General features: G+C 40.2%; 63 protein-coding genes (1 of these 63 running past the window's edge). 15 read left to right on the top strand and 48 right to left on the bottom strand.

The features are described 5' to 3' along the window. Positions 1 to 300, bottom strand: partial view of a DUF3352 domain-containing protein gene (locus tag DXA54_RS19415; protein ID WP_120080439.1) — the 5' end (the start) only. 1,740 nt of this gene lie to the left of the window's left edge; only the first 300 of its 2,040 coding nucleotides appear in the window; it begins with the start codon at positions 298 to 300; its stop codon lies beyond the left edge, outside the window. 104 nt (positions 301 to 404) lie between these two features. On the opposite strand from DXA54_RS19415, the gene DXA54_RS19410 reads away from it, so the two are divergent. The 7 genes from DXA54_RS19410 (at position 405) to xpt (ending at position 7,633) form a co-directional block, all read left to right on the top strand. Continuing rightward, positions 405 to 986, top strand: a complete 582-nt coding sequence (locus DXA54_RS19410; RefSeq protein WP_004307237.1) for an epoxyqueuosine reductase QueH — start codon at positions 405 to 407, stop codon at positions 984 to 986. Positions 987 to 1,013: 27 nt separating this feature from the next. Then, a complete protein-coding gene (locus DXA54_RS19405) occupies positions 1,014 to 1,892 on the top strand; it encodes a DNA/RNA non-specific endonuclease (RefSeq protein WP_118418589.1) in 879 nt (292 codons plus the stop codon). Between the two features lie 458 nt (positions 1,893 to 2,350). Continuing rightward, positions 2,351 to 3,388 (top strand): endolytic transglycosylase MltG, encoded by a 1,038-nt coding sequence (gene mltG, locus DXA54_RS19400; protein ID WP_004307239.1) that lies wholly within the window; start codon positions 2,351 to 2,353, stop codon positions 3,386 to 3,388. Positions 3,389 to 3,471: 83 nt separating this feature from the next. Next, positions 3,472 to 5,064: a thiamine pyrophosphate-dependent enzyme gene (locus DXA54_RS19395; RefSeq protein WP_115484855.1), complete on the top strand. Its 1,593-nt coding sequence runs from the start codon at positions 3,472 to 3,474 to the stop codon at positions 5,062 to 5,064. 3 nt (positions 5,065 to 5,067) lie between these two features. Beyond that, positions 5,068 to 5,649, top strand: a complete 582-nt coding sequence (locus DXA54_RS19390) for an indolepyruvate oxidoreductase subunit beta (RefSeq protein ID WP_004297544.1) — start codon at positions 5,068 to 5,070, stop codon at positions 5,647 to 5,649. Between the two features lie 14 nt (positions 5,650 to 5,663). Beyond that, positions 5,664 to 6,971: a phenylacetate--CoA ligase gene (locus tag DXA54_RS19385; protein WP_004297543.1), complete on the top strand. Its 1,308-nt coding sequence runs from the start codon at positions 5,664 to 5,666 to the stop codon at positions 6,969 to 6,971. A gap of 89 nt (positions 6,972 to 7,060) precedes the next feature. Beyond that, the gene (gene xpt / locus DXA54_RS19380; RefSeq protein ID WP_008999223.1) at positions 7,061 to 7,633 is read left to right on the top strand and encodes a xanthine phosphoribosyltransferase; all 573 of its coding nucleotides are present in this window, start codon (positions 7,061 to 7,063) and stop codon (positions 7,631 to 7,633) included. Here the strand turns inward: xpt and DXA54_RS19375 are convergent. The 18 genes from DXA54_RS19375 to DXA54_RS19290 all read right to left on the bottom strand — a co-directional run bounded on the left by DXA54_RS19375 (position 7,620) and on the right by DXA54_RS19290 (position 26,040). After that, entirely contained in the window at positions 7,620 to 8,396 is a 777-nt protein-coding gene (locus DXA54_RS19375) for an EFR1 family ferrodoxin (protein ID WP_120080449.1), read from the bottom strand. The two genes, xpt and DXA54_RS19375, sit on opposite strands and share 14 nt — an antisense overlap. 359 nt (positions 8,397 to 8,755) lie before the next feature. Further along, positions 8,756 to 9,106: a 50S ribosomal protein L20 gene (gene rplT / locus DXA54_RS19370; protein WP_004297540.1), complete on the bottom strand. Its 351-nt coding sequence runs from the start codon at positions 9,104 to 9,106 to the stop codon at positions 8,756 to 8,758. 98 nt (positions 9,107 to 9,204) lie between these two features. Further along, positions 9,205 to 9,402: a 50S ribosomal protein L35 gene (rpmI, locus tag DXA54_RS19365; RefSeq protein WP_004326827.1), complete on the bottom strand. Its 198-nt coding sequence runs from the start codon at positions 9,400 to 9,402 to the stop codon at positions 9,205 to 9,207. Positions 9,403 to 9,471: 69 nt separating this feature from the next. Then, positions 9,472 to 10,083 (bottom strand): translation initiation factor IF-3, encoded by a 612-nt coding sequence (gene infC / locus DXA54_RS19360; RefSeq protein WP_004307244.1) that lies wholly within the window; start codon positions 10,081 to 10,083, stop codon positions 9,472 to 9,474. A gap of 72 nt (positions 10,084 to 10,155) precedes the next feature. Then, positions 10,156 to 12,096 carry a threonine--tRNA ligase gene (gene thrS / locus DXA54_RS19355; RefSeq protein WP_120080437.1) on the bottom strand — a complete coding sequence of 647 codons (1,941 nt, stop codon included), beginning with the start codon at positions 12,094 to 12,096 and terminating at the stop codon, positions 10,156 to 10,158. 82 nt (positions 12,097 to 12,178) lie between these two features. Further along, complete coding sequence (locus tag DXA54_RS19350; RefSeq protein ID WP_120080435.1) at positions 12,179 to 14,206, bottom strand: tetratricopeptide repeat protein; 2,028 nt, start codon at positions 14,204 to 14,206, stop codon at positions 12,179 to 12,181. Between the two features lie 76 nt (positions 14,207 to 14,282). Next, entirely contained in the window at positions 14,283 to 14,837 is a 555-nt protein-coding gene (gene def, locus DXA54_RS19345; protein ID WP_004313245.1) for a peptide deformylase, read from the bottom strand. A gap of 45 nt (positions 14,838 to 14,882) precedes the next feature. Beyond that, complete coding sequence (gene ruvX, locus DXA54_RS19340) at positions 14,883 to 15,299, bottom strand: Holliday junction resolvase RuvX (protein ID WP_004307247.1); 417 nt, start codon at positions 15,297 to 15,299, stop codon at positions 14,883 to 14,885. Positions 15,300 to 15,374: 75 nt separating this feature from the next. After that, positions 15,375 to 16,514 (bottom strand): OmpA family protein, encoded by a 1,140-nt coding sequence (locus DXA54_RS19335; protein WP_008644083.1) that lies wholly within the window; start codon positions 16,512 to 16,514, stop codon positions 15,375 to 15,377. Between the two features lie 317 nt (positions 16,515 to 16,831). Then, complete coding sequence (locus DXA54_RS19330) at positions 16,832 to 17,800, bottom strand: PCMD domain-containing protein (protein ID WP_004307249.1); 969 nt, start codon at positions 17,798 to 17,800, stop codon at positions 16,832 to 16,834. Positions 17,801 to 17,825: 25 nt separating this feature from the next. Then, a complete protein-coding gene (locus tag DXA54_RS19325; protein WP_120080433.1) occupies positions 17,826 to 18,932 on the bottom strand; it encodes a sulfotransferase family protein in 1,107 nt (368 codons plus the stop codon). Positions 18,933 to 19,014: 82 nt separating this feature from the next. Beyond that, positions 19,015 to 20,475 carry a sulfate adenylyltransferase subunit CysN gene (cysN, locus tag DXA54_RS19320; RefSeq protein WP_004307251.1) on the bottom strand — a complete coding sequence of 487 codons (1,461 nt, stop codon included), beginning with the start codon at positions 20,473 to 20,475 and terminating at the stop codon, positions 19,015 to 19,017. Positions 20,476 to 20,487: 12 nt separating this feature from the next. Next, a complete protein-coding gene (cysD, locus tag DXA54_RS19315) occupies positions 20,488 to 21,396 on the bottom strand; it encodes a sulfate adenylyltransferase subunit CysD (protein ID WP_004297523.1) in 909 nt (302 codons plus the stop codon). Positions 21,397 to 21,403: 7 nt separating this feature from the next. Further along, positions 21,404 to 22,012, bottom strand: a complete 609-nt coding sequence (gene cysC / locus DXA54_RS19310; protein ID WP_004297522.1) for an adenylyl-sulfate kinase — start codon at positions 22,010 to 22,012, stop codon at positions 21,404 to 21,406. A 12-nt stretch (positions 22,013 to 22,024) separates the two neighbouring features. Then, entirely contained in the window at positions 22,025 to 23,578 is a 1,554-nt protein-coding gene (locus DXA54_RS19305) for an SLC13 family permease (RefSeq protein ID WP_009039350.1), read from the bottom strand. Positions 23,579 to 23,589: 11 nt separating this feature from the next. Further along, positions 23,590 to 24,414, bottom strand: coding sequence for a 3'(2'),5'-bisphosphate nucleotidase CysQ (gene cysQ / locus DXA54_RS19300; RefSeq protein WP_008644080.1), 825 nt, complete (start codon positions 24,412 to 24,414; stop codon positions 23,590 to 23,592). A 251-nt stretch (positions 24,415 to 24,665) separates the two neighbouring features. Then, a complete protein-coding gene (locus DXA54_RS19295) occupies positions 24,666 to 25,160 on the bottom strand; it encodes an SPOR domain-containing protein (protein WP_004311445.1) in 495 nt (164 codons plus the stop codon). A gap of 115 nt (positions 25,161 to 25,275) precedes the next feature. Continuing rightward, positions 25,276 to 26,040: an SDR family oxidoreductase gene (locus DXA54_RS19290; RefSeq protein ID WP_120080431.1), complete on the bottom strand. Its 765-nt coding sequence runs from the start codon at positions 26,038 to 26,040 to the stop codon at positions 25,276 to 25,278. Positions 26,041 to 26,240: 200 nt separating this feature from the next. Here DXA54_RS19290 and DXA54_RS19285 point away from each other — a divergent pair, with 200 nt between their 5' ends. The 3 genes from DXA54_RS19285 to DXA54_RS19275 are packed head-to-tail and all read left to right on the top strand — an operon-like array spanning position 26,241 to position 27,106. After that, positions 26,241 to 26,450, top strand: a complete 210-nt coding sequence (locus DXA54_RS19285) for a YtxH domain-containing protein (protein WP_004297513.1) — start codon at positions 26,241 to 26,243, stop codon at positions 26,448 to 26,450. A 32-nt stretch (positions 26,451 to 26,482) separates the two neighbouring features. After that, positions 26,483 to 26,845 carry a phage holin family protein gene (locus tag DXA54_RS19280; RefSeq protein WP_004297511.1) on the top strand — a complete coding sequence of 121 codons (363 nt, stop codon included), beginning with the start codon at positions 26,483 to 26,485 and terminating at the stop codon, positions 26,843 to 26,845. Between the two features lie 3 nt (positions 26,846 to 26,848). Next, complete coding sequence (locus DXA54_RS19275; RefSeq protein WP_004297510.1) at positions 26,849 to 27,106, top strand: hypothetical protein; 258 nt, start codon at positions 26,849 to 26,851, stop codon at positions 27,104 to 27,106. Positions 27,107 to 27,113: 7 nt separating this feature from the next. Here the strand turns inward: DXA54_RS19275 and DXA54_RS19270 are convergent, their stop codons facing one another. The 26 genes from DXA54_RS19270 to DXA54_RS28245 form a co-directional block, all read right to left on the bottom strand. After that, complete coding sequence (locus tag DXA54_RS19270) at positions 27,114 to 27,506, bottom strand: DUF86 domain-containing protein (RefSeq protein ID WP_008644079.1); 393 nt, start codon at positions 27,504 to 27,506, stop codon at positions 27,114 to 27,116. Beyond that, positions 27,499 to 27,792, bottom strand: coding sequence for a nucleotidyltransferase family protein (locus DXA54_RS19265; RefSeq protein WP_004311443.1), 294 nt, complete (start codon positions 27,790 to 27,792; stop codon positions 27,499 to 27,501). The genes DXA54_RS19270 and DXA54_RS19265 overlap by 8 nt, the downstream gene beginning before the upstream one ends. A 405-nt stretch (positions 27,793 to 28,197) precedes the next feature. Further along, positions 28,198 to 28,953, bottom strand: coding sequence for a glycosyltransferase family 2 protein (locus DXA54_RS19260; protein WP_008651635.1), 756 nt, complete (start codon positions 28,951 to 28,953; stop codon positions 28,198 to 28,200). A gap of 30 nt (positions 28,954 to 28,983) precedes the next feature. Continuing rightward, positions 28,984 to 29,409, bottom strand: coding sequence for a glycosyltransferase (locus DXA54_RS19255; protein ID WP_229096967.1), 426 nt, complete (start codon positions 29,407 to 29,409; stop codon positions 28,984 to 28,986). A 41-nt stretch (positions 29,410 to 29,450) separates the two neighbouring features. Then, complete coding sequence (locus DXA54_RS19250) at positions 29,451 to 29,930, bottom strand: hypothetical protein (protein ID WP_004313228.1); 480 nt, start codon at positions 29,928 to 29,930, stop codon at positions 29,451 to 29,453. Positions 29,931 to 29,938: 8 nt separating this feature from the next. Then, complete coding sequence (locus DXA54_RS19245) at positions 29,939 to 30,508, bottom strand: DapH/DapD/GlmU-related protein (protein ID WP_230297196.1); 570 nt, start codon at positions 30,506 to 30,508, stop codon at positions 29,939 to 29,941. Beyond that, on the bottom strand, positions 30,501 to 31,616 hold the full coding sequence (locus tag DXA54_RS19240; protein ID WP_074708516.1) for a glycosyltransferase family 4 protein: 1,116 nt from the start codon (positions 31,614 to 31,616) through the stop codon (positions 30,501 to 30,503). The genes DXA54_RS19245 and DXA54_RS19240 overlap by 8 nt, the downstream gene beginning before the upstream one ends. Positions 31,617 to 31,641: 25 nt before the next feature. Next, on the bottom strand, positions 31,642 to 32,229 hold the full coding sequence (locus tag DXA54_RS19235; RefSeq protein WP_120080447.1) for a putative colanic acid biosynthesis acetyltransferase: 588 nt from the start codon (positions 32,227 to 32,229) through the stop codon (positions 31,642 to 31,644). Between the two features lie 11 nt (positions 32,230 to 32,240). Next, on the bottom strand, positions 32,241 to 33,335 hold the full coding sequence (locus tag DXA54_RS19230; protein WP_074708514.1) for a glycosyltransferase: 1,095 nt from the start codon (positions 33,333 to 33,335) through the stop codon (positions 32,241 to 32,243). Positions 33,336 to 33,345: 10 nt separating this feature from the next. Next, positions 33,346 to 34,404 carry a glycosyltransferase family 4 protein gene (locus DXA54_RS19225; RefSeq protein WP_120080429.1) on the bottom strand — a complete coding sequence of 353 codons (1,059 nt, stop codon included), beginning with the start codon at positions 34,402 to 34,404 and terminating at the stop codon, positions 33,346 to 33,348. Between the two features lie 171 nt (positions 34,405 to 34,575). Next, on the bottom strand, positions 34,576 to 35,769 hold the full coding sequence (locus DXA54_RS19220; RefSeq protein ID WP_074708511.1) for an O-antigen ligase family protein: 1,194 nt from the start codon (positions 35,767 to 35,769) through the stop codon (positions 34,576 to 34,578). Positions 35,770 to 35,827: 58 nt separating this feature from the next. Beyond that, a complete protein-coding gene (locus DXA54_RS19215) occupies positions 35,828 to 36,832 on the bottom strand; it encodes a galactofuranosyltransferase (protein WP_074708508.1) in 1,005 nt (334 codons plus the stop codon). 1 nt (position 36,833) lies between these two features. Beyond that, on the bottom strand, positions 36,834 to 37,964 hold the full coding sequence (gene glf / locus DXA54_RS19210; protein WP_120080427.1) for a UDP-galactopyranose mutase: 1,131 nt from the start codon (positions 37,962 to 37,964) through the stop codon (positions 36,834 to 36,836). Beyond that, a complete protein-coding gene (locus tag DXA54_RS19205; RefSeq protein WP_120080425.1) occupies positions 37,961 to 38,749 on the bottom strand; it encodes a 4Fe-4S cluster-binding domain-containing protein in 789 nt (262 codons plus the stop codon). The genes glf and DXA54_RS19205 overlap by 4 nt, the downstream gene beginning before the upstream one ends. Continuing rightward, positions 38,739 to 40,706 (bottom strand): pyruvate formate lyase family protein, encoded by a 1,968-nt coding sequence (locus tag DXA54_RS19200; RefSeq protein ID WP_120080423.1) that lies wholly within the window; start codon positions 40,704 to 40,706, stop codon positions 38,739 to 38,741. Before DXA54_RS19200 ends, DXA54_RS19205 begins: the two co-directional genes overlap by 11 nt. Continuing rightward, positions 40,703 to 41,740, bottom strand: coding sequence for a hypothetical protein (locus tag DXA54_RS19195; protein ID WP_120080421.1), 1,038 nt, complete (start codon positions 41,738 to 41,740; stop codon positions 40,703 to 40,705). The genes DXA54_RS19200 and DXA54_RS19195 overlap by 4 nt, the downstream gene beginning before the upstream one ends. Before the next feature lies 1 nt (position 41,741). Next, positions 41,742 to 42,710, bottom strand: a complete 969-nt coding sequence (locus DXA54_RS19190) for a glycosyltransferase family 2 protein (protein ID WP_120080419.1) — start codon at positions 42,708 to 42,710, stop codon at positions 41,742 to 41,744. A gap of 6 nt (positions 42,711 to 42,716) precedes the next feature. Beyond that, the gene (locus tag DXA54_RS19185; RefSeq protein ID WP_233476925.1) at positions 42,717 to 43,154 is read right to left on the bottom strand and encodes a hypothetical protein; all 438 of its coding nucleotides are present in this window, start codon (positions 43,152 to 43,154) and stop codon (positions 42,717 to 42,719) included. Between the two features lie 82 nt (positions 43,155 to 43,236). Next, the gene (locus DXA54_RS19180; RefSeq protein ID WP_229096975.1) at positions 43,237 to 43,626 is read right to left on the bottom strand and encodes an acyltransferase family protein; all 390 of its coding nucleotides are present in this window, start codon (positions 43,624 to 43,626) and stop codon (positions 43,237 to 43,239) included. Between the two features lie 77 nt (positions 43,627 to 43,703). After that, positions 43,704 to 44,513 carry a glycosyltransferase family 32 protein gene (locus DXA54_RS19175; RefSeq protein ID WP_032849305.1) on the bottom strand — a complete coding sequence of 270 codons (810 nt, stop codon included), beginning with the start codon at positions 44,511 to 44,513 and terminating at the stop codon, positions 43,704 to 43,706. A gap of 62 nt (positions 44,514 to 44,575) precedes the next feature. Next, the gene (locus tag DXA54_RS19170) at positions 44,576 to 46,111 is read right to left on the bottom strand and encodes an MATE family efflux transporter (protein ID WP_120080415.1); all 1,536 of its coding nucleotides are present in this window, start codon (positions 46,109 to 46,111) and stop codon (positions 44,576 to 44,578) included. Then, the gene (locus DXA54_RS19165; protein ID WP_229096971.1) at positions 46,111 to 47,028 is read right to left on the bottom strand and encodes a polysaccharide pyruvyl transferase family protein; all 918 of its coding nucleotides are present in this window, start codon (positions 47,026 to 47,028) and stop codon (positions 46,111 to 46,113) included. Before DXA54_RS19165 ends, DXA54_RS19170 begins: the two co-directional genes overlap by 1 nt. Before the next feature lie 39 nt (positions 47,029 to 47,067). Further along, positions 47,068 to 49,515 carry a GumC family protein gene (locus DXA54_RS19160; RefSeq protein WP_117515091.1) on the bottom strand — a complete coding sequence of 816 codons (2,448 nt, stop codon included), beginning with the start codon at positions 49,513 to 49,515 and terminating at the stop codon, positions 47,068 to 47,070. Positions 49,516 to 49,521: 6 nt separating this feature from the next. After that, positions 49,522 to 50,337 carry a polysaccharide biosynthesis/export family protein gene (locus DXA54_RS19155; protein ID WP_120080413.1) on the bottom strand — a complete coding sequence of 272 codons (816 nt, stop codon included), beginning with the start codon at positions 50,335 to 50,337 and terminating at the stop codon, positions 49,522 to 49,524. Between the two features lie 58 nt (positions 50,338 to 50,395). Beyond that, complete coding sequence (locus DXA54_RS19150) at positions 50,396 to 51,802, bottom strand: undecaprenyl-phosphate glucose phosphotransferase (protein WP_004307284.1); 1,407 nt, start codon at positions 51,800 to 51,802, stop codon at positions 50,396 to 50,398. A gap of 147 nt (positions 51,803 to 51,949) precedes the next feature. After that, complete coding sequence (locus tag DXA54_RS28245) at positions 51,950 to 52,096, bottom strand: hypothetical protein (RefSeq protein ID WP_165863272.1); 147 nt, start codon at positions 52,094 to 52,096, stop codon at positions 51,950 to 51,952. Positions 52,097 to 52,249: 153 nt separating this feature from the next. Between DXA54_RS28245 and DXA54_RS19145 the strand changes: the two genes are divergently transcribed. Continuing rightward, positions 52,250 to 52,879 carry a BT4734/BF3469 family protein gene (locus tag DXA54_RS19145; protein ID WP_120080411.1) on the top strand — a complete coding sequence of 210 codons (630 nt, stop codon included), beginning with the start codon at positions 52,250 to 52,252 and terminating at the stop codon, positions 52,877 to 52,879. Between the two features lie 29 nt (positions 52,880 to 52,908). Beyond that, positions 52,909 to 54,741 (top strand): DUF3987 domain-containing protein, encoded by a 1,833-nt coding sequence (locus tag DXA54_RS19140; RefSeq protein ID WP_120080409.1) that lies wholly within the window; start codon positions 52,909 to 52,911, stop codon positions 54,739 to 54,741. Positions 54,742 to 54,874: 133 nt separating this feature from the next. On the opposite strand, the gene DXA54_RS19135 is transcribed toward DXA54_RS19140, so the two are convergent. Continuing rightward, positions 54,875 to 55,093: a DUF4248 domain-containing protein gene (locus tag DXA54_RS19135; RefSeq protein WP_004297475.1), complete on the bottom strand. Its 219-nt coding sequence runs from the start codon at positions 55,091 to 55,093 to the stop codon at positions 54,875 to 54,877. A gap of 220 nt (positions 55,094 to 55,313) precedes the next feature. Here DXA54_RS19135 and DXA54_RS19130 point away from each other — a divergent pair, with 220 nt between their 5' ends. The 3 genes from DXA54_RS19130 to DXA54_RS19125 are packed head-to-tail and all read left to right on the top strand — an operon-like array spanning position 55,314 to position 56,380. Beyond that, positions 55,314 to 55,802: a DNA-binding protein gene (locus tag DXA54_RS19130; protein WP_004307288.1), complete on the top strand. Its 489-nt coding sequence runs from the start codon at positions 55,314 to 55,316 to the stop codon at positions 55,800 to 55,802. 40 nt (positions 55,803 to 55,842) lie between these two features. Continuing rightward, positions 55,843 to 55,950 carry a smalltalk protein gene (locus DXA54_RS28240; protein WP_004297473.1) on the top strand — a complete coding sequence of 36 codons (108 nt, stop codon included), beginning with the start codon at positions 55,843 to 55,845 and terminating at the stop codon, positions 55,948 to 55,950. Between the two features lie 4 nt (positions 55,951 to 55,954). Continuing rightward, positions 55,955 to 56,380: an N-acetylmuramoyl-L-alanine amidase gene (locus tag DXA54_RS19125; RefSeq protein WP_004307289.1), complete on the top strand. Its 426-nt coding sequence runs from the start codon at positions 55,955 to 55,957 to the stop codon at positions 56,378 to 56,380. Here the strand turns inward: DXA54_RS19125 and DXA54_RS19120 are convergent. Together DXA54_RS19120 and DXA54_RS19115 are read right to left on the bottom strand one after the other, a co-directional pair. Continuing rightward, positions 56,373 to 57,122 carry a polysaccharide biosynthesis/export family protein gene (locus tag DXA54_RS19120; RefSeq protein ID WP_004307290.1) on the bottom strand — a complete coding sequence of 250 codons (750 nt, stop codon included), beginning with the start codon at positions 57,120 to 57,122 and terminating at the stop codon, positions 56,373 to 56,375. The two genes, DXA54_RS19125 and DXA54_RS19120, sit on opposite strands and share 8 nt — an antisense overlap. A gap of 27 nt (positions 57,123 to 57,149) precedes the next feature. Next, on the bottom strand, positions 57,150 to 57,671 hold a 522-nt coding region (locus DXA54_RS19115; RefSeq protein WP_120080407.1), incomplete at its 5' end, for a UpxY family transcription antiterminator.

Genomic DNA, 57,671 nt, shown 5'->3' with positions numbered 1-57,671 from the left:
CGTTACTTCCTCGAAAGATTTCGCTTTCTTCAGACATTGCCATGTTTCACTTCCACTAAACTTTTCCCAATCTTCAATCGGGGCCGATGATTGAATGATAAACGCAGCATCTTCGGGAACCAGATAGATTTGCTGAATATTACGATCAGGTGAAACAAATAAATAAACTACGGAATATACAACATATACCGCCAAAGCTAATGCAGCCACAACTAAAGTTCTCTTTACAATTTTCGAGGTACTCTTTTTCTTCTCCGGGCCTGCATATTGCTCTTCCTGCCCGCAATTTAATTCATTCATTATTGATCTGTTATAAACTTGAGTGGACAAAGATACTAAAAAAACTATTCTGAATAAAACATAAACCATTGACTCGTATCGTAAATATGTACTAACTTTACAGCATGAAAAAGAAATTCCAACTCGAAGTTCCGGGAGGAGCCGATAAAGTCTTACTTCATACCTGTTGTGCTCCTTGTTCATCAGCCATTATTGAATGTATGATGCAACATCACATCACCCCTGTTATCTATTATTGCAATCCTAATATCTATCCGCTGGAAGAGTATATGATAAGAAAAGACGAATGTACACGCTATGCCCAATCATTGGGATTGGAGATAATAGATGCTGATTACGATCATGAAAACTGGCGATGCCATATAGCAGGAATGGAGCAGGAACCCGAAAGAGGAGGACGCTGCCTACGTTGCTTTAAACTACGCTTATTGGAGACCGCCCGTTATGCACATGAACATGGCCTTTCCATAATAACCACAACGCTTGCTTCCAGTCGTTGGAAAAGTCTGGAGCAGATTAATGAAGCCGGACAATATGCCACCGCTTCATACCCAGATGTCACATACTGGGAACAGAATTGGCGGAAAGGCGGACTTAGCGAACGGCGCATCGCCATCATTAAAGAGTATAACTTCTACAACCAACAATATTGCGGTTGTGAATTCAGCATGAGAAAAGAAGAATAAAACAAACCCGCCATTACTAGCTAACCAATGAATCGAAGTAAAAAAGGTAAAAACAGAAAGCTATTCAAAAAGAAATCACATTCCAATAACAGATTAGGATGTATCATCGCCATCATTGTGCTCATTCCTATTCTTTTTGGCGTCTATTTATATTGCCAACAGATTAATACCCAGAATAATAATGAACCGCAAACCGATGTCTCCCTTCAAATTCCACTTGGCAAAGATCTGGAGACACCTGTATCACTAGTTCCCCGGCAAGAACAAATCATCCGCCATAGCGGATATACGGTATCATATAACAAAGATTTAAAAATTCCCAACTGGGTTTCTTACGAATTAACCAGGGAAGAAACCAAAGGAAAAGAAAAAAGAGGTAATCGCTTTATTGCCGATCCACTAGTGACAGGTCCGATTGCCACAAATGCCGACTATACCCGTTCAGGATACGACAAAGGACACATGGCTCCCGCAGCAGATATGAAATGGAGTCCTGAAGCCATGAAAGAATCATTTTATTTCAGCAATATGTGTCCGCAACATCCACAACTAAACAGAAGAGGATGGAAAAACCTGGAAGAAAAGATCCGGGATTGGGCTATAGCAGACAGCGCCATCATTATTATATGTGGCCCTATTATTGAAAAACATCCCAAAACAATCGGAAAGAATAAAGTTGTAGTACCTCAAAAGTTTTTTAAAGTAGTCCTTTCTCCTTTTGTCAAGCCGATGCGAGCTATCGGTTTCTTATTCAATAATGAGCAAGCAGTAGAACCTCTATCATCCTATACGGTAACAATAGATAGCATCGAGAGCCTGACTAACATGGATTTCTTCGCACCTCTGCCTGATGAGATAGAAAACAAAATAGAAGCAGATATTAATTACTCCCTGTGGCCTAATTAAGTAGCAAAACTCGTTTCTCTGAAATGAATTCATTTCCCTGTGCCAATGGCATTCTAGTTACAAACAGACTTGCACTTCAATAAAAGGGAGTTGTTGTATTACTCTCAAGGTTTCACATTGTAACGTCAAGAGATTGTCTTATTCCCACATATTGTGGGAAAGTATTCTCTTATTTTATGAGAAAACATTCCCATATATTGCGAGAAAATAGTCCCACAATATATTGGAATAATGGAACTACGCTGGAAACAAAAAGATAATTACAATGAATGCCAAGCAGCACAATAAGCAACTGAACAAATCAAGCAAGGCAAACGCAACGTGAAAGAATGGATTCATTACCGCATCGAAAGAAAACATACTTTTGATATAGTCTTCTTATGATTCATCCTAAAAAGAGAACACTCCTATCCAAATTCTTTTTATCTTTGACGAACTTTTTAAATACACCTCAAAAGATGAAGAAAAAAAAGAGAAATATTCTACTATCAATTCTAATCGGAGCATTCCTCCTTTGTACAGTTGCCGGAGGCACCTTTTATTATTATCTGTTTGCCCCCCAATTTCACCCATCTAAAACCGTATATATTTATGTAGACCGGGATGATACTGCCGATTCTATCTACCATAAAATAAAAGAATTCGGGCATGTCAATAAGTTCACCGGATTCCAGTGGATGGCAAAATACAAGGATTTCAATCAGAATATCCATACCGGTCGTTATGCCATTCGCCCCAATGACAACGTCTATCATGTATATAGCCGTTTTTCCAGAGGTTATCAGGAACCTATGAACCTTACTATCGGAAGCGTCCGGACATTAGACCGATTGGCGCGAAGCATCGGCAAGCAACTCATGATAGACTCTGCCGAAATTGCGAGCCAACTGTTCGACTCTACTTTCCAAGCGCAAATGGGATATACCAACATAACACTCCCCAGCCTTTTCATACCGGAAACCTATCAGGTATATTGGGACATGAGCGTAGACGAATTCTTCAAACGAATGAAGGACGAGCACAAACGCTTCTGGAATAAAGATCGCTTGGCACAAGCTACCGCCATCGGCATGACACCGGAAGAAGTCAGCACACTTGCTTCCATCGTTGAAGAAGAAACCAACAACAACGAAGAAAAGCCAATAGTAGCCGGATTGTATATCAACCGGTTACATCAAGATATGCCCTTACAAGCAGATCCCACCATCAAATTTGCCCTGCAGGATTTTGGTCTGCGCCGAATTACTAACGAGCATTTAAAAGTCAATTCTCCCTACAATACCTATATAAATACCGGATTACCTCCGGGGCCCATCCGTATTCCCTCTAAAAAGGGAATAGATAGCGTACTAAACTATACCAAACATAACTATATCTACATGTGTGCCAAAGAAGATTTTTCCGGTACTCACAACTTTGCCTCCAATTACGCCGACCACATGGCAAATGCAAGAAAATACTGGAAAGCCCTGAATGAAAGAAAGATTTTCAAGTAAATTTGTGATAAAACGAACGGAAAAGCCTATCTTTGCCCGATAGATTAACAAACTGTGATCAACACTAAATAAAAGAAATAGATATGAGCAAGCAACTCTTACTTGGCGATGAAGCCATTGCACAAGCTGCACTGGATGCCGGACTTTCAGGCGTTTATGCCTACCCGGGTACTCCTTCAACTGAAATTACGGAATATATTCAAATGGCCCCTATAACGACCGAACAGAATATACACAACCGTTGGTGTGCCAATGAAAAAACAGCGATGGAAGCTGCGTTGGGTATGTCTTTCGTAGGTAAACGGGCATTAGTTTGTATGAAGCACGTAGGTATGAATGTAGCTGCCGACTGTTTCGTCAACTCTGCCATCACAGGCGTGAAAGGCGGATTGATTGTGATAGCTGCAGACGATCCCAGTATGCACTCCTCGCAGAACGAACAGGACAGCCGTTTCTACGGAGATTTCTCACTGATACCGATGTACGAACCAAGCAATCAGCAGGAAGCGTATGATATGGTATACAGTGGCTTCGAATTCTCTGAAAAGCTAGGCGAACCGATCTTGATGCGTATGGTAACCCGCCTGGCACACTCCCGTTCAGGAGTAGAACGCAAAGAGCAAAAGCCGCAGAACAGCATCTCTTTCAGCGAAGATCCGCGTCAGTTCATCTTGTTGCCGGGAAATGCCCGCAAACGCTACAAAGTATTGCTTGCCCGCCAAGACGAATTTATCAAAGCTTCAGAAGAATCACCTTATAATAAATACACAGACGGTCCTAACAAAAAGTTAGGAATTATCGCTTGTGGCATCGGCTACAACTATCTGATGGAAAACTATCCTGAAGGTTGCGAATATCCGGTACTTAAAATCGGCCAGTATCCATTGCCTAAAAAGCAATTACATCAATTGATTGAATCCTGTGACGAAATCCTCGTTCTGGAAGACGGACAACCATTTGTAGAAAAACAATTGAAAGGTTATCTGGGCATCGGCGTTAAAGTAAAAGGACGCTTGGACGGTACCCTGTCACAGGATGGAGAACTAAATCCTGACTCTGTAGCCCGCGCCGTAGGTAAAGAAAATAAATCAGAATTCGGTATTCCTTCTGTCGTAGAAATGCGCCCGCCCGCACTTTGCGAAGGTTGCGGACACCGCGATATGTATATCACATTGACCGAAGTTCTGAAAGAAGAATACCCATCTCATAAAGTATTCAGCGACATCGGCTGTTACACGCTAGGCGCGAATGCTCCTTTCAATGCAATCAACTCATGCGTAGACATGGGCGCCTCCATCACGATGGCGAAAGGTGCGGCTGACGGAGGTCTTTTCCCGGCTGTAGCTGTAATCGGAGACTCCACATTCACCCATTCCGGAATGACCGGCCTATTAGATTGTGTGAACGAGAATGCCAGTATAACCATCGTCATCTCCGACAATGAAACTACCGCCATGACAGGTGGACAGGACTCTGCCGGAACCGGACGCATCGAAGCGATCTGTGCAGGTATCGGAGTAGATCCGGCTCATATCCGCGTCGTTACTCCGTTGAAGAAAAACTATGAGGAGATGAAGCAAATCATTCGCGAAGAGATCGAATATCGTGGTGTATCTGTCATTATTCCACGCAGAGAGTGTATCCAGACATTAGCACGCAAAAAAAGAAGTAAGTAAGCCATGAAGAAAGACATTATATTATCAGGAGTCGGTGGACAGGGAATTCTGTCTATTGCTACAGTGATCGGCAAAGCTGCCTTGAAAGAAGGATTATATATGAAACAAGCAGAAGTGCACGGAATGAGCCAACGCGGAGGAGATGTTCAATCCAACCTCCGTATCAGCGACCAGCCGATTGCTTCAGACTTGATCCCATCAGGTAAATGCGACCTTATCATTTCATTGGAACCCATGGAAGGATTGCGCTACCTCCCCTATCTTAGCCCTAACGGTTGGTTAGTGACTAACGAAACTCCGTTTGTCAATATCCCCAATTATCCGGAAGCAGACAAAGTAATGGCAGAAATCAATAAGCTGCCTCACAAAATAGTGTTGAACGTAGACAAAGTAGCCAAAGAAGTAGGCTCCGCCCGCGTTGCCAACATAGTCTTACTGGGAGCAACCATTCCATTCCTTGACATCGACTACGAAAAAGTACAAGACAGCATCCGTGAAATCTTCCTGCGCAAGGGAGAAGCAATTGTAGAAATGAATCTTAAAGCATTGGCCGCCGGCAAGGAAATTGCAGAAAAGCTAATGTAATAACAGACATTATCATGAATACACAATATTGGGAAGAAGAACTAGAAACCATGAGCCGAGAGAAGTTGCAGGAATTACAACTTCGACGGCTTAAGAAAACAATCAATATAGCTGCAAACTCCCCATATTACAAAGAAGTTTTCAGCAAACATGGCATCACTGCAGATAGCATACAATCATTAGACGATATCCGCAAATTGCCCTTTACTACCAAAGCCGATATGCGTGCCCACTATCCTTTCGGGCTGGTAGCAGGTGATATGAGCAATGATGGTGTACGTATTCACTCTTCTAGTGGTACTACCGGAAACCCGACAGTTATTGTTCATTCACAGCACGATCTCGACTCCTGGGCCAACCTGGTAGCCCGCTGCCTGTACGCAGTAGGAATACGCAAGACCGACGTCTTCCAAAACAGCTCCGGATACGGTATGTTTACAGGAGGGTTAGGCTTCCAATACGGTGCAGAACGCCTGGGCTGTCTGACAGTCCCTGCCGCAGCCGGAAACAGTAAACGACAGATTAAATTCATCAACGACTTCAAGACTACCGCTTTACATGCTATCCCCAGCTATGCCATCCGCCTTGCCGAAGTCTTTCAGGAAGAAGGCCTTGATCCCAAAGGAACCACACTGAAAACGCTGGTTATCGGTGCTGAACCTCACACCGACGAACAACGCCGGAAAATAGAAAAGATGCTGGGCGTAAAAGCATACAACAGCTTCGGTATGACAGAAATGAACGGTCCCGGTGTTGCTTTCGAATGTCAGGAACAAAACGGAATGCACTTCTGGGAAGACTGTTATCTGGTAGAAATTATCGATCCGGAAACAGGAGAACCCGTTCAGGAAGGAGAAATCGGAGAATTAGTACTTACGACTCTCGACCGGGAGATGATGCCGTTAATCCGCTATCGCACCCGTGACTTAACCCGTATTCTTCCGGGAAAATGCCCCTGCGGCCGCACGCACATCCGTATTGATCGTATCAAGGGACGCAGTGATGATATGTTCATTATCAAGGGAGTAAATATCTTCCCGATGCAAGTAGAAAAGATACTCGTACAATTTCCCGAATTAGGCAGCAATTACCTGATTACACTGGAAACAGTCAACAACCAAGACGAGATGATCGTCGAAGTAGAATTAAGCGACCTTTCCACTGACAATTATATTGAACTGGAGAAGATCCGCAAGGATATAACCCGCCAATTAAAGGATGAAATATTGGTGACTCCCAAAGTTAAACTGGTAAAAAAAGGCTCTCTCCCGCAAAGCGAAGGAAAAGCCGTCCGAGTAAAAGACTTAAGAGACAACAAGTAACAATTCAAATTTCCATGTGCTAATATACCAACCGCTGTTCACCATGCGGAATGGAATATTAGCACATTATTTAATTAATATCATACAGCATGCAATTACTTAAAAAAAGAATTCTGCAAGACGGAAAGTGCTACGAAGGAGGTATCCTGAAAGTAGACGGTTTTATTAATCATCAAATGGACCCTGTCCTGATGAAATCAATCGGAGTCGAGTTTGTCCGTCGTTTTGCAGCCACAAACGTAAATAAGATTATGACGATCGAAGCCAGCGGCATCGCTCCTGCTATCATGACAGGCTACCTGATGGATTTACCAGTTGTATTTGCAAAGAAAAAGTCTCCTAAAACCATCCAGAATGCACTAAGTACCACCGTGCACTCATTCACCAAAGACCGTGATTATGAAGTCGTTATCAGTGCAGATTTCCTCACCCCGAACGACAATGTTCTTTTCGTGGATGACTTTCTCGCATACGGAAATGCCGCATTGGGCATTATCGACCTCATCAAACAATCCGGAGCAAATTTGGTAGGAATGGGCTTCATTATTGAAAAAGCCTTCCAGAATGGCCGCAAAATGCTCGAGGAACAAGGTGTCAGAGTAGAAAGTCTGGCCATCATTGAAGACTTATCCAACTGCTGTATTAAAATCAAAGACGAGTAGATTGATTGGGGTTGAAATACTGCCCCTTATCTTTCGTCCTTTTTCCATATTGCACCGCATGCTGCGGACAAACATGATAACATGCCAGGCATGAGGTGCAATCCATTCCCCAAACAGGCCTTCCGTCCACAACTGTAACATTCTCCATCGGACAACTCTTCTCACAACGCTTACACCCAATACAAGCATCGGTAGCATAAAAATGCTTGGGAGACATCTGAAAACGATTAAACAACGGATTTATAATCCTCGTCTTGATAAAAGGCATACTCCCTTCATGACAGAGAAACAGCTCTTCCCTTCTACTTATAGAAGCATTTATTTTACTGACAGTCGAAACAGCATCCGCTAGTTTTTTCTCTTCCAACTCTTTATTATCCACATCAAAACCAGGAAGCAAGACATAATTATTAGGCATAGTCACCGAAAAACCAGCGTGACATTCCCAACCTTTATTCTTTAACGCCTTCGCCAGCACTTGCTGGGTAAGCCCGGTATCATCACCACAGGAACAAACAAAAAACAAATATTGTCCTTTATATCCCCTTAAAGAGAGCTGTCGAACAAAGTTCAACACAATTTCAGGAGGTCCCCACGAATAGATAGGAAATACAAAGCCGATCTTTTCATCTGCCTGCAAACTAAACTCCAATGCTCCATTCTTTAGCGCATCGGGAATAAAAACCAACTCTTCTTTTTGCTCTTTGGAAAGCTGATTTGCAATCCATTTAGAATTACCTGTACCGGAGAAATAGAATATCATAGAAAAGTATATAAAAAAAGCCGCATCGACGATGTGATGAAACTCTGATAGAACAAGATTTGAGCGCTCGCCCTCTTTGTAATCCACCGGCTTAAAGCTGTCCCGAAGGATGTGGCCCGCCATTGAAGAACGAAGCTTTCTCGGTGCATCAGATTAATTTGAAGAGTTTCCCGATCCAGTCGATACGGCTAATATTTTTGTATCACAAATGTAATAAGAATCTATGAGACTAACAAGAAAAAAAAGGAATTTGTTTACCTACTAACATTTTTTTCACTCCCATTTATCCGCCTAACAAAAGAAAAGTGTCAGTTACTAGCTTAGTAACTGACACTTTGTAACTCGTAAACTATTGATGCTTAAGCAGCTTTAGCTTTAGCAACTACAGCTTTGAAAGCTTCCGGATGATTCATAGCTAAATCAGCCAAAACCTTACGGTTTATTTCAATACCGGCTTTGTGCAGACCGCCCATCAATTTAGAATAAGACATTCCTTCAAGACGTGCAGCAGCGTTGATACGTTGTATCCAAAGAGCGCGGAAGTTTCTTTTCTTATTTCTACGGTCACGGAACGCGTAAGTCAAACCCTTTTCCCAAGTGTTTTTAGCTACGGTCCATACATTCTTTCTTGCACCAAAGTAACCTCTGGTTAATTTCAAAATTTTCTTTCTTCTTGCTTTTGAAGCAACATGATTTACTGATCTTGGCATAGTTTTACTTTTTTTGAATGTTAGCGCCGCTACTTCACGCAGCGAACTTCAGGCTAATGCATTCGGTTAATACTTTAATAATACTTTTACGCTTTTGATTACTTCATTGCTAAGAGTTCCTTAACCTGGCTTACATTTGTTGTATCAACAGTTGTAGAGTAGCACAGATTTCTTTTTCTCTTCTTAGTTTTCTTAGTCAAAATGTGACTGTGAAAAGCGTGCTTTCTTTTGATTTTACCTGTTCCGGTAAGGGTAAACCTTTTTTTAGAACCGGAGTTAGTCTTCATCTTTGGCATCTTACTTGTTTTTAAATTATTAAATATATAATGGCAACGCACTATACCTGCGCGTTACGCATCCTTTTCTTATTCTTCGCTCGTTTCCGGCTTCTCTGCTTTTTGTGCAGGAGCAGCAGGTTTCGGTGCTCCGGCCGTTGCAGGCTTTTTAGGAGCTTCTTTCTTCTTCGGAGAAAGCTGGATAGTCATACGCTTACCTTCCAGTATCGGCATCTGATCCACTTTAGCATAGTCTTCCAAATCATTCGCAAAACGAAGCAACAATACTTCACCTTGTTCCTTAAAAAGGATAGAACGACCTTTAAAGAACACATAAGCCTTCACCTTATCACCGTCTTCCAAGAATCCTTTAGCATGTTTCAACTTAAAGTTGTAATCATGGTCATCTGTCTGGGGACCAAAACGAATCTCCTTCACATTAACCTTCACCTGCTTCGCTTTCTGTTCCTTCTGACGTTTCTTTAATTGATAAAGAAATTTAGAATAATCAATAATACGACAAACAGGGGGTTGAGCATTAGGAGAAATTTCCACTAAATCCAATTCTTTTTCTTCAGCCATTTTCAGAGCCTGAAAGATTGGATATACTTTCGGTTCAATATCATCGCTTACTATGCGAACTTCCTTGGCACGAATCTGTTCATTGATTCTGTATTGCCCTTTTAGAGTGTCATTCTTCATTAAAAACGTTTACTTCCTAGTTTGATCTTTTTATTGTTATACTAAATATTTTATTCTGAAACGGCTGCAAAGTTACCATTTATTTATCATATTCTGAACTTCTTCGTTCAAAATTTTAGCAAATTCTTCAAATTTCATGGTTCCTTTGTCACCTTCGCCTTGTCTACGAACAGAAACTTCACCATTTTCCGCCTCTTTTTCACCGACAATCAGCATATAAGGAATACGCTTCATTTCATTATCACGAATCTTGCGACCGATCTTCTCGTTACGATCATCTACAATCGCACGGATTTCGTGTATTTTCAGATACCTCTTTACCTGTTCTGCATATTCATTGAACTTCTCACTGATCGGCAGAATAACTACCTGTTCCGGTGTCAGCCACAATGGGAACTTACCGGCAGTGTGCTCAATCAATACAGCAACAAAACGTTCCATTGATCCGAACGGAGCACGGTGAATCATCACCGGACGATGCTTCTGATTATCAGAGCCCATATATTCAAGTTCAAAGCGTTCCGGCAAGTTGTAGTCAACCTGGATAGTACCCAGCTGCCAACGACGACCGATAGCGTCTTTCACCATAAAGTCAAGCTTAGGACCATAAAAAGCAGCTTCTCCATACTCAATCTTAGCAGGCAAGCCCTTCTCCGCACAAGCCTCGATAATAGCCTGTTCCGCTTTTTCCCAGTTATCATCGCTACCAATATACTTTTCACGGTTCACTTTATCACGCAAAGATATCTGTGCTTCAAAATTCTGGAAATCCATAGAACGGAACACAATAGATATAATATCCATCACACGAAGGAACTCATCTTTCACCTGCTCCGGACGACAGAAGATATGCGCATCATCCTGCGTAAAGCTACGAACACGAGTTAAACCATGTAACTCTCCACTTTGTTCATAACGACAAACCGTACCAAATTCAGCTATACGCAACGGAAGATCTTTATAAGAACGTGGGAAGTTTTTGTAAATCTCACAGTGGTGAGGACAGTTCATTGGTTTCAAGAAATACTCTTCCCCCTCTTCCGGAGTATGGATAGGTTGGAAAGCATCCTTGCCATATTTTGCATAGTGACCCGAAGTCACATACAGCAACTTATTACCGATTGGCGGAGTAATCACCTCCTGATAATCGTAACGTGTCTGGATACGACGTAAGAACTCCTGCAGACGCAGACGCAATGCAGTACCTTTCGGCAACCACATAGGAAGTCCCTTACCTACAGTTTCGGAGAACATAAACAACTGCATCTCCTTACCAATCTTACGATGGTCACGCTTCTTCGCTTCTTCCAATAACACCAGATATTCATCCAGCATTTTCTTCTTCGGGAACGTGATACCATAAATACGAGTCAGCATCTTACGATCTTCATGACCACGCCAATAAGCACCAGCCACTGAAGTCAACTTAATAGCCTTGATCGGAGCAGTCGTCATCAAGTGAGGACCACGACAAAGGTCAGTAAATGCACCCTGGGTATAAGTCGTAATGTGTCCGTCTTCCAGTTCAGAAATCAATTCACATTTATATGTTTCGCCACGATCACCAAACATTTTCAGAGCATCCGTTTTTGCGATGCTTTTTCTGACTACGTCTTCTTTCTTTGCAGCCAGTTCCAACATTTTAGCTTCAATGGCAGGAAGGTCGCTTTCTTTAATTACCGCTTCACCCGGATCCACATCATAGTAGAATCCGTTTTCAATAGCCGGTCCGATACCAAACTGGATACCCGGATAAAGTTCCTGCAAAGCTTCCGCCAACAAGTGTGCACTTGTATGCCAGAATGCATGCTTACCTTCTTCATCATCCCATTTATAAAGAACGAAATTAGCATCTTCATTAATAGGACGTCCTAAATCATAAGTCTCGCCGTTCACGCCACATGCCAGCACTTCCTGTGCCAGACGCGAGCTGATACTTTCAGCAATCTGTAAACCGTTCACTCCTTCGTTATACTCACGAACGGAGCCATCGGGAAATGTTATCTTTATCATAATATGATGATGTTATATTTTCATAATTTGAACGCAAAAGTAACTAAATCTTTTGAGTTTTCTATTTTTTATCAAAAAAATGTTATTCCGATTGATCTGTAAAACGTTTGATAACATTATAAGCAGAAACAATCCCCAACTCACCGGCTTTACTCAAATCTGAAATGCCCAGCTTATTATTTCCTAAGAAAATATGAGTCAGTCCACGATTGAAATAAGCATCCGCAAAATCAGGATTTAGCTCGATCGCCTTATCGTAGTCAATAATTGCGGCACGGTAATCTTTCAACATGGCAGAAACATTAGCACGATTATAATATGCGTACACAAAGTCCGGAGCCAGATTAATCACCTTATCCAAGTCTTTTCTGACCACTTCATAATCTACTGCGGTAATCTCCTTACGCTTATCACCCGGAACAACATCTGTTTCGACAGCTTGTTCAGCCTTCTGATACTCCAACTGTTTACAACGGATCAGCGCACGCATAAAATATGCCGGGAAGAAATCACCATCCAGTAAGATCGTCTGGGTCAAATCAGAAACCGCACTCGAGAAGTCCTGCACCAGATAAAAATCAATCGCACGGGCAAAACGTTTCGAAGCATTCTTGTCATCTTCCACAATCGCCGATGTGTGTGTATCAATCAAGGCAAAATGCACCTTCACCTGTTCTTCCGTCAACGGAGCTTCCATATTTGTGATACGAAGACGTTTCGGAAGTATACCCGTACGGTTCAAGTCTTCAATATATTTGTGGAAGTTCACCGAACGTTTCACGTCACTCATCTTCTCATAATAAGTCAAAGCGAACATCGGTTCCAGCGTTATATTTACGTTCTTATCCTGCACACGACCACGATAATCACTTGTATAGCGTTGTTCGGCTTCAGAATCATCCGCAATCACTATCTTACGATAGTTATTCATATTCTTATCGGATTTCTTACGGGTCTTCTCTCCGCCTTCCTCATCATTTTCCTTATCCTTGTTCTGTGCTACATCTTTGTTCGTCACACCGTTCTGCTTGTCGATCTGCGCCTTCATGACTTTAAATTCATCCTGCTCCGCACCCTTCTTATCTCCAATCTTTCTGCGAGCTTCCGAACGCTGATAGTATCCGGCCAGGAAGTTCGGATACTGATTGATAACAGTTGTGTAATCTTGTATAGCCCCGCGATAATCACCCGTTTGCGCACGCAGCAAACCACGGTTAAAGACAGCCATCATATTATCCGGCTCCATCTTGATAACAAAGTCGAAGTCTTCGATAGCCCGGTTATCATCTCCTACCTGTGCACGTAACAAACCGCGGTTATAATGACCGATAAAGTTATTCGGATCAATATCCAATGCCAGATCATAATCGCTCATGGCACCTCTTAAATTATTCTGATGAAAACGAGCCAATGCACGGTTTATATAATTTCCAGCATTCTTAGCACTCAACGGAATAGCACGGTTGAAATCCGCTTCCGCTTCCGCATACTTAGCCTGTTGTAATTTAACAATCGCTCTTGCAGCCCAAGCATCCGGATCATATTTATCCAGTTCAAGCGCCTTATTGAAGTCATTCAAGGCAGCAATCGTATCTTTCTGTTGTAAAGACACTTCCCCCCTCATCAAATAAGCACGGGTATAGCGTGGAGACACCTTCAACAAGCTTTCCAAATCCTCTTTCGCAGCATTATAATCCTTCTTCTGGATATGAGATAATGTCAGGTTATGCCATAAAGTAATATTCTCCGGATCATAATGCAATGCTTTCTTATAATCCTCAATCGCTCCATCAAATTTACTCTGACGAATCCTTGCCAAACCACGAATCTGATAAGCACCCACCACAAATGGATTGCGTTGGATAGCTGCATCACAGTCTGCTTCAGCACCCTGAAAATCCTCCAGATTCAGTTTAGCCAATGCCCTGAAGAAATAAGGTTCATACAGATAAGGCTTAGCGTTAATAACCTGGTTAAAATACTGAATAGAAAGTACATAGTCCTCAAAATAAAGAGCGTTTCGGGCAATAGTCATCACCCGATCCGTATTTATTTGAGCACACACCAGCGTTGGGAACAGTAATAAAACTGTTAAGATTCTTTTTATCATTGATATTTTATGCTTGTAAACGAAGCAAAAATAATGCTTTTCGCTTACTTAACAGGGATATAAACGTTTTTTATCTTTATTTCACCTGTTTCATCTTATATGAACTGCGCGCTTTCCCCTTCAACATCGTATTCAGCTTTCCTTTAATCATCTGCTTACGAAGCGGTGAGATATGGTCGATGAACATCTTACCATCCAAATGATCGAACTCATGTTGCATCACCCGAGCCAGATAACCTTCCACCTCTTCCTCATGCTCCACAAAATTCTCGTCCATATATTTCACGCGAATTTTATCACCTCTCTTCACTGTTTCGTGAATACCGGGAAGGCTTAAGCATCCCTCTTCCATATTCACTTCTTCCCCTCCTACTTCCAAAATATGAGGATTGATATACGCCTTATTAAAGTCTTTAAATTCAGGATATTCCTCCGAAAGCGGATCCAATGTAATCGTAACCACGCGAATAGGCAAACCAATCTGTGGAGCAGCCAATCCTACACCGTCCGCATGTACCATTGTTTCGAACATGTTCTCAATCAACTCTTTCAGATTCGGATAATCCGGTGTTATGTCCTCTGCAACCTTTCTCAATACAGGTTGGCCATATACATAAATAGGTAAAATCATACTTTTATACTCTACTAAAAAATTAAGTTATTCTTATGTCCTATACTAAAAACGTTTACTCTCCAAATATGTTTGCAAAATAATAGTAGCACTTATTTCGTCCACCAATGCCTTGTTTTGGCGGTCTTTTTTCTTCAAACCTGCCTCCAGCATGGTACGGTGTGCAAGAACAGAAGTGAAACGTTCGTCCACATATTCGACCGGAAGGTCCGGATAACGCTTTTTCAGCGAACGAACAAAAGGCTCTATATTCTTCATATTCTCCGAAACCTCATTATTCATTTGCTTGGGCAATCCAATAATAATCCGCTCCACCGGTTCTTTAGCTATATATTCACCGATAAAGTTCAGAAGTTCATGCGTGGGCACCGTCGTCAATCCGTTTGCGATCAGCTGCATTGTATCGCTCACAGCTATTCCGGTACGCTTTCTTCCATAATCTATTGCTACTATTCTGCTCATGGGGGTACAAAAATACAAAAAAGACGCTTCCCGTGAAAGGAAACGTCTCTTTTATTCTATTATTTCAAATGTATATTATTCTTCAACAATAGCTACACGGCTTAACTTAGCATCATCATAGAACATGTTGCCTACACCACCCTTGTAATCAACCTTCAATTGAGAAGCAGGAACACCAAATTCATTAACCATCAGGTCACGAACAGCTTCAGCTCTCTTCTTACTCAACTTCATGTTGTATTCAGCAGAACCAGTACCCTTATCAGCATATCCTGTTATAGTAAACACTTTATCAGTTGCTTTGATACCCTTAGCCATAGCTTCAATATTCATGTATTCTCTCTTGCTGATGTTGCTCTTTCCGATATTGAATACAACAACCAGACGTGGAACGAATCCAGCTTCTTTCTTAACGATCACTTCAGGTTTCTTGTTACGAGCTTCAACCAAGTCACGTTTCAAAGATTCGTTTTCACCCTTCAAAGCGTTCACTCTGTCTCTCATGTCGTTCAACTGGCTTTCCGGAACCATTGGTACAGTAGGAACAGCATCCCAACCACGTTTCTTAAACTTGTAAGTAACACCTATAGTCAGACCAGCCAATCCTTCAGGACCTGAATTGCCGAATGCGCCTTTCATCAAAAGTCCACGCAATTCAACGTTAAGATCCAAAGCAGAAGACAAACGGAAACGGTTGATCAAACCGGCATTGATACCCAGTTCGTCATAACCTGCACCTTTTCCTGAATGTACAAATCCAGCTCCTGCATAAGGAATGAATGAATACAGACGATCTTCTCTATAACCACAAATCATATTGGAAAGATTCAGCATTACATCTCCATGGAAGTTCATCACATTCCACTTTTCTTTGTAGTAGCCATTAGAATACTGTCCTCCGTCTACAAGCGGACCATTAGCATTAGGAGTAGCACCTTTAGCCTGAAGCCCGTTGTAAGCTACACGTAATCCGATACCCGGAGTAAACCACTTACCTACAGCAATGTCAAGTGCCGGAGCAAGACGTTTTCCGAAGTCAGCTTTACCATCATTGTCGCCAAAATACATTTGTGCGCCAACGCCACCACTAATAAACCAGTTAGCACCAAAGCGATTTGTTTCCACTCTATAACTCTTTGCTGCATTTTCTTTTTCTTGTGCAGGCAGACATACTGAGACTGCTGCCAATAAAATAAACAATAAACCCTTTTTCATCTCAATTTATTTTAGTAAATAATATATTTCAATTGTCTTACAGGCTAGATACACAACCCAAATGTTCCACACCTGACTAAGAGACAATAAACGTCATCCTTTCTTCTAAAATTAGTGCAAATATAGATATTTAATATAACACAAACAAAAAAACACGTAAATTTTCATTCATTCATAGAATTTTATAGAGCGATAAAAGTGTAATATAACTTCAGAAGGCATCTGAAGGGGTTTGTTGTGGAAGAATTAAAACAAAAAAATAGTCAGTGATGAAATTAGATCACTGACTATTTCTATTCTTTGTCTATATACTTTAGTTAATATACCAGTTTTACATTGTCAATCCACAGTGTATTTCCCGGAGAACCGATATAGGCTCCTCCATGACTGGACGTGAACTGAAGACACATATGAGTCGGAACATCATTTTCATCTCCCCAGGCCACTTCATGAATAGGCACGCTTTCACCCTTACTGTTCACCGTATAACTTTCAGTCGCCTGCAAACGCATCATGTGCGACTTATATTCCGGACGATTCGTGATGTCACCGTACATAATTTCATAGGTCGCATTATTTTTCCAGTCTGTAGAATGATAGTAATAAGTCACCATAGTCCCTATCCGTTTTGCATACACATTTCCATTGGCATCTTCCCAACGTTTTTGCAGAAGCAGGATAGCTGCCGGATAATCTTTTCCGGGAACATCCGTAATCTTGCTGAAACCGGTAGCGCGAATACGGTTCTCCCGGTCGGACATCTTCACTTTATAGTCAAACTGAAGAGCCACCGGCTTTTTGGTAAACGGAATACCAGTCTGCAACATTTTCTGTGGATTTTTAGTACCCTTAATCGGCTCATGCACCGAACCGGTAAAGACAGAGCCAGCCGCCAACACCGTAATATTAACCAGTCCCAACACTTTCACACTCTCCATGCGCGTATCCAAACGGGCGCAATATCCATCTCCCCGCTTCTCCGGGAATACCGAAGTATTAGTTTTCGTAATACCGGCAACTTTCGCCATCACATTTGAAGTAGCCCAAGGCGATCCGCCCATATTCTTATAAACCTGATCTCCCTTAATTACCGTCGTCGGCCCTATCGCATATACATTCTTTGTATTCCCACCGATAATGCTCGATTCCTTTATCTGACGGTCCACCCATTGATCCATGTCCCCAAAAGGAAGCATTTCAACTTTATGTTGCGCCATCAAAGACAAGGAAGAAATAAATGCAACGAAACCTGTCATCAACAGGCGATGAACGCTTTTCTGAATCATCAATACTTTTCCTTTCTTTTTCTTCTTATAAATTATAATCCCATTGTTTCAAAGCAAAATCCCAGTTCTCTTCTACCAAACGAATCGTACGGTCGTCATATTTATACTTATTCTTCTTATATCCCTTCTTTCCGCCCACATATTTTTCTATATCAGTACGTGCTTCGGTAAATCCGGGGATAGAAAGAGACTGATAAATATTCTCCGTCATTCCCATCGCATCCGCTTCGAAATCTTCAAATTTCACTTCCATCAAGTTACCTTCCGGAATAAATTTCTTATCCGATTCATACTTATGATAAAGTTTTGCATAGATAGAAAGGATATTTTCCTCTAATTGTTCATTGCTGACATCCTGCAACTTCAACGGTTGAATCGTATTTGTAAAGAAACTGCGTGTAGATTCGAATACGGTATACGGATTACGCATCAGGTAGATAAACTTAGCATTCGGGAACATCTTCACCAGTTCCTTCACCCTTCCGGTATGCGGAGGATTCTTGCTAAGGAATTGAGTTCCCTGGGTATTCCACAAAGAAATCTTAATCAACTTCGTGAACACCTCTTCAAACACCTTCAATTCGGCATCCGTTATATCATCAAACAAAAGATACTTATCGGCATACTCCTGCTGATATTTCGGCAGGAACCAGAAATTATAATATGTATAAGGCATCATGTTCGACAAAGCAAACTCCTCTTCCTGGGGAAGATCCACTGCCAGTTCCATATTATCCGTCGGACGTTTATCCGGCATCAGCCAACTCATATTCTTTTTGAAGAAAGGCTGTCCCCACATCATCAGATGAGGAAATACAGTCTGATAAGTAGTGTTATACCCAAAATGCTTGTCACAAGAGAACACATTATGTACAAATGTAGTTCCACTCCGCCAGTGTCCCAAAATGAACACCGGATCATGCTCCAATGGCTGATTAGCCAGCAACTTCTCGTAACGCCTGTCTTGTAATGACGCCAGTGGAGAAAGCAATCGGCACACAGCCTTCGTCAATCGGTATTTACCTTCGTAGGCTGCGTCAATTTCACGCCCGGCGGTGATAGCCTTGAATGTCTTCCAGTCGGCACCTACCAATGTATTAATCGGAAGTTTATTAAATTCGAGTAATCCCACTTTATTAATTAGAAATTAAGAATTAAAAATTAAAGACGACAGAATGCTGTCATTTTCAGTTTTCAATTTATTGTTGAACAATCTATTTTATTAGTCGCACTGCAAGGCCCTGACGTTCCAGTTCCTTCACAGCTTTCTCTACCGCTTCATAATGTTCCGGAGCAATTCCCAGTTTTGCCATATCCAATACCGGAATATCCTCCGTGTCACTCATATCTTTCATTTCCACGCGGTCGATAATCATACCTACTGCCGAAGTATTATTAGTGATCGGGTCAATCAGGATAAATGAGCCACAAGATTTATTCTTCTTATAAGGATCAAAGAACAATTCCTTAGCCGTAGTCAGCACCACACGGGCAATCTGATTCAACTGCAAAGGCAACGTCTCTTTAGTCAGCTGACCATTCTCCAGAGACAGATGCTCCATCGTATTCACGTCCACCTTATACTTTATCGTATCAATACGCGTACGACTCAAATTGGTAGTCTGCTTAATAAAGAACGACTTATTTACATCCATCGGTTCTTCATCCATCCAGACCATCATAGCATCAAAGTTACGATCCACCGTTGGCAGATTGTCAGGATGCACCAACATTTCGCCGCGCGACACATCGATCTCATCCTCCAATGTCAAGGTCACAGACTGCGGTGGGAAAGCATAATCCAATTCCCCGTCATAAGTCACGATACTCTTCACCTTAGATGTTTTTCCGGAAGGAAGCGCCATCACCGTATCCCCTTTGCGAACGATACCGGATGCAACTTTACCACAGAATCCTCTGAAATCCAGATTCGGACGAAGCACATACTGAACCGGGAAACGGAAATCCGTAAAATTATGGTCATTATCAATATGAACCGTTTCAAGGAAATCGAGCAAAGAAATCCCCTTGTACCACGGAGTACGTTCAGACTTATCCACCACATTATCCCCATCCAATGCAGAAAGTGGAATACAGTTGACGTCAGGAATACCTAATGGAGCAACAAACTTCTTATAGTCAGCCACAATCTCGTTAAAACGCTCTTCCGAGAAACCCACCAGGTCCATCTTGTTGACAGCCAACACCACATGCTTGATTCCTAGCAAAGACACCAGGAAAGTATGGCGACGAGTCTGGGTAATCACTCCGGTACGAGCATCCACCAAGATAATAGCCAAGTTAGCCGTAGATCCCCCGGTAATCATATTACGGGTATACTGTTCGTGTCCCGGAGTATCCGCGATGATAAACTTACGGCCATTCGTTGAGAAATAGCGATAAGCCACGTCAATCGTAATACCCTGTTCACGTTCAGCCTTCAATCCATCGAGCAATAACGCATAGTCAATATGCTCGCCCGCATTCCCCACACGTTTACTATCACGCTCCAGTGCATCCAACTGATCCTCATACAGTTTCTTACTGTCAAACAACAAGCGTCCGATCAACGTTGATTTTCCATCATCTACCGAACCCGCAGTCAACAGTCTCAACAAGTCTTTCTGTTCATCCTTGTCCAGAAAAGCTTTTATATCTAATTTATTATCTGCCATAACTAGTTACAATTAAAAGTATCCCTCACGCTTCTTTTGTTCCATACTACCCTCCTGGTCAAAGTCAATCACACGGGTAGTACGTTCACTCTTCGTTGTAGTCATCATTTCCTCCACAATCTCTTCAATCGTAGCAGCTCCACTTTCCACTGCCCCTGTCAGAGGCCAACAGCCCAACGTACGAAAACGAACCATCTTCATTTCAATCTGGTCACGGTACTTTTCAGGCAAACGGTCATCATCCGCCATAATAATATTGCCATCCAAATTAATTACCGGACGCTCCTTAGCATAATATAACGGAACGATCGGAATATTCTCCAAGCGAATATACTGCCAAATATCCAATTCAGTCCAGTTGCTAATCGGGAATACACGAATACTTTCCCCCTTATGCACGCGGGCATTATAAATATCCCACAATTCAGGACGCTGATTCTTCGGGTCCCATTGGTGAAACTTATCCCGGAAAGAGAAAATACGTTCCTTCGCACGTGACTTCTCCTCGTCACGACGGGCACCACCAAATGCAGCATCAAACTTATACTTATCCAACGCATGAAGCAAAGCCTGCGTCTTCATCAAGTCCGTATGCACCTTGCTTCCATGCGTAAAAGGTCCTACCCCTGCATGAAAAGCCTCCATATTACTTTCAACAATCAGATTCCATCCGTACTTCTTCGCATATTCATCACGAAACTGAATCATCTCCTTGAACTTCCATTTCGAATCGATATGCATCAACGGGAATGGCACTTTACCCGGATAAAACGCTTTTTCAGCCAAGCGTACCATCACCGAGGAATCCTTTCCGATACTGTAAAGCATCACCGGATTCTCAAATTCCGCCGCCACCTCGCGGATGATATGAATAGACTCGGCTTCGAGCTCCTTCAAGTGGCTTAATTTATATTCTTCCATATTTATTTCATTTTATACACTTCACTTTTGGCAAAACAAGCTCCAACAAACGGTTCACCGACTCCTCCAAAGTCAATTTGGAAGTATCCAGTGACAAAGCCGGATGTTCGGGAACCTCGAAAGGTGCGGAAATTCCTGTAAAATTCTGAATTTCCCCTTTCCGTGCCTTCGCATACAATCCTTTCACATCACGTTTCTCACATTCCTCCAGCGGAGTACTAACGAAAACCTCCAGAAAATCATCCTTACCAATAATGTTTGCAGCCATTTCGCGAATATCATTATTAGGGCTGATAAATGCAGCAATCGTAATGATACCACTATCCAGAAACAACTTCGACACTTCCGCTATGCGACGGATATTTTCCACCCGGTCCGTTTCGGAGAATCCCAGGTTATTATTAATTCCACTACGGATATTATCCCCATCCAGGATACGGCAAAGCAATCCACGCTTATGAAGTTCACGTTCCAATGCGATGGCAATCGTGCTCTTTCCGGAACCACTCAATCCGGTAAACCAGATCATCACACTGTGTTGCCCCAAAAGCTCTTCTTTGTCCTGCCGCGTCATCATGCGGTCAAATATCGGATATATATGGTTCTTTTCTTCCATTTACAATTTTATTTAAAAGTTCCAGATCAACGGGATCAGAATAACAGAGATTAAGAAAGTGATAATATTAAGCGGCAACCCGATACGTACAAAATCCGTAAACTTATAGTTACCGATACCTTGCACAATCAAATTTGTCTGATAACCGATCGGTGTCGAGAAGCTGGCAGATGCAGCCATACAGATCACCACAAAGAAAGGCGTAGGGCTCACTCCTAATTGGGCAGAGATTGACAGTGCCAAAGGAAACGCCAAAGCCGCTGCCGCATTGTTAGTAATCAATTCCGTAAACAAGTTCGTGATAATAAATACCATTGCAAGCAACACATGCGGGCCGTAATCATCACTCAATCCGATAATAAACTTCGCAACGCTATCCGCCACGCCGGAGTTCACCATCGCCTTACTGATAGCAAAGGCACAGGCAATCGTAATCAGAATATCCCACGAAATATATTTAGTATATTTACGGGCAGGGAACAGATTCGTCCATGCCATAATAATAGTAGTAATAGACACAAAGAAAAACATATCCAACTTGATATCCGGAAACATCTCCTTCGTTACCGGAAGCTCCCCTACCGTTGCACCCACAATCATCAGCACCAGCAACAACAAAGCAAACCAACGCTTCTTCTTCCCGGTAGTATCCGGCTCATTCCCATTCGTCAACAAGACAAACACAGAAGATTCCCCCCATGTCGGAATAAACGTATCATCCGCCATCACCACCAATGTATCCCCTTCGTGAAGTACCACTTCCTCCAGATTCGACACAAAACGTTGTCCGTTACGTGTTTTAATCTCTTTTACCTCCGCACCGTAATGACGCTGGAAATTAAAATCCTTCAGTTTTTTATTGATACCGGGAAAACGGGCACCCAAAACAGCCTCTACCCGATGCAACTTCTCCCCTTCTTCTACTTCTTCATCCGGCACAGCCGTATCCGGACGTGCATCCGGCAAAAGACGTTTGGAGAAAAGAAATATATAAATGATTCCGGCAATAGCTATAAAAATACCCACCTTTCCGAGCTCGAACATAGAAAAGCCTTCAAATCCGGCCTCCAATATCATACCGTGCACCACCAGATTGGTAGAAGTACCGATCAAGGTACAGATACCTCCTAAAATAGTCACATAAGAAAGAGGAATCAGAAACTTCGTAGCCGGAAGATTCACCGACTTAGCCCAATGCTTGATAATCGGGGCAAAAATAACCACAACAGGCGTATTATTCAGAAAGGCAGAAATAAATGCCACCGAAGGTAATATACGCAACTGTGCCTTAAATACTGTCGTCTTTCCTTGCGGAAGCAACTTCTTAATCACTTGTCCCAATGTGCCCGACTGACGAATACCCTCACTCACCAGAAACAGCAGAGCAACGGTAATCATCCCTTTATTACTAAACCCTTCCAACATCTCCTTAGGAGTCAGAATGCCGGCACACAGAAACAAAACCACTACCGAAAAAAGTATCATGCCCGGACGCATCTTATCTGCTATCAAAGCCGCTACCATTCCTAATAGGGATAATAGTACAAATACAATTTCAAATGTCATATAAACATTATTTAGTGTTCTCTTTTTGGCTCAACGATAAACCACGGATTCAATAAATCCTCCTTATTATATCGTAGAGGTTCTTCCTTTCCAGCCTGATATACTTCCATCCCTGCAGCACGGGCTATCGCATGCCCGGCAGCCGTATCCCACTCCATCGTCGGAGCGAAACGCGGATATACATCAGCCTTACCTTCAGCAACCAGACAGATTTTAATTGAACTTCCGCTCGAAATCAACTCCACACTGCCGTGTTTCTTCTTCAAATCTGCAATATATGATTCCGTTTCAGGCGACAGGTGCGAACGGGAAGCAACCACGATCAGATGATCGTGCACCTCTTTCAAAGGTATCTGTTCCGACTTCCCAATCAGTTGTTCCAATGCCACGCCGTCATCTTCCAAACTGACAATACCGGAACATTTATAAGCCCCTACACCTTCGATCCCGAAATAAAGTTCTTTTTTAACAGGCACATAAATAACACCGAATACAGGTACAGAGTTCTGCACCAAAGCGATATTTACCGTAAATTCTCCATTGCGCTTAATAAACTCCTTCGTTCCATCCAGCGGATCTACAATCCATAAAGTATCCCATCCTCGACGGATCTCATACCCTAAATGCTTCCCTTCTTCACTAAGAACAGGAAAAGGAGTATCGTTCAGAATAGCCACAATCGCTTCATGCGCTTTTCTGTCTGCTATAGTTAGCGGAGAGTTGTCAGCTTTCCTCTCTATTTCAAAGTCCGATGCCGGATCATTATAAATAGAAAGAATCTTTCCACCTGCTTTTAGAGCCGCGTCGATAGCAGCCATTACATATTTTTGTTCCATTCAATCTCTAAATTAATGCCCTATTCACATTCAGGCAAAACATCCTCCAAATTAAGAGTTGACAAAAGTAAAAACTTTCTTTGCTATAAAAGTTTCCCCACTATGATTTATAACTTCTTTTAGTAGAAAGATAAAAATATCTAAACGAAAAAGCCACTCATTTTCAATAAAAAAGCAGTAACTTCCCAGTTACCGCCTTCTTATTCGGAAAAAAACGTTCGTTCTTTCCAATATATATTACCAAAAAGAAATCAATATACACGATACAGCAACCAAGCACCCTGGAAATCCGAACGGTTCGGGTATTTAGCCTTGAATGCATCGCGAGCTTCAGCAGCAGCAGTCTTGTCAGCAAAAGAGTTCACAATCACACGATACATTGCCTTATCAGCATTAAATGCAATCGTAGAGTGATATCCCTGTCCGTCCAACCAATCTTTCAGGCCTTCAGCATTCGCTTTCACACCAAAGCTACCTGCTACAACGCTATAATCTTTCAATCCTTCGTTACCGGAAACCACTGTAACCTTTTCCTGACGAACGCCGGATGTATCTGCCACTTTAGTAGTTGTCACAGGAGCTGCAACCACCGGAGTAACCTCTACCGGAGCTTCCACCTGCGGTTCTGCCAATTCTTGCTGTTTTGCTTTTTCGTAAGCTTTCTTATAGGCACTTTCGCTGGATTTACAAGATGCAAATGCTAGCACCAAGCATACTCCCATTCCTAATACGACTAATTTTTTCATAATCCTATACTCTGTTTTAATTAATAATTCAATATTCTCGTCTATTATATTTAGTTTCGGGCAACAAAATAATAGAAATTTTATCATCCGGCAAAGAAATCCGTCAAAAAAACGTCTATTCCGGCTTCTTCTTATACGAAATAGTGCCTGTTGCCTGATAAGTAGGCATCAAAAGTACCTCCGCAATCTGAATATGTGCAGGAGCCGACGCGGCAAAATAAACCGTTTCTGCAATGTCATCTCCCGTCAACGGACGAATCCCTTTATAAAAATTATCGGCAGCTTCCTTATCTCCCCGATAACGCACCACTGTAAAGTTTGTCTCCACCATTCCCGGTTTGACATTCGTCACTCTCAATGGAGTATCCACCAGATCAATCCGGAGTCCGTCCGAAAGAGCCTTCACGGCAGCTTTCGTTGCGCAATACACACTTCCGCCCGGATAAGCGGCATCCCCCGCAATAGATCCTATATTAATAATATGTCCGCGTTCCACCATACCGGGCACCACCAAACGCGTCATAGCCAACAGTCCCCTTATATTCGTATCGATCATGATATCCCATTCATCCAGGCTACCCTCGAATTCCTTATCCACACCGATCACCAGTCCGGCGTTGTTCACCAACACATCAATCGCCTTCCATTCTTCGGGTAATGATTCCAAAGAGGCGGCAGCCAATTTCCGGTCGCGCACATCAAAAGGCAATATATAAACCTGGACACCATACGCCCCTTCCAGTTCAGCTTTCAGTTCTTCCAGTTTCGATACGGTACGGGCATTCAGAATCAGATTCCATCCCTCCCTCGCAAATTTACGGGCACAACCCTCACCAATTCCGCTACTGGCGCCAGTTATAAAAACAATCTTAGCTTCCATTATGTTTTGATTTACAATATTCGAAAACAAAAGTACGCCTTAACCTTCAAAGGTTAGCTACGAAAGTCAGTTAAATAAGATTAAACCATAAAAGAAAAAAAGAATTATAAAACGTAGCAAAAAATTTCAGTTTTCACGAACAACCTTTCCATAAAAATGTTATATTTGTTGTATCATAATCATTTTAAACATTATACATTATGAAAGGATTGAATGTTTTAGCAGCTTTTCTGGGTGGTGCAGCCGTAGGTGCAGCCCTTGGTATTTTATTTGCTCCTGAAAAGGGAGAAGATACCCGTCATAAAATCGCAGAGATTCTTCGTAAAAAAGGAATCAAGCTTAATCGCAGTGAAATGGAAACTCTCGTTGACGAGATCGCTGCCGAGATGAAGGGAGAAATAGCAGAATAAGTGAGTAACCAAAGACTAAAAACAGAGCGACCATGTTTGCAGACGATAAAAGTATTGAGAATTTTCAGCAGTTGTTTTTCGAGTTCAAGAAATATCTGGAGCTTCAAAAAGAATATACCAAATTAGAATTGACGGAGAAGTTAACCATACTTTTTTCCACGTTAATTATGATATTAGTACTTATTATCCTTGGCATGGTTGCCCTGTTTTATCTGCTTTTTGCTCTTGCTTATATATTGGAGCCTTTAGTGGGCGGTCTGATGTCGAGTTTCGCCATCATAGCAGGCATCAATGTTGTTCTCATCGCCCTGGTTATTATTTTCCGCAAGCAGCTCATCATTTCTCCGATGGTGAACTTCCTCGCTAATTTATTTTTAACTGATTCAAATAAATAAATTATGAATGCGCAGACCCCGCAGAAATTTACATTAGAAGAGATTGCCGAACGTAAAAAGAAGCTTTTAAATGAGATCCATGCCCAAAAAAAAGCCATGACAGCTACTACACGCGAAATATTTGCCCCACTTGCTCCGGCAACCAACAAGGCGGATGCACTCATGCGTTCGTTCAATACCGGTATGGCTGTATTTGATGGCGTAGTGATGGGAATCAAGATTATGCGGAAGATACGGGCGTATTTTAGAAATTTGAGATAAAAACCATTTAGTCAATCGCTTGATTGGATATTTTCAAATCGTCTATGATTTGTTGCAACACATCTTTTAACTTCGGCAAATCATGTTTTATCACGTCATAAACAATTTCAGCATCTAAATCAAAATAATGATGTGCGATTATATCCCTCATTCCCATTACACCTTTCCAATCCATCTCTGGATAGAAAGATAATAACTTTTTATCTGTTAATTTATCAACACCTTTCACTCCTTCACCGATGGCTATTAATAACATACAAGTACTCTCTAGTCTTTCCATTCCGGATGGAGTCAATAAATAAAAAGAAGGGGAAGTAATAGTTTCCGAGTTCGCTAATATCCTTTCCACCGTTTGGAAAATTTTCTTTAGCAATGATTCTATTATCTGACTTTTACACATAAATTCCATCTTTATTGATACACCCTCTCAATAATTCATCCATATTATTTCGCAACCGAACCAGATCAACAGGGCATTTCAATAGTTTTTCCAATTCTTCTTTAATATGAACTAAAGTAAAGATAGAAGGTCTATCAATTTCAACACAAATATCGACATCACTACCCTCATGTTGTTCACCACGAGCAACGGAGCCAAATATCCCCATGCGAGAAATACCATATTTAGCAGCATTCTTGCGCATATACTCACGAAGCAAAGATAAGTATTCTACAGTAGTCAACATAATAAATTGCTTTTATCTATATTACAAAGAAATGCATTTTCTTTCAAAAACACAATAGATAATCAATAAAAAATATTCTAATTCTTTCTATTATACAAAACTAGAAATCTGAATATTATCTTTAATCAATAAGCATGGTATTAAAAAAACAATATATCAACGATCTTCACAGACAGTTGATATATTTAGAATACATATCAGCATTTTGCCAATATGAGGGGACAGATCAGGAATATACCGCTGTATTTTTCCCAACCTGCAGAATGTAGGGGATTCATGTGTGTAGCATGAAGTTAGGGACCTACATATTTCGTTATATTATAGGCTAATAATCTTCAGAAGTTTATTTTTAGAAAGTGGCTAGTTGATCAACACAAATCAACGATCAATTTCATTTAATTGCCATTATCCTTTCAATAATGCCAATACAAACTGTGGTACTTTCCATGCCATCTTCTCTAATTTAGTCAGAGTAGGCCATAGACCGTGAGAGGAATACACTCTAATGTCCTCTCCCCACATTTTCTTACGCTTAGCACTATCAGTAGAAAGCCCTCCCATACGCATACGTACAACATACTCTTTCAAATAAGTAACAGAAAGTCCGCCCGTCATCAGATAACGCACCAGCAGTTCACTATCCGCAGCAATCTTATAACTTTCGTTATAAAGACCTAGTCTCATCATTACCTCGCGGCGAATATAACAAGTAGGATGTAATGGAAGCCAGCCATGACGTACCTTCCACAAACGATAATCACCGCCAATCCAGTTACGTACTACCTTGTCAGTATTATCGGGATTCACAAAAAGTCCGTCACCATACAGAAAATCCGCTCGAGTAGTCTTCATGTGTTCCACAATGCGGCTTATGACCCCATTATCATAAAAGAAATCATCCGAATGTAGCAATCCGATTACATCACCTGTAGCCACACGAATTCCCTTATTGATGGCTTCATACATACCATGATCAGGCTCACTGATAATAGTTGATATACGATCTTCATATTCTCTAATAATCTCTAACGAACCATCTGTACTCGCCCCATCTACAACAATAAACTCTATGTTATTATAGTCCTGCGCCAAGACACTCTCTATAGCACCACGAATCGTCGCCACACGATTAAAGCATGACGTTATTATAGATACTTTCATAAGATTCTATTTTGAACTCGCTAATTATTGTCATCTCGGAAACCACTCCTGCAGTTTCTTCTCAATCAGTTTCTGTGCGTTTCCTTTCTCTATTTGCTTAAACTCAAAAGTTTTTGCCTGTTCCATTTTTGCAGCAAGCTCCCTTTCGTCAAATACCCCTAGCACACATCCCAAAGTATCCAATTTCCTAATTAATTGAAATTGGTCATGGATATGCTCTACCTTGTCATATCTTGGTATCACAACTATTCTTTTCCTCAATTCCATCGCTTCCGATATTGCTCCCCAGCCACCTTGAAGTATTAATATATCAGCTCTAGAAATATAACCCTTCATCTGCTCCTTTGTACAAAATTTAAAAGCTTTCGCATGTTTGTAGGGATAATCTGTATACCCAGTTTGTACTATCACCTCTTCCTTAGTTATAGCTGCCCATTCATCCACGGCTTTTGCCATACGATTGAAGGCTATGTTCATTGTACCTAAACTAGCAAAAATCATAAAACACCACAACAAATTGAATTAGGAAATAATTGCCGCATCTCTTCCCATTGGACCAAAAATAGATCACTATACCGTTCTATCCATACGGGAGTTTTAGAAGCATGTGTCACATCAGCAGCCGAATTAACAAATATTACTTTTGTCCCCAATAGTTTTTTTGCGAAAAAAACCGTAGGTACAGTCACACCAGCTCCTGTAGTAATGATTACATCTGGGCGTTTCACCAGCACCCAGAATATTGCTTGCAAACAGTTCACTATCAGTGTCCATTTCTTTGCTGGTTGAAAATTCACTAAAAATACATGTTCCTTGTCTGCCATAAAAGCTTTAGTTGATGTCGTTTTTAAGGTAAGCCAATAGCAATCCCATTGCTCGGGAATAGCACCGATAGCCAATTGTAGCTCACGTAAATGCCCGCCTGCCGAACAAGCTAAACAGATTTTAGGAGATTTATGCAACATAAGAGCCACCATAATAATGATTATTCACCATAAATATTTCTTTCTTTTATAAATCTTGCAGGATTACCTGCATAAATGCCAAAATCAGTAGTATTTTTGGTAAGTACTGCGCCAGCACCAACAACCGAATATCGACAAAGATGTAATCCTGGCAGAATTATGGCTCTTGCTCCAATAAACACATCATTGTCAATAACCACATCACCTACAACCAAAGGTAATTTATTATCAGATAAGTCATGGGATCCATTACAGATATAAGCATACTGTGCTATGGTTACTCTTTCTTTTATAATAACAGGTCCCAAATTATATATTTCGCTTCGAGTCGCTATACAAGACCTATCTCCTACGGTTAAAAGCCATGGGGCATATATACGGGCAGTAGGTGCAATAAAAGGATGACCACTAATATGTGCACCAAACAGTTTCAATAGAAATATATGCCACCGATAAAAAGGTTTTGGCAACCACCTTACAAAAAGTGTCCAAACCACTTCCCATATACGAATCATGATTGCTTCTTTCTTTGGCCATGGGCTAGAATACGCATCACGTTGGTTCTTATTTTTACGATAAAGCTCACTCACCACCTAATACTTTTTTAAAAATACTCATATACATATCAGACACTCTACTCACACTAAAACCTGCAGACTTTTTAATTGCTTTCGCTGACATTTCTGAATACATTTTTTCATCTGATAATAAGCGCATTAAACAATTAGCTAACAATTCATCACATCGTACATCAGTATGATCAAAGACCAATCCGTTCTCATTATCCACTATAAAGTCCTTAAAACAATCTAAATTCGAAACAATAGGAACCAATCCTAAGCCCATTGCCTCAAGAGGGGCTACACCGAATGTCTCACCTAATCCAGCTATAGAAGGATAGCAAAAAATATCACCTTTACGTATTTCTTTTGCCAACAAACTAGGTGAGAAAATAGGTTCCACCCATGTTATCCTGTATCCTCTTACTAAAGATTCTAAATAATCTACATAGTCTTCACCACTACCTCCGTCTTCTATTTTCGTTGCACCAATTATCCGTAATCCAACAGATATCCCCACCTCATGGAGTCTTGTCACTGCTTTTACTAATATATCCAATCCCTTTTCTTTATGTACTCTGCCAGAATAAACCACTTCCGGACTATCTGAAAGAGTTTTTACCATGTGTTCATTACAGAATATATGAGTATCAATCGGATTGGGTATGACACAAGCCCTAGATTTCATACTCGGACTCTGTTCTATTAATGCATTGTAAACTGCAGTTGACACACATGCCAAACTACTCATAGCAAAATACGCCCCCATCTGTTTCTTCGGAAATCGTGCCACATTATATAAAGCCCTACGATACTTCCATTTAAATAATAGACAAAGAATAGGGCTCCATATTGAATTAAGCACAAGCATATCACATTTAGGCATTTTACTTAATGCCTTTATTGAAAAAACAAAATCCAGAACAAAGTCCTTTACCCAAGATCCAGTTCTTTCATAGCCATGCAGAAGAAGATTATCATCCATAGAACTCTCTTTTAGTGGTTTCTTAGATATAAAGATGACTTGATGTCCCTTATTTCTCATATCTGTACCGATAGAGTACCATAATTTTTCCACTGCTCCAATAGCATATGGGGGTAGACAGCCAAAAGGCCCTGTTATTATATTTACTTTCATGTCAGCTCAATGATATTATGCAGCATCAAGCCGACTGATTATATAAAATAAGAGATAAGGGTTCCCCCCCCCCCCCGCTAACATTTATTAACACTTTTTTCTTTATAAACTTTGCTGGATTTCCTCCAACCACAGTCCATGGTTCAACATCTTTAATCACCACTGCACGAGCAGCACATACAGCTCCCTGACCTACCGTGACCCCTTGAATAACAAAGGCTTCAGCACATACCCATGCCTGTTCTTCAATTACAATCGGAGCATCAATTTGATGATGATGTGGGTCCATAATATTATGCCCTGCAGTACAAAGAAAAGCCCGTTGACTTACCGTAGCATTACGCCCTATATGAATGGGCGCTGCATTATAACAGTCTACCCCATCGGCCAAACAAGCATAATCATCCATTATTAGCAGCCACGGTTGAAATACCCGAGCAGTAGCATACACAACAGCAGTAGACGCGATCTTAGCCCCAAAAGCACGAAGTAGCATACGTTTCCATCCCATCGCCATAGAGCGAGGAAATGGACGGGCAAAACAAGTCCAAACTACGCCCCATACTAAACGACGTAATTTATTACTCTTTGAATATGGAGTTTTAAACTCCATCAAATCTTTTGTCATATTATTGAGTTATACAATTCTACTATTTGCTTTGCAACAATATCACTTGCAAAGCGCTCCTTTACCAATTGACGACCTCGCAGGCCCATCAGTCTACGCTTCTCAATAGGAGTATGGACAAAATCAATTATGGCATAAGTTAATTCATCCACAGTTCTATCTATCCACCATCCACAGTTATACTTCTCAATCATCGACCAAGGGGCTCCCTTCGTAGTAATTACAGGTGTTCCACAGAGATACGATTCTGCTATCACAATGCCAAAATTCTCATTAAGAGTAGGAAGTACAAACACATCCGAAGAACAATAAGCATCCCACTTATCATCTCCGAACAATCCGCCTACAACATCTACCATATCTGATATATTTAATCGGATAGCCATTTCATTCAACTCTACTACAGTATAATCAGATTCAATACCTGCTATCACTATCTTCCACCCATTAAGTTGTTGCTTTATTTTAGCTACAGCTTCCATCAAAATGTCAATACCTTTATTCTTACGATAAAGTGCCAGGAAAAGTATTTGTTTCCGCTCTTCCCACGATTCTTTGCAACCAATACCATCAACGATTACCCCATTGGGGACAACAGCTACATTTGAATTATATCCCAATGCTAAAAGATTCTCTTTCTCTTTCTCTGCTGTTGCTACAAGTACATCACTTATCTTGATGCTGTGTTTCTGATATAGTAATAATGCAGGCAGTTTCTTTATCCAATAATTCTTCTTGATATCCCAAGGTTCAAGCATGCCATGCGGTGAAAGAGCAACCGGATACCCTTTCGCTTTAGCCCAAAACACAGTCCATGAACATTGTAACATCCAGCAACCATTAACATGTACTACATCAGGCTTTAAATTATCAAGCAAAGCGCAGAACTCATGCTTCATCTTTAGTGGATGCTTAATGCTGCTCTCTATATAATGCACTTTGCAATTAGTTAGTTGCAATTCATTATCACAGAGATGACATACAATATGCAACTCCACTAACTGTCCCAAATTATGTGATAATAACTGTAAATATGCACTTACCCCCCCACCTGATTTTCCAATAGAAGGAATATAGTGTACTACTTTCATAAACTTTCGATTATAAATTCTGCATAAAATAATGTGCCACAGCCTTACATGAAATATGATCTTTGCTCCACGCGATTCGCTCATTTACAGTTTTCCTTATCCAATCACGATTAGCAATACAAGTATCTATCACATTATTCAAACTTGAGGAGCTTTCCAAATTAAATACAATTCCTTGCTGTCTATCTTTTAGTAAATATGAAGCCCCGCAATGATTACTAGTAACCACATATAATCCCATTGTCAGCGCCTCGTTTACCACAGCCCCCCAGCCATCATGCTTAGAAGGTAAAACTAAGACATCATACTGTTGCATAATCTCTGAAATCCTATTCATAGGCTGCATACCATAAAGAATAACTTTCGCCTTAGCTTCTTTATTCATCGTTTCTATCAATGTACGTTTCTCACCATCACCCACTAAGCCTAGCTCCAGTTCGCTCTTCTGGCTTAATATACTAAACATTGCCACAACATTCTTTCTGTCCGAAAAACTACCAACATAAAGGACCTTAAGCTTTTCAGTTATAGGTACAGGCAAAGTCCGCTCTTTCCATTCCGTACAATATATAAAAGGCAATACTTTCCATCGTTTACTCCAAAATCTATAATAATTCACAAACTCATCTCCCATCACCAATAGATAGTTGAAATGTTTTACATATTTCCAATCCTTCAACGCAAACCTTAGGCTGTGTTGCCATAAAGGATAATGATAAAGTAAAGGAGGTTCTGTGATCACTCCACGTTTAAAAGGATAATTTAGTGAAAGTTTCATCCAAGACACAACCTCTGCAAAAGCATTAATACCTGAAAAGAAGCAATAGGTATCCTCACCTTTACATGACTCATATAACTTTTTCACCTGATCAACAGAAGAAGCAATAATAAACTCAACATTACTTACTTTAAGCAGGTTAGAAGCTTTCCATCCCATCAGCTTTCGATCATCGTAATCCACACGAGGAGCTATCACCACTACCCTATCAACATCTGTAAAAACTGACAGTTCTTCGATAAAAGGTATCTGATGCGGACTAATACAATTTTGGAAAAAAAATAAGTTCATTTCAATACAAGATTTTGCAAATAAAAAAGATCATAACAAATAAGCTATTAACACATGAACATCAACTGAATGAAGATAGAATGATATTAAATATTTTAAATAGATTCAACCCATCACAATCAATACAAAAGAACAATACACTGTAAACAAAAGTATCCAAAGAAAACATTTTCATGATTCAAAATTTAATTTGTACTTCTTCACCATATCCGGATAACATATTATATGAGAAATTAGAAGCCAAAATACAAAACCTATATAATAACCGACAGTTAATAAATACCCCTCAAAACAAGAATGCAAACACAGAAAAAGTAAAGAAATAACAAACAATTGTAACCTTCGATCATGTCTAATATATTTAAAAACTCGAGTTACTTTCTTTAGAATGAATAACATTATTATTGCACCTAGGGCACCTAATTGAAATAATATAGACAACCATCCGCTACCACTCTCCAATCGACCTTTATGAAGTACGCCTCTATACCAAGCCGTTGCAAATCCACTTCCAATAAGAGGAGATTCATTTAATTTTTCAAACCCCTCTCCAAAATGGGCAGAGCGAGAACCATATTTTTCACCTTTTCCCCCTTCAAACTTATTTTGTATTTGAGTTGAATGCTCAAGATATACAGGAATCGATATTGTTGCAAGAAATCCTATAACCAACAAATACAATATTATTTTTTTAACATTTCTTGCATTGTATACAATGTATAACACCATAGTTATCACGGATGCAAAAAGAGCAGTACGAGATGCAGCAACAACAGTGACATAAATAGACAGTAACAAAATAGACAACACAATACATCTGAAACATTTATTTTGTAACTGAAATAGACACCACAACAAAATAACATTAGCTAATCCTGCAATAGGAGCTAACCACATAGGATGATAATAAATAGCCGAAAAAGAGAGGTCAATATGTACCCCCTCCTGTGCAAAGGCATTTATGCCTTTTAGATAGCAATACATAGCTATCATTGATACAACAGGAAAAAATAATAAAATTACAGATAAAATTTTGCGTTCAAATAAGAAGACTTTTTTAGATACATAAAATGGTGCACAAATAAGCATCATCCCAGTAAACATAAGAATGCGATAATCGATATATAAATTTGAAAATACAGAAATATAGCAGGCTAAAAGAAATAAGATATTTAGTTTTGAATATTTAATGGTAAAGGTTCCATATCTAATTTTGTAAAATGCCACATACCCAAATGCAATGAGTAATGTATATATACCAGGAAAAATAATTGAATTTGAACAAATAAGAAAAAAAGCCATTAAGGAAGGAAAACAATATTCCTTAATATCACGATTAATTATTACCAAGCTAAGACCCAACATATAATAATAAAATTTACTAGAAATTATGCATTCCTATATGGCTATAATACCCAATGTTCTACAAACACACATTTTCACCCTTCAATAGAACTGGCTGGAATTTTAGAATATTAGCACAATATTCTTTATAATCATTATCTGAAACAGCAGAAATTCTAGCAGAAATCTCTGAAAGCGATGTCACGGTAATACCAATATTCTTCATCTCTACCAATTTCGCCATCGCCGAATCCTTCCATACTATTAATGGTAATCCAGCTAACACATATAACGAAAATTTATGAGGTGCAATAATTTTAAGATAACTCCCCCATGTACCAGAGCAGGTTTCTGTGGAATCTCCGTCCCAAACAAGTCCCCAACTCCCTTCTAAGTGACCAATTATATCAGGCTTAAAAACTCCTTTATACTCATATTTATTCTTCATAGCATTATTTGAGGAACAAGAACCATATACTATAAGATCTAAATCTTTATTCTCAAAAACAAAATCACTAAAAAACACGCTCTTATCTATATTACCTGCGAAACAAACCTGCTTACTTAACTGACGTGCTTCTTTATCTGGGACTGCAATATAAGGGAAACAACCTAAATAATGATATTTAATACCCGGTCTCAATCGCTGCTCAAAATAAGTTTGCATTTCAGGTGTATGCACAATTATTTCATCAAAATTTGACAAAACCTTATTCTCAAAGCCCGATAGCTCCCCTTTTTCTCTTACAGAATTAATATCATGCAACAATGTTATCAGATATTTTTTTTTCAAGAAAGGAAGAATAAAATAAAGCATTTTAGGATTTAAACTTGGATACTGAATCAACAATGTTGCACCATTAGGTAAATTGATAGCAAGACGAATCATTTTTAGGAATAAAACAACAATAAAAAGTAGCTTATTCTTATACCCTCTCAAAATGATAGGATATTCTTCATAACCATTTTGTAAAGCAATTTTATGTATATCTTGAGGAGCCTTAACACTTGCTCCACCACCTATTAAAGATTTACTAAGTTTATCATTTGTTATAGTTTTAATAATAAGTATGTATTTCTTCATTTTATAAACCTTGTGATTTAACTATTTCAAAAACCCTTTTCACAATAGGAGCCATATCATAATATTTGTATTCAGCCAATCGACCTCCAAAGATGATATCTTTTTCGTGAGCTGCTAATGCACGATATTTATCGGCTAAATCATTATTTAGAGTATCATTTACTGGATAATAGGGCTCCATACCAGGTTTCCATTCTGTAGAATACTCTTTGCTAACTACAGTTTTCGGACAATCCAAAAGTTGCTGACCAAACATCTCAAAATGTTTATGCTCAATGATACGAGTATAGGGTACTCCTCGGTCAGTATAATTCACTACAGCATTACCTTGATAGTTGGCAGTATCATAGATCTCTGTTTCAAAAGATACGGTGCGATATTGCAAACGCCCCAAACGATAACCATAGAACTCATCTATCGCACCTGTATAAACAATCTTATCGGCAAGAGCTGTCAGTTCTTCACGATTCTCCCCAAAATCACAATTCAGACGACACTCTACACCATTCAATAGACCAGCAATCAGTTTATTATAGCCACCGATTGGAATTCCTTGATATTTGTCATTAAAATAGTTATTATCGAATACCATACGTACCGGCAATCTACGAATGATAAAAGCAGGCAATTCTGTACAAGATCGTCCCCATTGTTTTTCAGTATATCCCTTGATGAGTATTTCATAAATATCTTTTCCAATAAGAAGCTGCGCCTGTTCTTCCAAATTTTCAGGTTCACGACCATTAAGAGCAACTTTTGCTTCCGTCCGCTGTTCCTCCAATTTAGCTTCAGCTTCAAGAGGAGTTGTCACGCCCCACATCTGATAGAAGGTATTCATATTAAAGGGAAGATTATAAAGTTTGCCTTTATAATTAGCCACCGGTGAATTGGTATATCGGTTAAACTCCACTATAGAGTTGACAAAATCCCACACTTCTTTGTTTGAAGTATGAAAGATATGCGCTCCATATTGGTGAACATTTATTCCTTCTATATTTTCACAATAAAGATTGCCACCCAGCTGTGGACGCTTATCAATGACCAAACATTTCTTACCTTGTCGTTTAGCCATACAGGCAAAAGTGGATCCAAAAAGTCCGGAACCCACTATCAAATAATCATACTGTTTCATATATGTAAATATCTTGTTTTTATACCAGCTTCAACAAGTGCGGATGATATTCTTGAAATATCCTCTGCTGTCGGAGTCGTAAATGTTGAGAAGCAACGTTTCAATCGTTGATATTTTGCGTGTCCCAACGTATGATAGCTCAATAATTCTATAGAGTTTACAGAATAGTTCTTTAATTGTTCGACAAGCCAAGATAGCCAATCGATATTATCTAGCAGTTCTGCAAATACAACCAATCGGTAAGTTGCATTAGATAATTTTATAGTAGGGAAAAAAGTATAATAAGGAGATTGAAATTTCAAATCAACAATCCATTCATCCACCCACTGGAACATTTCTGCAAGAGGGGGGACAGAAAGTGCGGTTTCCACTGCTATATTATATTCTTCCTCTTTCAAGCTTCTTATCAATGCACAGAGACTTTCACCTTGTAACAAAGGCTCACCTCCGGAGAAGGTGACCCTCCGATACCCACTCGCTTCAATTTTGGCTTTAAGTTGATCCAAAGCAAACCATTCGCCCACAGATTCCCTCGCACCAAAAGGACAAGTGTTTTCCAAATTAAAAACATCATTACAACTACCACAATATTTACTCCCCTTAAAAACTGCACATCTTTCTTCATTGTAAAAAGTTTCAGGTTTGCTGGATTGAGTCTCCGGATTGCAGCACCAAGGACACTTAAGAGGACACCCTTTAAAAAACACAGTTGTACGTAAACCGCTTCCATCATCTAAAGTCATTCTTTGAACAGCTGTTACCAATAATTGCCGTTCAGCACTCATACGCCTCTGCCCGATTTATTAGGTTTACTTTATATTCATCCGGAAGTTCATTAAAATATGCGCTAAATCCCCATACACGAACAACTAAGTTAGGATACTTTTCCGGATGATTTCGTGCATCAATTAATGTATTTTTGTCCAACACATTCAACTGAAGTTCGTATAATCCACGCTGCACACTGTCATTCAACAGTTCGCTCAATTTATCCACATGCCTATTAAAAGCCGCAGGTATAATAAAGTCCACCACATTTCCATTGATACGACAACCCTCATAATTCATCAAAGACGCAAAGTTGATAACCTCCACAATATCAATATTTTTCCCAACCGGCGATATATGCGTAGAGAGAGGTTCACCCGAACGACGCCCATCCATAGACGCTTCTATATCAAATGCTTGAGAAATATAGTTGGGTGAGCTAAACCCCACTTTTGCCCGCCTTCCATTGATGCGAATATTCGAAACAACTGATTCAATTTTATCACTCACCCGATTAGTTAATCGCAAAACACTGTCATCAACTTTCCCAAACTTGAGAGGTTGCGACTGAAGCAAGCCCCTAAGATCCGCCGCGTTTTCAAAATTATGCTCTATCACGTCCTTGCACTCTTTAAGAGTAAGTAACTTTTGCTTAAACACCAGTTCCTTTATATTAAGCAAAGCATTGATGGTATTAGGCAAACCGACCACTAACATTCCATGATAAGCATACTTCGCTCCTCCCTTACTGATATCCTTTCCCGACTTCGTGGCATCCGAAAACAACAATGTAAACAAAGGAGAACAATCCATTACCAAGTCGTGAGCGCAACTTCTGATATTCTCTTCCAGACATTGTTCAAACAACCGCATAAAGGCTTCAAAGTCCGCTGTATAAGAAGACGCCATCATTATAGCATTATTGACAGCTTTCAAAGGAGAAATACTGTTAAGATTATTATTCTGGTCAAAACTCTTCCCTAGGATTAGCGGCTCCCAACAGGCGCTAGTCCCTAAGTTGTAACAATCTTCCGGAGCATAGCCAAACCTCTCCATCAGAGGTATCACCTTATCCTCATTCAAAATCAGAGGTGACCCATTCCCTTTGAGTAAACACCGGGCAGTAGCGTCATAGACAGACTTTGATGTATGATTATTTACTCTTAAAATCAGTTTTGGATCAGGAATGGAAAGTGTGGCGAATATTCCCAGAAAAAGGTGAGTCAACTCATTCTCCACATTCCGACCTTCTTTATCGAAACCTCCCAAAAGGATATATTGTCCGGTATCTCCATAAAGTGTAGCGCTTTTTTGATGCGTCTGCGATCCGATAAGAGCAATCATCTCCCGAAGAATGACTTCAGCTTTTTCTCTCGTAAGCCGCCCCTCTTCAATATCTTTCTTATAGTAAGGGAACAGAGCCATATCCAATCGCCCCAGGCCATTATGCCCATGCTCCATTTGCCAAAGCATCGCATGAAAAAACAGAATTTTCTGTAGTGCTCCCTCGAAAGAATCAGAAGGATACAAGACACGCCTACAAAGGCGTGTCACCTCCATAAAACGCACTACGCAAGATTGCTTTTCAGTCACTCTGTCAACTAAGATTTTCAACGCTCGCACCACTCTATTTTCTCCCATTGCAGCAAAGTCTGTCGCAAGCACCTCTTCATAAGCCGGAGTAATGCTTAAAATGTTCATAGCGTGCGTGGGGAAAAAGCGGTGAAGCGTCTTGGAATATGGATAAAAGAAATAATTGTTTTCATCGATTTCAATCTTACGGCATATCTTTTCCAACTGTTCAAGATAGGCTGTCTCTTCATCCTTAGCGTGCGAATACACCCACTTTTGACACTGAAAATCCTTTAAACCTCCAAGTATCATGTCCATTTTACCTTCAGCACGATGGCTCTTCACACATCTGACCAAAGTAACAAGCCGCATGGGCATTACTTTTTTTATCGTATTTTTCATCTCTCTATGAATTTATATTGCCGTTTACGTTGCAACTCTCTGATGGCGCACCTCACCTTTTCCGGCAGTTTCTTTCCCCAACGCATTGCAAAAGTTTCTCTTTCTTTAGGCACATGCCTGTATGGAGATGGAAGAGCGCTCAATTCATCCTCACGCGTTTCCACTTCCTCCATCATTTGTTGTACAGAAACATCGATCTTACGCATTGTTTCATCTTGCTTCCATAATTCATGCAATATATTACCATATCGATTCAGAATATCCATCTTATCGAGTCCTTCCCGTTGAGTTCCAAAAGCGAAATGAGCAATCAGCGCATCACCATTAAAGCAGTTAGCTTTGCCTAGTTGAGTTGGCTTGATACAACTCAAAAACTCTTCATCATCTCCAGGCACTTCGCCCTTGAATTCAGCCATTTCACCACCAAACCATAAAATACAGTTGATTGAAAAACGCCCCATTGCCATAGGATGTTTACCAACATATAACTCTTGATACTTACCAGTAGTAAGATACTTCTCCATGAACCAATTGTGCAAATCCGCTGCAAACCAACCGTCCAAACTAATAGTCCTCTCCATACAGATACTCATATAATACTTATCCAACTTGATTTTATTATGCACCTGTAAAAGATAAGTAGACAAAGCGTTATTGATTACGAGCGGTGATACTAAAAAATACTCTGGATTATCCACACGAAACTTTACCATCTTCTCGAATAATTCCGGTTCAAACCATACCACATCATCATCAAGTTTCATATAAATAGTATCTTTGTCACAACAATCACGATAAAATGCATTAATGCTCGCAATACCATTAACGACTCCGTCCGGTTGCCACACCAAATTAACTTTCGGATATTTCTTCGCAAGCTTTTTAAAGAACTCAATATCCACCATATTGTGAGTATTAACCCATATATCATACCGATCTACAATATCAGCATTCAAAATGGGAGGAACCAAATATTGCATATAACGGCGGCGACCTGCAGCCGTATTCACTACAACTTTATAATTTTGATACATATCATCTGAATTTTAGGATTAAATTACGTAAGAGACACATCAAAAGTACACTCACAGGAGTGGAGAACCGTATCAGCATCTTTCTCCTGCCTAGATACTTCTTGAATTCAGTCTTGAAACCAAGTGTTTCGATTTCTCTCAAAAGTATGCGTATATATTGTAATCTTTGCTTTATGCCACGGCTGCTATCAACCGCATGAAGCATGTTATTATAATATTCAAGAATTGTATATTGAGTCAGTTCATCACTTTGAGGAAGTAAGTCACTTCGCCTCTTCAATTCACGTGCCACTTCGACAATCACTCTAGGCTCGGTATATTTTCCACCTAAATGTTCTCCCGGATGATGCACATAATTATAAGCAATCTGGTCAATCACTCCTACAGATTTTGCTCTGCCCAGACAATCAAGAGCAAAGAGGCAATCCTCAAAATAGTGGAGATTTGTTGACAACCGGGAATTCCGGTTGTCAACAAAATTAAAAAATTTGTTGACAACCGGAAACATCAGATAGTTCCGTTTCATATCCAAATATAACTGCGCCAACGATTCGGCATTGTCACACCGACATTGTTTCAACACATGTCCACCGCTGCCGTCGATAGGATAATCTTTATAACCAAATACATATACATCTGAAGGATTTTGACGATGCAATCTCAACACTTCTTTATAAAGACCGGGATCAAGAAAATCATCCGAGTCTATAAAAGTAAAGTATTCACCTTGAACATGTTCAATACCATAATTACGCGCATTGCCTACTCCTCCGTTGGGAATATGAAAGGCATGAATCCAACTATACTTCGATGCATATTCATCACATATTGCCCCCGATGCATCTTTGCTACCGTCATCCACCAACAGCAATTCTATTTCATCACCCATATCTTGGGCTATGACACTATCAATACAACGATGCAAATAAGGTTCTACGTTGTATACAGGAATAATAACTGAAAGAAACATATTTAATTAAAGTGAACGATGTTTTATCCCTTTACCGGCTAGTACAGGAATGTATTTATTGATTAGTGGTATCATTATCAAACAGCAGGAAAATACAAAAATAAACTGAACTAACTTACCGATAGCAAACGACGGTATCAATGGACGCAAAAAATAATCAGCTAATGATATAAATATACCCTGAACAGACATAATTATCAATGTATTTCTACCTATATATATCAATACATTTCCTAATTTAGGCATTCTTTTCATAGAAAAAACCGAGAACGAAGCTACGCCGACAATAGCACTGAAACAAGCAAGAACCATCCCTATCTCAAAATAGTTTAAAATTTCCTGACTATGTTTTAACGCATCAGTTCTCACATATACATAAGTCAAAACACACCCCAACAAACCCAACAAACAATATTTCCACAAAGACATCCAATTGCTATTCATCAAAAACCTTTCAACAATAGCATATTTTCTCAATGAATTTCCTATTAGATAGAACAAAAGACACATTGGAATTTGAATAAGCCTATATGTTAAAGGGAATTCCCAAAAACGAAAGCAAGCAGCTAAGACCACGCATAGCAATATGACAAATATTTTTACCCCCCCCCTTAAAGCGAGCCACGTTATACCCTAGAACTTCTACTATAAATAATATTGGAAGAAACCAAAGTGCGCCGGGAAGCAATGTCTTCAGTTCATAATATCTCCCTTCACAAATATATTCCGGAGAAACTACAAGACTAACCACCGTATATAGAACACAAGGAACGAGAAGTGTCCAAACCCTACTTACAGCAAACGGTAACAATTGAGGATGCTTCGCTATATTGAAGCAGTATCCCGATAGCATGAAAAAAAGAGGCATGTGAAATGCATATATCCATGGACGGATATATAGTTGATTCCCAATCATGTGACCAACTACCACAAGGATAATACCTATCCCTTTTAAAATATCAAGTGAATCTATACGCATAATAAAAATACAAATTATTTCAAAGTTCCTCTAGTTTTGCCGCCTCTCAAATGTAATCTGAAAAGTATGTTTTTGATTATTTCTTTCATATACTGCACAGCATACGCCATTGATGAGGAAGGCATCCAACGCCAACTACCGGCACAGCAATGTATTGCAACGGCTTTCTCTGTTATAAGCTCCATATTACTTGCAAACAAACTTGACGAATAAATTTTTAATCCACTCTTCAAATCCTGTTCTTCATCCTTAAATTTGAAACCATAATCAATCGCAATATTTGCAAAAATAAAAGGAGAAATAATTTTATTATTCAATGAACCATCCGGCAATATAAAATGCTTATCATGATAATAGTTCATACAATCCCTCATAAAAGGATGTCCTTTTTCCGCACCAAGAATAGCCGCCTGAATCTGAATTCCGTCTATATATTGAATATCTTTTCTTTTGTTACCTTCCGCATCAACCGACCCTTCAGCATAAATTTTCTCCACTAAGTCCGGATAACACTCTACCGCACTAAATGCCCTGTTAGCAAGACAAAAGTCTAAACTATTCCTGACAAAAACATCTGAATCCATATATATTCCCCCTTCCGTATAAAGTACATATACACGAATATAATCACAAGCAAATGCCCATTTTCGCATCTTACATGCTTCTGCTACAAAAGGGATGGAATAAATATCAAAATTGTGTGTATCCCATTTCTTTATTTTATAATCAGGAAGCTTTCTCTTCCAACTTTTAATGCAACGTTTGAGCTCTGCAGGCATCGGGTCGTTACTCAACCAACAATAATGTATTATTTTAGGTATCATATTAGAATGTTAAAAAATGGCTAGTCCTCTCAAACAGTCAATGTGTTCAATTCTCGAGTTCATCATTTTCTTTTTAATAACTTTATCTTAATATTGTTTTGTATTCTCTTACGTATGCCATCATCCAAACCCAAAAACCAAACAGCCAAAGCTACGCAAACTACGCCGCTTATTGAGAGGATAAAAAAATCCAAATATGGCGTGTGAAACAATGTATTTCTAAATATATATAACAGTAATGGTATAGGCACAGAAACAACAGTTACTATGATACAAGATTTAAATAAAACAAAAATATCTGTCCACGTATATCCCATAATTTTCACCAGTAGGAAAGGCTTTATAAAAATAGCGAGTATCAGAGATGAAAATAACATGACCCAGGACAATGAAACTGGAGAATAACCTAACTTGAACAAAACATAGATGACAGGAAAGGATAAATAGCCGACACAAATGGAACATATAGTAGTTTCCTTTATCTGACCTTTTGCTGTAAACGCACTGTAAAACGATTGGTCAAACACTCCAAAAAGCGTAGTAACAATTGCGAATTGCAGAAATACAACAGAATAATCAGGTATTTGTCCCAGCCAAAGATATAATAATTGCTTTGCAACTAAAAAGACTGGAAATGCTAATATCAACATTAAAAAATATGAATATTTTGTTGATATTAGCAATAAATGCTTACTGCCATCAAAATCATTTGCCGAAAACCTCTTAACGATCTGCGGATTTGCTGCTGTTCGGAAATTGTTAACAAATGAATTAGCTGTCATAGAAACAATATTGGCCACTGAACGTCCTGTCACTATGCCCGAATTAAAAAACATATTAAGAAGAATAGTAGTACCTTGAGCATTTAATGAAATAGAAGTGTTTTCTACCAAATTCCACGATGAAAAGCCGAGTACTTTCTTTATAATAGACTTGTCAAAAGAGAAATGGTAATGAGATTCCTCATAATGACGAATACAGTAATAACGATAAAAAAAAGTAATACCACATTGAACCATAAAAAGCAATGAAGCGCAAAGCATTAATTTATCCCAATCGGAAACCATGAGTATATATACAAGCAGTAATTTCAATATAGCTTCAATAATGCTCGTATAAGCATATATATTCATTTTCTCATGTCCAATAATCACAGCGGTATATGGCACCTGCGTAATACCGACAATAGACATTAATATAGATAAATGATATGTAAATACAGCAGCGGAAAATCGTTCCGGGGGAATGACTAATTTATTATATAAAAACCATAATCCGATAGTTTCTGCCAATAAAGCAACGACCACGCCGAATAATAGATGTACAGTCAATAAAGAGGAAAAAGTATCACTTAGCTTTCCCTTATCTCTCCTCCCCATTTCAAATGTAATAAATCGCGATGAACCGGATGCCAATGAACCATTAATAATATAACTTAATAAACCTGCTACTCCACCCACAGTTTGATAAATACCATAATCATTGACACCCAATGTTTGGAGAATAATTCGTGATGTATATAATGATACGACTATTGTACACAACATTCTAAAATATAAGAATATTGTATTCTTTGCGATTCTATCGTTTCCTGACATTAAGGTAAAATTTTGTTTTTATCTATAAACGGACAGACAGACAACAATTTTTGAGCATCAAAAGTAATAGGAGAATAACTATCTTTATATTGAAGCAAATCCGATAAATCCAAACGTGATCGTATGATTAGTGGTCTATCGATCGGCCTTTTCACAGAAGCGAAATAATCCAAATATTTAAAACTTCCATCAAAGGTTTCATCAGAGAATTTAATCCAAATATTGGGAATATGATACGCATCAGACAGAATCAGACCATGCAATGAGCTAGATATAATCATTTCACATTCTACGATCTCTTTTATCACTTGCCTCCAATCCTTATAATGTTTAATATCAATCTGTCTCGCCTTGTTTCTTTCTCTTTCAATAAATTCCTTTATAATAGAATTACCTAGATCATTTTTATGTAAAATCACCCCTATTAGATATTTTTTATTTACAAATGGAAGAGGGTAAATCTTAGGTAACAATAAAGCGGGATCTCCATATATCTCCGGGCACTCCACCCCTTGTGAGATCAAGTATTTGCGTGTAAGCGGCCCCCTAACAGCCAATACCTTACGAGGAATAGCTGGCAAAGGATTATCCGGTTCCCGCACTCCGCTCCCCCAAATGATACTATCTTTATTTGTCATCCAACCTATTATCGAACCTATAACCATAAAATTAGGCTGCTCCCGTAGATTGAAAAAATCCCAATAATTCAATATACGTTTATGACTCAATTCTTTTATAAGATAATAGTTTATGTCATCACCTATATTACTATGAAACACTTTATTACACAACAAATTCATAGACACATTAAGTACAATCTCATCTGCTCTTTTATGCAAAAGCATATAACCTGTATTTACAATAAGCCTAAATAATCTTATGATTCTACCTTTTATGCGTAATTGTTTAATTCTCATATTATATAATTCATTTGTCTTCTCCAAAATCACATTCGTCTATTCTTCTGTCCTTTCTCCCTTACCACCATGGTGTGTCTCCCCATAGCCATAACCATAGCCATAACGCTTACCATAGCCATAATATTTGCCATACTTACCGTAACCGTAATAATAGCCGTACTTTTTCTTCTGAAGATCCAAACCATTGATTACAGTACAAAGATTAGGCAACTTATTACTATCAGCCAATTCATTAATCAAGGTAAACTCTGCTTTCCGAGTATAGTCTGCCCGACATACGTAAACTGACAAATCAGCCACACGACCTACGAGCAAAGTATCAGTTACCATACCAACCGGGGCAGTATCCAAAATTATATAATCAAAGTTCTTTTTCAATACCTCAATCGCTTTATCCAAACTATCACGAGCTAATAACTCTGTTGGATTAGGTGGTACAGTTCCTCCTGGAAGAATAAACAAATTCTTACTAACATCCGAAGGCTGAACGAAATCCATCAGATTCTTGTCCGGATTCGACAGATATTGAGTAATTCCCTGCTCTTTCCTCGGAATATTAAAAATTTTATTCAAACCGGGCTTGCGAATGTCAAGCCCCACAATCACTACTTTCTTTCCTAATAAAGAAAGACTTATTGCTAGATTGGAAGAAATAAAAGATTTACCTTCACCACTAACTGTCGAAGTCACTAAAATCACTTTCTGATCATTCTCAAGCATAAACTGAAGATTAGTACGGAGATTACGGAAAGTTTCACTCATTAAAGTATTCTGATTCTCAAACACAGCAATAGAACCATTTGCTTCTTCTGTCAACGGTACATCACCTACAATAGGCAGACTTGTTAACTTCTCTACATCACCACGCCCTTCTATTTTAAATTTAGTCAAACCAATTAAAAAAATAATACTAACAGGCAATCCCACTCCTACCACTAAAGCAATTAAGTAGATTATCCTAGGCTTAGGAGAAACTGGAGCACCTTCAGCTGCTGGCTCATCAATAATCTTCGCATTATTCGCAGTAGCGGCTAAAGTAATAGCATTCTCTTCACGTTTCTGCAAAAGCATCAGATAAAGCCCAGCCTTGATTTCCTGCTGACGTGCAATACTTACATACTGGCGCTCCTGTCCCGGAGCATCACTGATACGACGGGAAAAACGACTGGACTCACGATCCAGATCAGCCTTCACGATAAGCAAGCCTTGTAAAGTCCCATCAATAGCAGCTTTTACATTTGCTTTCATGGCACGAATACTTGTATCCAGATTTACAATCATCGGGTTGCTTTCCGTAGAAGTACGAAGTAAACGCTTACGTTCAATAATCAATTCATTATAACGATCTATTTGAGTAGTTAAACCATTATCGGATAAACCAATATTACTAGGTAATACTTCATACTCATTCGACGGATTATTGATATATTTATTAAGATCACGAACTAAATTAATTTGAGTTCCATTTTCTACACGTTTTCTTTCATATTCAGCATTTCCCGATACTGCTAATTGGGCATCACTACTGATATCCGTCAATCCTGCATTTCTTTTAAAAGCTTCCAGCTTATCCTCTGTAGTGCCAAGTTCCTCATCAATAATCTTAATACGTTCATTGATAAACTCTCTCGTCTTTTCGGCAACCTCATTTTTATCATTATTCGTATTCCGATTATACATTTCCATTAACTTATTAATAAAGTCCTGTCCCCGCTGTATATTCGTATTCATCAATGAAACAACTGCTACAGAAGTCGTTTTTGAGGTAGGTGCTATTTCCAATGCCCACTGATATCCTTTTGCCACCCCAAAAGGCTGACTAACTACAGCGCTGATATTTCGTACTACACTTTGCCCTACTATCTTCCCATTTGATAAAGAATCTTTCAATGTAAACCCAAATGTACCTGCATCCGTAGGTAACACTGCTGGAAGTTTATCAAAATGCTTATTATATTCATTCAAGCCTATCTTTAGATTCACATCCAGACCACCCTCTGGAGATAACTTCATATCAACCAAAGCTACATTTGGCAATTTATCCGCCTCTTGTGCCGTCAAATTCACAATTACGGGAGAGGTTTTATACAGTTCCTTTTTAGGAAACTCATCCTCATCATAGTAAGTAATATAAAGTTCCAGATTATTAACGACCTCTTTCAGTATTGTTTTTGAGCGTAGCACTTCTATCTCATTATCAATACTCTGCGTAGAAGTAATCACCCCACCTAATCCCAAGCTTTCCAAATCTGCAGTATTTCCACCACCATTCTTTTTATCATTCTTTATCATGATAGATGCAGAGACCTGATACACAGGAGTTTGAAAATGCAAATACACCCAAGCGCCAATCAAACAAGCTAAAACCGAAGCAATAAACCAAGGCCAGTGAATGATATACTTAAAGAGAATTTCCTGATAATTTACTTTCTCTTCGTCTAATTCACTCATATTATTGTTATACGAATTCTCATTCTCTTTCATTACTAATTACTTATTTAATAAAATTACCAATATATTTGCAAGTGAAACCAAGATAGAAGTAGCAGAAAACCATAATCCCGTATTGGTTCCTATATCCGAATTCTTAGCCTTAGTCTTATTAGGTGTCACATAAATTATATCATTCTGCTGTAACTGATAATAAGGAGACAGTACCATTTCAGCCTTATTCAAGTCCATAGTAATAATTTCCTGCTTGTTATCTTGCCCTGTCCTGATCAATTTCACATTATCACGCATACCATAAATAGTCAAATCACCTGCCATAGCGAGTGCTTCCAGCAAATTAATCTTCTCATTAGAGATCACAAAACTACCAGGCTTGGCAACCTCCCCCAATACCGAAATTCGGTAATTAACAATACGCACAGTTACAAGCGGTGCTTCTTTCAAATAAACCTTCAACTTATCTATAATCAGATTTTCTATCTCCAGTTTAGTCAATCCACCTACATGAATCTCACCCAATACTGGAAAGTTGATATTCCCCTGATTATCTACCAAATACTGCTGTAGAGCAGGTGATGCGTTTCCTTGTCCTACCATCTTTCCCTCCGTTCCACTAGCAGTACCCGAATTTACCAGATTGAAAGGTGCAGCCAGTTCCGGAGTAGAACAAGATACGGCAATCGTCAACAAATCCTTGGGCATAACCTTCACACCTGTCTGACGAACACTCTGTTCTGTATCATTCACAAAAGCCGTATCCTGCAAATAAGGCACTTTCTTATATGATTGGCAGGATACCAGCAAAAAAGCAAGTAACACACCCAAAGTCAATCGTTTCAGTTTTCTCATAACCACCTACTCATGTAATTTTACAACTATTGATTTAATTTTTACTCAATTTCCAATTCCTCACCTAATAAGCCTCTTTATCCCCACGGATTACATTATATACAGTCTTATACATGATATATAAGTCCAGAATGAACGTCCAATGCTCGATATACCAGATGTCACGTTGCACACGTCCTTCCATCTGCCAAAGTTCCTTCGTTTCTCCACGAAAACCTGTCACCTGTGCCCAACCTGTAATACCCGGTTTAACAAAATGACGAACCATATATTTATTTATCAAATGGGAATATTCTTCTGTGTGCTTCAACATGTGCGGACGGGGACCCACTAAAGACATATCCCCTTTCAGTACATTAATAAATTGGGGAAGTTCATCCACATTCGTCTTGCGAATCAGATTACCGATACGGGTTTTACGAGGATCACATTCCGTAGCCTGAAGCGTATCACATTGAGCATTCACCCGCATCGAACGGAACTTATAGCACCAAAATTCACGACCATCTTCACCACTTCGTTTCTGTTTGAAAAAGACAGGTCCAGGAGAACTTATCTTTATAGCCAGTCCCACAATGATGTATATAATCGGGAAAAGAGTACAAAGGAATAGTAGCGAGCAAACAATATCAAAGCTACGTTTCACAATACGATTTTCCAATAACTCAAGTGGCTCACGACGGATAGAAAGTACCGGGACATTACCTAACATTTCAAAATACATTCTCCGTTTCAGATAGTTCCGGACATTGGGAACGCTGAAAAAACGAATTAGATGATTCTCGCAATAGTTGATAATCGGCACAATTTCAGCACTACGGGCGGAAGGAAGACTGCAATAAAGTTGGTCTACCTTTCCCGCATTACGGGTCAAATAATCAACAGCTTCGCACGGCTGCCCCAAATATGCAATATTCATAGGATAGCGGTCTGATGGGAAATCTTCAAAATACCCCTGTACACGATATCCTGATGTCGGATCATCCGTCATGGAATGATAAAGTTCCTGCATATTTTCATGGCTACCCACCAGTACTACCTTTCGGACATTTTCCCCACTTTTGCGATAAAGCTCCAGAATATAGCGAAACGTCAGGCGATAAGAAATAATAACGATAATGAGAACTACATAAAATGCCCCCAGCTGACGCAGGTTAACACATTCAAAATGGAATATGTACGAAAGTCCCAGTACTATCAATACAAAAGGAATCATGTTCCGTGCCACCCGAAGCATTATTTGCTCCGGACGAACCACCGGACGATGAAGAATCACTCCAGAACGAATGTTGCAAACCAGATAACATAAAGTCATCAAAGCCATGTTCTGGAAAAGAGGCATGGAAAACTCAAAAGGAGAACGGTTTCCCCAAAGAGAACCAAACACCCACAACAGTAAGTTCAGTAAGATGATGTCCCCTGAAAGGACAAAAGATTTTAAGACTTTATTAAAACGTTGGACTTCCTGCATTACTTTATTCTTGATTTAGATTTTCATCCATATCCTCATTTTTCTCCCTATACTCAATATAAAGTTCTCCCCATTCTACCATTTTGGCTCGAAACTCTTCTTTTGTGAGATTGTCATAGTAATAGGAAAAAAGACGGGTAAAATCACTTAGACGTAAATCTCCCCAGATATCATCTTGTAATAAGTGGGTTTTCCCATGTGGATTTCTTTACGCATAGCCTCTATTGACAAGTGAGCACGTTCAAACTGCTCTGCGATGAAATGGCCCAGTACGGGATGATTAAATTTTTTCATGTTTATAATTTTATTAGTTGTTAAATACATTGTATTATATGTTAATTTTATGCATATCCGTTCAGACATGTCTGAACGATATATTTAAAAGCTATTTCTACCTTCGCCTCGCGTTTTGAAAATTCAAGACGATAATCAAAAAATATAAATGTTATGACAAACGATTTCAGAATGTCTTATTTCATGCCTCCCATTGCTCCCATCAAAAATGAACTGGGGCGGATTGTTACTCCTGCAACACTTATTCCCTCCTGCGAAGTCTCCGTAGAACAAGTTTTTCAAATGATAACCTGCAACGAGAATCTCAAAATTCTGACCGAGCAAGTACGCAATTCCGGAGATATACGGACAGCAAAAGCATCACTATTGCCTTATGTGACTCCCTGTGGTACGTTCTCGCGTCGCAACAGCAAATGTTTCGTAGCTTCTTCACATCTGGTGGTGGTAGATATCGACCATCTCGATTCCTATCAGGAGGCAGTGGAAATGCGCAGTACATTGTTTAATGACCACCTTCTGCATCCTGTACTCACGTTTATCAGTCCCAGCGGACGGGGTGTGAAAGCATTCGTACCCTACGATCATTTACCCATTGCTAACGACACAAACAGTATCATCGAAAATATGAAACTAGCAATGATGTTCACTGTGTTGCTCTATGGTACTGAAACACCTCCTCCATTCGGAGAAAAACGCAAAGGGGTAGACTTTTCCGGTAAGGACATTGTTAGGTCTTGTTTTCTTAGTCATGATCCGGGAGCGTTGTTTAGAAACAACAAATAATTAGATATTAAAAACTATAAATTAAAATTATGGACGAAATTGAATCGTTATGCCGCCTCTGTGAGGCGGTTGAAACTGCAGGAGCGGATATTGCCCCTACGTATGCTGAATATGTACAACTGGCGTTCGCCATCGCAACGGATTGCGGAGAAGCGGGACGCGAGTTTTTCCATCGGTTGTGCCGGGTGTCTGCCAAGTACGAATGGGAACATGCCGAACGGATATTCTCTAACGCACTTACTACCCGGCATGGAGATGTCCATCTGGGCACTGCATTCCATCTTGCTGAAAGGGCGGGTGTGACTCTCTGCAAAGAGGAAATGATGAACCACCGGAAAAATGCAAAAAATGCAGGAAATGCACCGTCCAAAAATCTCACACACACGCACGTGTATAATAAGGTGGACAATGAAGAACCGGACGAATCCGAAGAGCTGCAGGACGGGAGTGACCCGAACCAACCATTGCCCTCTTTCACCGAAGCGGACTGGCCGAAAATCCTGTTGCTCATCATGAGTTATGCCACCAGCCCCACACAACGCGATGTCATGCTGCTCGGAGCATTGACCGCCATAGGTGCCAGCATGGAGCGATATGTGAGATGTCCATACGCCGGCAAACTCCAGTCTCCTTGCCTGCAAAGTTTTATTGTGGCTCCTTCCGCCTCGGGTAAGGGAATTCTTTCGTTCATCCGGCTGCTTGTAGAGCCTATTCATGACGAGATCCGCCAAAAAGTAGCGGAAGAGGTCAAGGCCTACAAAAAAGAGAAAGCCGCCTATGATACCATGGGAAAGGAGCGCTGCAAAGTGGAAGCTCCTCAAATGCCCAAGAATAAAATGTTTCTCATCTCGGGCAATAACACCGGAACAGGTATTCTGCAAAATATCATGGATGCCAACGGCACAGGACTTATCTGCGAAACCGAAGCGGATACCATCTCCGCTGCTATCGGTTCTGAATACGGACACTGGAGCGATACACTCCGCAAAGCATTCGACCACGATCGTCTGTCGTACAACCGGCGCACCGACCAGGAATACCGGGAGGTAAAGAAAAGCTATCTCTCCCTCCTGCTTTCCGGCACACCCGCACAAGTAAAACCACTCATTCCCTCGACAGAGAACGGTCTTTTCTCGCGCCAGCTGTTTTATTATATGCACGGCATATGGACATGGATCAACCAGTTTGAAAGTGGCGAAACCGATCTGGAAGCCATCTTCACAGGCATAGGCCTGGAATGGAAAAAGCAACTGGACCTGATGAAAGCACACGGGCTTCATACGCTCCGGCTCACTGATGAGCAAAAGCAAGAGTTCAATGCCCTCTTTGCCGATCTGTTTTTCCGCTCGGGACTTGCCAACGATAACGAAATGAGCAGTTCCATAGCCCGACTGGCTGTCAATACATGCCGTATCATGGCAGAAATAGCTATGATTCGTGCATTGGAATGCGACCAGCCTTATCAGTTCAAGGATTCTTCCTCCCCTCTGCTGACCCCTGACAAGGAGATTGCCGCCGATAATATCAAAGACGGCATTATCACCCGTTGGGATGTGACAATCACCGCTGAAGATTTCCATGCGGTGCTGGAGCTTGTAACTCCGCTCTATCGTCATGCCACACATATCTTGTCTTTTCTTCCTTCCACAGAGGTCAAACATAGAGCCAATGCCGACCGGGATGCACTTTTTGAAATGATGGGCAACCAGTTCACCCGCGCACAGTTGTTGGAGCAGGCTGAAAAGATGAAAATCAAACCTAACACTGCTCTTAGCTGGCTGAACCGTCTGATAAAAAAAGGATTGCTTATCAATACAGACGATAAAGGCGTTTATACGCGCACGCATGTGTGCGTGTGTTAGGGAACCCTCGGAAAAAGTGCATTTTTTGCATTTATATAACAACAGGACGTTTCATGAATCCTAAAGCGGCGCTTTAGAGGTGGTAAAGCATAGCTTTACGATTGCTAAAGCGGTGCTTTACTTTTCCGCTCTTCTAAGGTTCTCCCAAGGCATCTACAATCACTCTCACCTCCAACGGGGTGAATGAGCGGCGCTTTGATTCGTAACCTAAGTCGTACAGGCGTTGCAGAAGTCCGGGACATAAAGAGATCCATTTCTTCATCTTTCGATATGCAGCAATGTCAGTTAGTTCCGGAGAATAAAGTTGAGCCAGTTCCATGCGACCGTAGGCGCGTATTTTGAATTCGTTCATGATGAATAAGTTTCTGATTTACAATTACAAAAATAACAAAACATATTCACATATCCTACGTTTTTCCATTGAATAACCGACCGTTACTGCGCATAATTGACAACAATCGCGTGCAACTGTAGACTATTGATTTCTGCGGGTTTCAGGGTTGTATCTTTGTATCGTCGAAAGGGAAAAGAATCCCCCGGACACAATGTTTAACCCTTTAATTTATTGTTTTATGATTCGTTACAAAATTTATCAAAACCAACAGCAAAAAGGCCTGAATGCAGGCAAGTGGTTCGCCCGTGCGGTAAGCGACGAGACGTTTGATTTGGCTAAGCTTGCCGAACACATGTCAAAACACAATTCACCGTATTCCGGTGGTGTCATCAAAGGTGTGCTTTCCGACATGGTAGACTGCATCAAGGAACTGCTGCTCGACGGCAAATGTGTGAAAATCGACGACCTTGCCATCTTTGGTGTGGGCATCCGCAGTAAGGCAGCTGATACGCTGGAAGATTTCTCATTGGAGAAAAACATCACTGGTATGCGTCTGAAAGCCCGTGCTACCGGTAATTTGTCAACCACCAACCTGAAACTCGACAGCCAGTTGAAACAGCAGGCCGAATATCAGAAACCAACAACTGCCGGAGGAGGTTCTGATTCGGGTGATACCCCTGATCCGAAACCGGATGGTGGCGGTGAAGCGCCTGATCCGGCTGCTTAATCCTAAATCCTTTATTTTTAATCTTTAAAAAAGTAACATCATGAGTAATTCATCTTCTCCCCGCTCCGTATGGAGCTTCATCATCAAAGTGATTATCACCGTTGCCACCGCTATCGGAGGTCTGATCGGAGTACAGAGCTGTATGTAGCCTTATGCGTACCATCACTCTGATTATCATTCATTGCAGTGCCACGCCGGAAGGAAAGTCCCTTTCGGCGGAGGCTTGCCGTCAAGATCATATCCTTCACCGGAGATTCCGTGACATCGGCTATCATTTCTACATCACCCGGGATGGAGAAATCTACCAAGGCCGTCCTCTGGAAAAGGTCGGGGCACACTGCCGTGACCATAACACCCATTCGATAGGTATTTGTTACGAAGGAGGGCTGGATATGGCGGGACGTCCCAAAGACACGCGTACATTGGCACAACGGGCTTCTTTGCTCGGTCTGCTCCGCGAATTGAGGAAAATATTTCCTAAGACGTTGATTGTAGGCCATCATGATTTGAATCCGATAAAGGAGTGTCCGTGTTTTAATTGTACGGAGGAGTACCGGGAATTAGATGGTATTATCTAAGTATATTGACCAGCAAACTGGCAATAGATACCAGAATGGAAAATCCCGAAACCCACATCGTCGTACTTGTTCCGATGTCTGCGCTCTGCGCTTTGGTTTTATTAGGAGTGACATACAGGATGTCATTCTGTTGCAACTGATAGTAAGGAGATAATAACAAATCCGCGTCGTTCAGATTGAGTGTAACAAACTGTTTATGCCCATTCCTGTCTTCGCGGATTAGTTTTACATTATCACGAACACCATAAATAGTCAAATCTCCTGCCATGGCAAGGGCCTCGAGCACATTGATCTGCTCATTCACTACCGGATAAACACCGGGAGAGGCCACTTCGCCCAAAACGGAAATTTTAAAACCGGACATACGGACTACTACCGTAGGTCTTTCTTTCACGTAAGATTTCAGTCTATCCGTTATCAGGTTTTCAGCTTCACGACTTGTTAAACCGTTCAAAGGAAGTTTACCTAAAACCGGATAATTGATATTTCCCTGATCGTCCAATAGAAACGTACTGCCTTGCGCATTGAAAGGCTGCGAAACAACCGGATCGGAAGTGGAAACAAGAATGGAAACTTCATCACCCGGTATCAGTCTTGCGTCCTGAACAGGCGCAACTTGCGTATTCGCCTGTTTCAAAATCTCCGCATCCTGCAAGTAAGGTACTTTCTTATAGGACTGGCAAGCCGAGAGAAAGAAGAAAAAGAATATCAGTGCAAAAGCACCGGATAATTTCGTATTCATGTAAATGGTGGATAAATGATGACGGGATTAGTTTTTCTCGCAGACAGCCTCGACATAGCCAATAGGCATATTAACGCAAGCGCATCCCAGCATATTCAGCCGGACGGCAATCTTGCTTTTGCCATCGACATTGACCAGTTCACCAACCAGCCCGGTCAGAGGTCCTTTCACAACACGGACCTTCTCACCACGTGCCAAAGGAGAGCTGTTCATACAAATAGCTTCCTCGGAATAGTCGAGCATGAAACGGAAACGAGCCATCTGCTCATCTGGAATCACCGCCGGAGAGCTCTCACCACGCATCACCATATAACGGCTCACTGTAGAAAAACCCAGAACTTCTTTGCGTTCTTTCGGATTTACGTGCACAAACACCATCATTGGAAGAAGGACAGACTCAACTACCTTGCGCCGGTCACTCCACTGATGAATTTCTTGTTGGACAGGGACGAAATTCTCGATCCCCATTTTGTCTAAACGTTCGGCTACCTTCTTCTCGTGGTGCATACGAACCAGAGCAACATACCAGCGTTTAGAGTGTGCTACGCC

The organism is Bacteroides sp. OF03-11BH, from assembly GCF_003604005.1.
In the GTDB taxonomy this organism is placed as follows: Bacteria; Bacteroidota; Bacteroidia; order Bacteroidales; family Bacteroidaceae; genus Bacteroides; species Bacteroides ovatus.
This window is presented reverse-complemented; position numbering and strand designations above follow the sequence as displayed.

Bases quoted from the DNA above. Each gene is read 5' to 3' on its own strand.
- DXA54_RS19200 (WP_120080423.1), bottom strand. From the start codon at position 40,706: ATGAAAAATACGATAAAAAAAGTAATGCCCATGCGGCTTGTTACTTTG.
- DXA54_RS19280 (WP_004297511.1), top strand. From the start codon at position 26,483: ATGTTTGCAGACGATAAAAGTATTGAGAATTTTCAGCAGTTGTTTTTC.
- DXA54_RS19390 (WP_004297544.1), top strand. From the start codon at position 5,068: ATGAAGAAAGACATTATATTATCAGGAGTCGGTGGACAGGGAATTCTG.
- DXA54_RS19180 (WP_229096975.1), bottom strand. From the start codon at position 43,626: ATGATTGGGAATCAACTATATATCCGTCCATGGATATATGCATTTCAC.
- DXA54_RS19130 (WP_004307288.1), top strand. From the start codon at position 55,314: ATGATTCGTTACAAAATTTATCAAAACCAACAGCAAAAAGGCCTGAAT.
- DXA54_RS19150 (WP_004307284.1), bottom strand. From the start codon at position 51,802: ATGCAGGAAGTCCAACGTTTTAATAAAGTCTTAAAATCTTTTGTCCTT.
- DXA54_RS19295 (WP_004311445.1), bottom strand. From the start codon at position 25,160: ATGAAAAAATTAGTCGTATTAGGAATGGGAGTATGCTTGGTGCTAGCA.
- DXA54_RS19175 (WP_032849305.1), bottom strand. From the start codon at position 44,513: ATGATACCTAAAATAATACATTATTGTTGGTTGAGTAACGACCCGATG.
- DXA54_RS19235 (WP_120080447.1), bottom strand. From the start codon at position 32,229: ATGGAGTTTAAAACTCCATATTCAAAGAGTAATAAATTACGTCGTTTA.
- DXA54_RS19190 (WP_120080419.1), bottom strand. From the start codon at position 42,710: ATGTTTCTTTCAGTTATTATTCCTGTATACAACGTAGAACCTTATTTG.
- DXA54_RS19185 (WP_233476925.1), bottom strand. From the start codon at position 43,154: ATGAATAGCAATTGGATGTCTTTGTGGAAATATTGTTTGTTGGGTTTG.
- DXA54_RS19285 (WP_004297513.1), top strand. From the start codon at position 26,241: ATGAAAGGATTGAATGTTTTAGCAGCTTTTCTGGGTGGTGCAGCCGTA.
- DXA54_RS19165 (WP_229096971.1), bottom strand. From the start codon at position 47,028: ATGAGAATTAAACAATTACGCATAAAAGGTAGAATCATAAGATTATTT.
- DXA54_RS19305 (WP_009039350.1), bottom strand. From the start codon at position 23,578: ATGACATTTGAAATTGTATTTGTACTATTATCCCTATTAGGAATGGTA.
- DXA54_RS19350 (WP_120080435.1), bottom strand. From the start codon at position 14,206: ATGATAAAAAGAATCTTAACAGTTTTATTACTGTTCCCAACGCTGGTG.
- DXA54_RS28245 (WP_165863272.1), bottom strand. From the start codon at position 52,096: ATGAAAAAATTTAATCATCCCGTACTGGGCCATTTCATCGCAGAGCAG.
- DXA54_RS19265 (WP_004311443.1), bottom strand. From the start codon at position 27,792: ATGTTGACTACTGTAGAATACTTATCTTTGCTTCGTGAGTATATGCGC.
- thrS (WP_120080437.1), bottom strand. From the start codon at position 12,096: ATGATAAAGATAACATTTCCCGATGGCTCCGTTCGTGAGTATAACGAA.
- DXA54_RS19145 (WP_120080411.1), top strand. From the start codon at position 52,250: ATGACAAACGATTTCAGAATGTCTTATTTCATGCCTCCCATTGCTCCC.
- DXA54_RS19330 (WP_004307249.1), bottom strand. From the start codon at position 17,800: ATGATTCAGAAAAGCGTTCATCGCCTGTTGATGACAGGTTTCGTTGCA.
- DXA54_RS19160 (WP_117515091.1), bottom strand. From the start codon at position 49,515: ATGAAAGAGAATGAGAATTCGTATAACAATAATATGAGTGAATTAGAC.
- DXA54_RS19135 (WP_004297475.1), bottom strand. From the start codon at position 55,093: ATGAACGAATTCAAAATACGCGCCTACGGTCGCATGGAACTGGCTCAA.
- DXA54_RS19395 (WP_115484855.1), top strand. From the start codon at position 3,472: ATGAGCAAGCAACTCTTACTTGGCGATGAAGCCATTGCACAAGCTGCA.
- DXA54_RS19335 (WP_008644083.1), bottom strand. From the start codon at position 16,514: ATGAAAAAGGGTTTATTGTTTATTTTATTGGCAGCAGTCTCAGTATGT.
- DXA54_RS19215 (WP_074708508.1), bottom strand. From the start codon at position 36,832: ATGAAGAAATACATACTTATTATTAAAACTATAACAAATGATAAACTT.
- DXA54_RS19195 (WP_120080421.1), bottom strand. From the start codon at position 41,740: ATGTATCAAAATTATAAAGTTGTAGTGAATACGGCTGCAGGTCGCCGC.
- ruvX (WP_004307247.1), bottom strand. From the start codon at position 15,299: ATGAGCAGAATAGTAGCAATAGATTATGGAAGAAAGCGTACCGGAATA.
- DXA54_RS19375 (WP_120080449.1), bottom strand. From the start codon at position 8,396: ATGATATTCTATTTCTCCGGTACAGGTAATTCTAAATGGATTGCAAAT.
- DXA54_RS19240 (WP_074708516.1), bottom strand. From the start codon at position 31,616: ATGAAAGTAAATATAATAACAGGGCCTTTTGGCTGTCTACCCCCATAT.
- DXA54_RS19140 (WP_120080409.1), top strand. From the start codon at position 52,909: ATGGACGAAATTGAATCGTTATGCCGCCTCTGTGAGGCGGTTGAAACT.
- DXA54_RS19290 (WP_120080431.1), bottom strand. From the start codon at position 26,040: ATGGAAGCTAAGATTGTTTTTATAACTGGCGCCAGTAGCGGAATTGGT.
- DXA54_RS19230 (WP_074708514.1), bottom strand. From the start codon at position 33,335: ATGAAAGTAGTACACTATATTCCTTCTATTGGAAAATCAGGTGGGGGG.
- DXA54_RS19385 (WP_004297543.1), top strand. From the start codon at position 5,664: ATGAATACACAATATTGGGAAGAAGAACTAGAAACCATGAGCCGAGAG.
- cysC (WP_004297522.1), bottom strand. From the start codon at position 22,012: ATGGAAGAAAAGAACCATATATATCCGATATTTGACCGCATGATGACG.
- def (WP_004313245.1), bottom strand. From the start codon at position 14,837: ATGATTTTACCTATTTATGTATATGGCCAACCTGTATTGAGAAAGGTT.
- DXA54_RS19125 (WP_004307289.1), top strand. From the start codon at position 55,955: ATGCGTACCATCACTCTGATTATCATTCATTGCAGTGCCACGCCGGAA.
- DXA54_RS19205 (WP_120080425.1), bottom strand. From the start codon at position 38,749: ATGAGTGCTGAACGGCAATTATTGGTAACAGCTGTTCAAAGAATGACT.
- glf (WP_120080427.1), bottom strand. From the start codon at position 37,964: ATGAAACAGTATGATTATTTGATAGTGGGTTCCGGACTTTTTGGATCC.
- DXA54_RS19405 (WP_118418589.1), top strand. From the start codon at position 1,014: ATGAATCGAAGTAAAAAAGGTAAAAACAGAAAGCTATTCAAAAAGAAA.
- xpt (WP_008999223.1), top strand. From the start codon at position 7,061: ATGCAATTACTTAAAAAAAGAATTCTGCAAGACGGAAAGTGCTACGAA.
- cysN (WP_004307251.1), bottom strand. From the start codon at position 20,475: ATGGCAGATAATAAATTAGATATAAAAGCTTTTCTGGACAAGGATGAA.
- DXA54_RS19170 (WP_120080415.1), bottom strand. From the start codon at position 46,111: ATGTCAGGAAACGATAGAATCGCAAAGAATACAATATTCTTATATTTT.
- DXA54_RS19255 (WP_229096967.1), bottom strand. From the start codon at position 29,409: ATGGCAAAAGCCGTGGATGAATGGGCAGCTATAACTAAGGAAGAGGTG.
- DXA54_RS19225 (WP_120080429.1), bottom strand. From the start codon at position 34,404: ATGAACTTATTTTTTTTCCAAAATTGTATTAGTCCGCATCAGATACCT.
- DXA54_RS19250 (WP_004313228.1), bottom strand. From the start codon at position 29,930: ATGGTGGCTCTTATGTTGCATAAATCTCCTAAAATCTGTTTAGCTTGT.
- DXA54_RS19120 (WP_004307290.1), bottom strand. From the start codon at position 57,122: ATGAATACGAAATTATCCGGTGCTTTTGCACTGATATTCTTTTTCTTC.
- rplT (WP_004297540.1), bottom strand. From the start codon at position 9,106: ATGCCAAGATCAGTAAATCATGTTGCTTCAAAAGCAAGAAGAAAGAAA.
- DXA54_RS19260 (WP_008651635.1), bottom strand. From the start codon at position 28,953: ATGAAAGTATCTATAATAACGTCATGCTTTAATCGTGTGGCGACGATT.
- infC (WP_004307244.1), bottom strand. From the start codon at position 10,083: ATGAAGAATGACACTCTAAAAGGGCAATACAGAATCAATGAACAGATT.
- rpmI (WP_004326827.1), bottom strand. From the start codon at position 9,402: ATGCCAAAGATGAAGACTAACTCCGGTTCTAAAAAAAGGTTTACCCTT.
- DXA54_RS19270 (WP_008644079.1), bottom strand. From the start codon at position 27,506: ATGTGTAAAAGTCAGATAATAGAATCATTGCTAAAGAAAATTTTCCAA.
- DXA54_RS19275 (WP_004297510.1), top strand. From the start codon at position 26,849: ATGAATGCGCAGACCCCGCAGAAATTTACATTAGAAGAGATTGCCGAA.
- cysQ (WP_008644080.1), bottom strand. From the start codon at position 24,414: ATGGAACAAAAATATGTAATGGCTGCTATCGACGCGGCTCTAAAAGCA.
- DXA54_RS19220 (WP_074708511.1), bottom strand. From the start codon at position 35,769: ATGTTGGGTCTTAGCTTGGTAATAATTAATCGTGATATTAAGGAATAT.
- cysD (WP_004297523.1), bottom strand. From the start codon at position 21,396: ATGGAAGAATATAAATTAAGCCACTTGAAGGAGCTCGAAGCCGAGTCT.
- DXA54_RS28240 (WP_004297473.1), top strand. From the start codon at position 55,843: ATGAGTAATTCATCTTCTCCCCGCTCCGTATGGAGCTTCATCATCAAA.
- mltG (WP_004307239.1), top strand. From the start codon at position 2,351: ATGAAGAAAAAAAAGAGAAATATTCTACTATCAATTCTAATCGGAGCA.
- DXA54_RS19410 (WP_004307237.1), top strand. From the start codon at position 405: ATGAAAAAGAAATTCCAACTCGAAGTTCCGGGAGGAGCCGATAAAGTC.